The sequence below is a fragment of the Pseudobacillus badius genome, assembly GCF_002189605.1.
GTDB classification, from domain to species: Bacteria; Bacillota; Bacilli; order Bacillales; family Domibacillaceae; genus Pseudobacillus; species Pseudobacillus badius.
The window spans coordinates 115,344-171,339 of the sequence record NZ_MWMM01000001.1 but is presented as its reverse complement, the minus strand read 5'-3'; the positions used below and the strand labels follow the sequence as shown (position 1 = coordinate 171,339).

At 43.8% G+C, this 55,996-nt stretch carries 66 protein-coding genes and 2 riboswitches (1 of these 68 running past the window's edge); of the genes, 17 read left to right on the top strand and 49 right to left on the bottom strand.

The features are described 5' to 3' along the window. From B1A98_RS00845 to B1A98_RS00825, 5 genes are all read right to left on the bottom strand, one after another. On the bottom strand, positions 1-841 hold the 5' portion of the coding sequence (locus tag B1A98_RS00845) for an ABC transporter substrate-binding protein (RefSeq protein WP_063384169.1). The gene continues 158 nt to the left of window position 1, outside the view; 841 of the gene's 999 nt are visible here — the first part of the coding sequence; it begins with the start codon at positions 839-841; its stop codon lies off the left edge, out of view. Continuing rightward, positions 838-1,590 (bottom strand): ABC transporter permease, encoded by a 753-nt coding sequence (locus tag B1A98_RS00840; RefSeq protein WP_063384170.1) that lies wholly within the window; start codon positions 1,588-1,590, stop codon positions 838-840. Before B1A98_RS00840 ends, B1A98_RS00845 begins: the two co-directional genes overlap by 4 nt. Beyond that, positions 1,587-2,384 carry an ABC transporter ATP-binding protein gene (locus B1A98_RS00835; RefSeq protein ID WP_063384171.1) on the bottom strand — a complete coding sequence of 266 codons (798 nt, stop codon included), beginning with the start codon at positions 2,382-2,384 and terminating at the stop codon, positions 1,587-1,589. Before B1A98_RS00835 ends, B1A98_RS00840 begins: the two co-directional genes overlap by 4 nt. After that, the gene (tenA, locus tag B1A98_RS00830; RefSeq protein WP_063384293.1) at positions 2,356-3,030 is read right to left on the bottom strand and encodes a thiaminase II; all 675 of its coding nucleotides are present in this window, start codon (positions 3,028-3,030) and stop codon (positions 2,356-2,358) included. Before tenA ends, B1A98_RS00835 begins: the two co-directional genes overlap by 29 nt. Before the next feature lie 89 nt (positions 3,031-3,119). Further along, on the bottom strand, positions 3,120-4,406 hold the full coding sequence (locus tag B1A98_RS00825) for an acetylornithine deacetylase (protein ID WP_082821658.1): 1,287 nt from the start codon (positions 4,404-4,406) through the stop codon (positions 3,120-3,122). A gap of 143 nt (positions 4,407-4,549) precedes the next feature. Next, positions 4,550-4,654: riboswitch (TPP riboswitch) on the bottom strand. Between the two features lie 149 nt (positions 4,655-4,803). On the opposite strand from B1A98_RS00825, the gene B1A98_RS00820 reads away from it, so the two are divergent. Beyond that, positions 4,804-5,211 (top strand): YuzC family spore coat inner layer protein, encoded by a 408-nt coding sequence (locus tag B1A98_RS00820; RefSeq protein WP_082821659.1) that lies wholly within the window; start codon positions 4,804-4,806, stop codon positions 5,209-5,211. On the opposite strand, the gene thiW is transcribed toward B1A98_RS00820, so the two are convergent. From thiW to B1A98_RS00790, 7 genes are all read right to left on the bottom strand, one after another. Beyond that, complete coding sequence (gene thiW, locus B1A98_RS00815) at positions 5,205-5,702, bottom strand: energy coupling factor transporter S component ThiW (protein WP_041099579.1); 498 nt, start codon at positions 5,700-5,702, stop codon at positions 5,205-5,207. The genes B1A98_RS00820 and thiW overlap by 7 nt on opposite strands. Positions 5,703-5,765: 63 nt before the next feature. Next, a riboswitch (TPP riboswitch) is annotated at positions 5,766-5,874 on the bottom strand. Positions 5,875-6,034: 160 nt separating this feature from the next. After that, positions 6,035-6,907, bottom strand: a complete 873-nt coding sequence (locus B1A98_RS00810) for a superoxide dismutase (protein ID WP_305954902.1) — start codon at positions 6,905-6,907, stop codon at positions 6,035-6,037. Between the two features lie 164 nt (positions 6,908-7,071). Then, positions 7,072-7,857, bottom strand: a complete 786-nt coding sequence (locus tag B1A98_RS00805; RefSeq protein WP_305954901.1) for a YkvI family membrane protein — start codon at positions 7,855-7,857, stop codon at positions 7,072-7,074. Further along, positions 7,826-8,146, bottom strand: coding sequence for a hypothetical protein (locus tag B1A98_RS20945; protein WP_305954900.1), 321 nt, complete (start codon positions 8,144-8,146; stop codon positions 7,826-7,828). The genes B1A98_RS00805 and B1A98_RS20945 overlap by 32 nt, the downstream gene beginning before the upstream one ends. A 104-nt stretch (positions 8,147-8,250) precedes the next feature. Then, positions 8,251-9,360, bottom strand: a complete 1,110-nt coding sequence (menC, locus tag B1A98_RS00800) for an o-succinylbenzoate synthase (RefSeq protein WP_063384173.1) — start codon at positions 9,358-9,360, stop codon at positions 8,251-8,253. After that, a complete protein-coding gene (locus B1A98_RS00795; RefSeq protein WP_223663043.1) occupies positions 9,357-10,187 on the bottom strand; it encodes a GNAT family N-acetyltransferase in 831 nt (276 codons plus the stop codon). The genes menC and B1A98_RS00795 overlap by 4 nt, the downstream gene beginning before the upstream one ends. A 140-nt stretch (positions 10,188-10,327) precedes the next feature. Next, positions 10,328-11,173, bottom strand: coding sequence for a MurR/RpiR family transcriptional regulator (locus B1A98_RS00790; RefSeq protein ID WP_063384174.1), 846 nt, complete (start codon positions 11,171-11,173; stop codon positions 10,328-10,330). A gap of 218 nt (positions 11,174-11,391) precedes the next feature. Between B1A98_RS00790 and B1A98_RS00785 the strand changes: the two genes are divergently transcribed. Next, a complete protein-coding gene (locus B1A98_RS00785; RefSeq protein ID WP_063384175.1) occupies positions 11,392-11,649 on the top strand; it encodes a hypothetical protein in 258 nt (85 codons plus the stop codon). Positions 11,650-11,701: 52 nt separating this feature from the next. Here the strand turns inward: B1A98_RS00785 and B1A98_RS00780 are convergent, their stop codons facing one another. Both B1A98_RS00780 and B1A98_RS00775 read right to left on the bottom strand, forming a co-directional pair. Further along, positions 11,702-12,847 carry a saccharopine dehydrogenase family protein gene (locus B1A98_RS00780; RefSeq protein ID WP_063384176.1) on the bottom strand — a complete coding sequence of 382 codons (1,146 nt, stop codon included), beginning with the start codon at positions 12,845-12,847 and terminating at the stop codon, positions 11,702-11,704. Positions 12,848-13,074: 227 nt separating this feature from the next. Then, on the bottom strand, positions 13,075-13,797 hold the full coding sequence (locus tag B1A98_RS00775) for a DsbA family oxidoreductase (protein ID WP_063384177.1): 723 nt from the start codon (positions 13,795-13,797) through the stop codon (positions 13,075-13,077). 189 nt (positions 13,798-13,986) lie between these two features. On the opposite strand from B1A98_RS00775, the gene B1A98_RS00770 reads away from it, so the two are divergent. Next, positions 13,987-14,124: a zinc ribbon-containing protein gene (locus tag B1A98_RS00770; RefSeq protein WP_063384178.1), complete on the top strand. Its 138-nt coding sequence runs from the start codon at positions 13,987-13,989 to the stop codon at positions 14,122-14,124. A 127-nt stretch (positions 14,125-14,251) separates the two neighbouring features. On the opposite strand, the gene megL is transcribed toward B1A98_RS00770, so the two are convergent. From megL to B1A98_RS00750, 4 genes are all read right to left on the bottom strand, one after another. Beyond that, positions 14,252-15,472, bottom strand: coding sequence for a methionine gamma-lyase (megL, locus tag B1A98_RS00765; protein WP_063384179.1), 1,221 nt, complete (start codon positions 15,470-15,472; stop codon positions 14,252-14,254). 230 nt (positions 15,473-15,702) lie between these two features. Further along, positions 15,703-17,178 carry a nicotinate phosphoribosyltransferase gene (locus B1A98_RS00760; RefSeq protein WP_041099561.1) on the bottom strand — a complete coding sequence of 492 codons (1,476 nt, stop codon included), beginning with the start codon at positions 17,176-17,178 and terminating at the stop codon, positions 15,703-15,705. 21 nt (positions 17,179-17,199) lie between these two features. Further along, on the bottom strand, positions 17,200-17,745 hold the full coding sequence (locus B1A98_RS00755) for a cysteine hydrolase family protein (RefSeq protein ID WP_063384180.1): 546 nt from the start codon (positions 17,743-17,745) through the stop codon (positions 17,200-17,202). Between the two features lie 30 nt (positions 17,746-17,775). Beyond that, entirely contained in the window at positions 17,776-18,570 is a 795-nt protein-coding gene (locus tag B1A98_RS00750) for an NUDIX domain-containing protein (RefSeq protein WP_223663035.1), read from the bottom strand. Positions 18,571-19,756: 1,186 nt separating this feature from the next. Between B1A98_RS00750 and B1A98_RS00740 the strand changes: the two genes are divergently transcribed. The 6 genes from B1A98_RS00740 to speD all read left to right on the top strand — a co-directional run bounded on the left by B1A98_RS00740 (position 19,757) and on the right by speD (position 23,091). After that, positions 19,757-19,999 (top strand): spore germination protein, encoded by a 243-nt coding sequence (locus B1A98_RS00740; RefSeq protein WP_041099555.1) that lies wholly within the window; start codon positions 19,757-19,759, stop codon positions 19,997-19,999. A 193-nt stretch (positions 20,000-20,192) separates the two neighbouring features. After that, positions 20,193-20,435 carry a spore germination protein gene (locus tag B1A98_RS00735; protein WP_063384182.1) on the top strand — a complete coding sequence of 81 codons (243 nt, stop codon included), beginning with the start codon at positions 20,193-20,195 and terminating at the stop codon, positions 20,433-20,435. A 21-nt stretch (positions 20,436-20,456) separates the two neighbouring features. Continuing rightward, positions 20,457-20,942 (top strand): Hsp20/alpha crystallin family protein, encoded by a 486-nt coding sequence (locus B1A98_RS00730; RefSeq protein ID WP_063384183.1) that lies wholly within the window; start codon positions 20,457-20,459, stop codon positions 20,940-20,942. A 55-nt stretch (positions 20,943-20,997) separates the two neighbouring features. Then, a complete protein-coding gene (locus B1A98_RS00725) occupies positions 20,998-21,435 on the top strand; it encodes an Hsp20/alpha crystallin family protein (RefSeq protein ID WP_063384184.1) in 438 nt (145 codons plus the stop codon). 153 nt (positions 21,436-21,588) lie between these two features. Continuing rightward, positions 21,589-22,131 (top strand): hypothetical protein, encoded by a 543-nt coding sequence (locus B1A98_RS00720; RefSeq protein WP_063384185.1) that lies wholly within the window; start codon positions 21,589-21,591, stop codon positions 22,129-22,131. 138 nt (positions 22,132-22,269) lie between these two features. Beyond that, the gene (gene speD / locus B1A98_RS00715) at positions 22,270-23,091 is read left to right on the top strand and encodes an adenosylmethionine decarboxylase (protein ID WP_063384186.1); all 822 of its coding nucleotides are present in this window, start codon (positions 22,270-22,272) and stop codon (positions 23,089-23,091) included. An 83-nt stretch (positions 23,092-23,174) separates the two neighbouring features. Here the strand turns inward: speD and B1A98_RS00710 are convergent, their stop codons facing one another. From B1A98_RS00710 to B1A98_RS00650, 12 genes are all read right to left on the bottom strand, one after another. After that, positions 23,175-23,603, bottom strand: a complete 429-nt coding sequence (locus tag B1A98_RS00710) for a MaoC/PaaZ C-terminal domain-containing protein (RefSeq protein WP_063384187.1) — start codon at positions 23,601-23,603, stop codon at positions 23,175-23,177. Then, complete coding sequence (locus B1A98_RS00705; protein WP_240492427.1) at positions 23,591-24,046, bottom strand: MaoC family dehydratase N-terminal domain-containing protein; 456 nt, start codon at positions 24,044-24,046, stop codon at positions 23,591-23,593. Before B1A98_RS00705 ends, B1A98_RS00710 begins: the two co-directional genes overlap by 13 nt. Positions 24,047-24,063: 17 nt before the next feature. Next, the gene (gene fabG, locus B1A98_RS00700) at positions 24,064-24,828 is read right to left on the bottom strand and encodes a 3-oxoacyl-ACP reductase FabG (RefSeq protein ID WP_063384189.1); all 765 of its coding nucleotides are present in this window, start codon (positions 24,826-24,828) and stop codon (positions 24,064-24,066) included. Then, positions 24,825-25,241: a PaaI family thioesterase gene (locus B1A98_RS00695; protein ID WP_240492430.1), complete on the bottom strand. Its 417-nt coding sequence runs from the start codon at positions 25,239-25,241 to the stop codon at positions 24,825-24,827. The genes fabG and B1A98_RS00695 overlap by 4 nt, the downstream gene beginning before the upstream one ends. Before the next feature lie 155 nt (positions 25,242-25,396). Further along, on the bottom strand, positions 25,397-26,119 hold the full coding sequence (locus B1A98_RS00690) for an amino acid ABC transporter ATP-binding protein (protein ID WP_063384191.1): 723 nt from the start codon (positions 26,117-26,119) through the stop codon (positions 25,397-25,399). Next, positions 26,116-26,772, bottom strand: a complete 657-nt coding sequence (locus B1A98_RS00685) for an amino acid ABC transporter permease (protein ID WP_063384296.1) — start codon at positions 26,770-26,772, stop codon at positions 26,116-26,118. Before B1A98_RS00685 ends, B1A98_RS00690 begins: the two co-directional genes overlap by 4 nt. 75 nt (positions 26,773-26,847) lie before the next feature. Then, positions 26,848-27,675, bottom strand: coding sequence for a basic amino acid ABC transporter substrate-binding protein (locus B1A98_RS00680; protein WP_063384192.1), 828 nt, complete (start codon positions 27,673-27,675; stop codon positions 26,848-26,850). Between the two features lie 449 nt (positions 27,676-28,124). Continuing rightward, positions 28,125-29,852 (bottom strand): phosphoenolpyruvate--protein phosphotransferase, encoded by a 1,728-nt coding sequence (gene ptsP / locus B1A98_RS00675; RefSeq protein WP_063384193.1) that lies wholly within the window; start codon positions 29,850-29,852, stop codon positions 28,125-28,127. Further along, positions 29,849-30,115: a phosphocarrier protein HPr gene (locus B1A98_RS00670; protein WP_063384194.1), complete on the bottom strand. Its 267-nt coding sequence runs from the start codon at positions 30,113-30,115 to the stop codon at positions 29,849-29,851. Before B1A98_RS00670 ends, ptsP begins: the two co-directional genes overlap by 4 nt. A gap of 104 nt (positions 30,116-30,219) precedes the next feature. Further along, positions 30,220-30,762 carry a helix-turn-helix domain-containing protein gene (locus tag B1A98_RS00665; RefSeq protein ID WP_082821660.1) on the bottom strand — a complete coding sequence of 181 codons (543 nt, stop codon included), beginning with the start codon at positions 30,760-30,762 and terminating at the stop codon, positions 30,220-30,222. Positions 30,763-30,928: 166 nt separating this feature from the next. Further along, positions 30,929-31,384: a YhfC family glutamic-type intramembrane protease gene (locus B1A98_RS00660; RefSeq protein WP_256682622.1), complete on the bottom strand. Its 456-nt coding sequence runs from the start codon at positions 31,382-31,384 to the stop codon at positions 30,929-30,931. Between the two features lie 274 nt (positions 31,385-31,658). After that, positions 31,659-32,573, bottom strand: a complete 915-nt coding sequence (locus B1A98_RS00650; RefSeq protein WP_063384195.1) for a cation diffusion facilitator family transporter — start codon at positions 32,571-32,573, stop codon at positions 31,659-31,661. 204 nt (positions 32,574-32,777) lie between these two features. Here B1A98_RS00650 and B1A98_RS00645 point away from each other — a divergent pair, with 204 nt between their 5' ends. After that, entirely contained in the window at positions 32,778-32,969 is a 192-nt protein-coding gene (locus tag B1A98_RS00645; protein WP_063384196.1) for a hypothetical protein, read from the top strand. A 40-nt stretch (positions 32,970-33,009) separates the two neighbouring features. On the opposite strand, the gene uvsE is transcribed toward B1A98_RS00645, so the two are convergent. Next, positions 33,010-33,981 (bottom strand): UV DNA damage repair endonuclease UvsE, encoded by a 972-nt coding sequence (gene uvsE, locus B1A98_RS00640; RefSeq protein ID WP_063384197.1) that lies wholly within the window; start codon positions 33,979-33,981, stop codon positions 33,010-33,012. 121 nt (positions 33,982-34,102) lie between these two features. On the opposite strand from uvsE, the gene B1A98_RS00635 reads away from it, so the two are divergent. Beyond that, complete coding sequence (locus tag B1A98_RS00635; protein WP_063384198.1) at positions 34,103-35,284, top strand: DHH family phosphoesterase; 1,182 nt, start codon at positions 34,103-34,105, stop codon at positions 35,282-35,284. Between the two features lie 96 nt (positions 35,285-35,380). After that, complete coding sequence (locus tag B1A98_RS00630) at positions 35,381-35,755, top strand: nucleotide excision repair endonuclease (protein ID WP_063384199.1); 375 nt, start codon at positions 35,381-35,383, stop codon at positions 35,753-35,755. Positions 35,756-35,931: 176 nt separating this feature from the next. On the opposite strand, the gene B1A98_RS00625 is transcribed toward B1A98_RS00630, so the two are convergent. Continuing rightward, entirely contained in the window at positions 35,932-37,068 is a 1,137-nt protein-coding gene (locus B1A98_RS00625; RefSeq protein WP_063384200.1) for a M14 family zinc carboxypeptidase, read from the bottom strand. Between the two features lie 359 nt (positions 37,069-37,427). Between B1A98_RS00625 and B1A98_RS00620 the strand changes: the two genes are divergently transcribed. Next, the gene (locus tag B1A98_RS00620; protein WP_041099512.1) at positions 37,428-37,628 is read left to right on the top strand and encodes a cold-shock protein; all 201 of its coding nucleotides are present in this window, start codon (positions 37,428-37,430) and stop codon (positions 37,626-37,628) included. A 154-nt stretch (positions 37,629-37,782) separates the two neighbouring features. On the opposite strand, the gene B1A98_RS00615 is transcribed toward B1A98_RS00620, so the two are convergent. Then, a complete protein-coding gene (locus B1A98_RS00615) occupies positions 37,783-38,463 on the bottom strand; it encodes a superoxide dismutase family protein (protein ID WP_240492432.1) in 681 nt (226 codons plus the stop codon). A 469-nt stretch (positions 38,464-38,932) separates the two neighbouring features. On the opposite strand from B1A98_RS00615, the gene B1A98_RS00610 reads away from it, so the two are divergent. Continuing rightward, positions 38,933-39,322, top strand: a complete 390-nt coding sequence (locus B1A98_RS00610) for a thiol-disulfide oxidoreductase DCC family protein (protein WP_063384202.1) — start codon at positions 38,933-38,935, stop codon at positions 39,320-39,322. 103 nt (positions 39,323-39,425) lie between these two features. Here B1A98_RS00610 and B1A98_RS00605 read toward each other — a convergent pair whose 3' ends face one another. From B1A98_RS00605 to B1A98_RS00580, 6 genes are all read right to left on the bottom strand, one after another. Further along, positions 39,426-40,706 (bottom strand): DUF3238 domain-containing protein, encoded by a 1,281-nt coding sequence (locus B1A98_RS00605; RefSeq protein WP_082821662.1) that lies wholly within the window; start codon positions 40,704-40,706, stop codon positions 39,426-39,428. Between the two features lie 259 nt (positions 40,707-40,965). Further along, the gene (locus tag B1A98_RS00600) at positions 40,966-43,386 is read right to left on the bottom strand and encodes a heavy metal translocating P-type ATPase (RefSeq protein ID WP_063384203.1); all 2,421 of its coding nucleotides are present in this window, start codon (positions 43,384-43,386) and stop codon (positions 40,966-40,968) included. A 78-nt stretch (positions 43,387-43,464) separates the two neighbouring features. Beyond that, positions 43,465-43,674 (bottom strand): copper chaperone CopZ, encoded by a 210-nt coding sequence (copZ, locus tag B1A98_RS00595; RefSeq protein WP_063384204.1) that lies wholly within the window; start codon positions 43,672-43,674, stop codon positions 43,465-43,467. A 173-nt stretch (positions 43,675-43,847) separates the two neighbouring features. Next, positions 43,848-44,156 carry a metal-sensing transcriptional repressor gene (locus B1A98_RS00590; protein WP_063384205.1) on the bottom strand — a complete coding sequence of 103 codons (309 nt, stop codon included), beginning with the start codon at positions 44,154-44,156 and terminating at the stop codon, positions 43,848-43,850. Between the two features lie 138 nt (positions 44,157-44,294). Next, a complete protein-coding gene (locus B1A98_RS00585) occupies positions 44,295-45,131 on the bottom strand; it encodes a methyl-accepting chemotaxis protein (protein WP_063384206.1) in 837 nt (278 codons plus the stop codon). A 302-nt stretch (positions 45,132-45,433) separates the two neighbouring features. After that, positions 45,434-45,571, bottom strand: coding sequence for a spore protein (locus B1A98_RS00580; protein WP_041099500.1), 138 nt, complete (start codon positions 45,569-45,571; stop codon positions 45,434-45,436). Positions 45,572-45,740: 169 nt separating this feature from the next. Here B1A98_RS00580 and B1A98_RS00575 point away from each other — a divergent pair, with 169 nt between their 5' ends. After that, a complete protein-coding gene (locus B1A98_RS00575) occupies positions 45,741-46,004 on the top strand; it encodes a YtzC family protein (RefSeq protein ID WP_063384207.1) in 264 nt (87 codons plus the stop codon). A gap of 51 nt (positions 46,005-46,055) precedes the next feature. Further along, complete coding sequence (locus tag B1A98_RS00570; protein ID WP_041113044.1) at positions 46,056-46,397, top strand: hypothetical protein; 342 nt, start codon at positions 46,056-46,058, stop codon at positions 46,395-46,397. Positions 46,398-46,629: 232 nt separating this feature from the next. On the opposite strand, the gene B1A98_RS00565 is transcribed toward B1A98_RS00570, so the two are convergent. Continuing rightward, complete coding sequence (locus B1A98_RS00565) at positions 46,630-47,967, bottom strand: uracil-xanthine permease family protein (protein ID WP_063384208.1); 1,338 nt, start codon at positions 47,965-47,967, stop codon at positions 46,630-46,632. Between the two features lie 185 nt (positions 47,968-48,152). On the opposite strand from B1A98_RS00565, the gene B1A98_RS00560 reads away from it, so the two are divergent. Continuing rightward, positions 48,153-49,127: an aromatic ring-hydroxylating oxygenase subunit alpha gene (locus B1A98_RS00560; protein ID WP_063384209.1), complete on the top strand. Its 975-nt coding sequence runs from the start codon at positions 48,153-48,155 to the stop codon at positions 49,125-49,127. Positions 49,128-49,172: 45 nt separating this feature from the next. On the opposite strand, the gene B1A98_RS00555 is transcribed toward B1A98_RS00560, so the two are convergent. The 9 genes from B1A98_RS00555 to B1A98_RS00515 all read right to left on the bottom strand — a co-directional run bounded on the left by B1A98_RS00555 (position 49,173) and on the right by B1A98_RS00515 (position 55,874). Continuing rightward, on the bottom strand, positions 49,173-49,868 hold the full coding sequence (locus tag B1A98_RS00555) for a DUF3600 domain-containing protein (RefSeq protein ID WP_063384210.1): 696 nt from the start codon (positions 49,866-49,868) through the stop codon (positions 49,173-49,175). Then, positions 49,865-50,443, bottom strand: coding sequence for a sigma-70 family RNA polymerase sigma factor (locus B1A98_RS00550; protein WP_063384211.1), 579 nt, complete (start codon positions 50,441-50,443; stop codon positions 49,865-49,867). Before B1A98_RS00550 ends, B1A98_RS00555 begins: the two co-directional genes overlap by 4 nt. Before the next feature lie 217 nt (positions 50,444-50,660). Further along, on the bottom strand, positions 50,661-51,167 hold the full coding sequence (locus tag B1A98_RS00545) for a flavin reductase family protein (RefSeq protein WP_063384212.1): 507 nt from the start codon (positions 51,165-51,167) through the stop codon (positions 50,661-50,663). Next, positions 51,168-51,509, bottom strand: a complete 342-nt coding sequence (locus tag B1A98_RS00540) for a DUF3870 domain-containing protein (protein WP_063384213.1) — start codon at positions 51,507-51,509, stop codon at positions 51,168-51,170. Positions 51,510-51,582: 73 nt separating this feature from the next. Next, positions 51,583-52,707, bottom strand: coding sequence for a muconate cycloisomerase family protein (locus B1A98_RS00535; protein WP_063384214.1), 1,125 nt, complete (start codon positions 52,705-52,707; stop codon positions 51,583-51,585). After that, the gene (locus tag B1A98_RS00530) at positions 52,673-53,353 is read right to left on the bottom strand and encodes a 3-oxoacid CoA-transferase subunit B (protein WP_063384215.1); all 681 of its coding nucleotides are present in this window, start codon (positions 53,351-53,353) and stop codon (positions 52,673-52,675) included. Before B1A98_RS00530 ends, B1A98_RS00535 begins: the two co-directional genes overlap by 35 nt. Continuing rightward, positions 53,346-54,035 (bottom strand): CoA transferase subunit A, encoded by a 690-nt coding sequence (locus tag B1A98_RS00525; RefSeq protein ID WP_063384216.1) that lies wholly within the window; start codon positions 54,033-54,035, stop codon positions 53,346-53,348. The genes B1A98_RS00530 and B1A98_RS00525 overlap by 8 nt, the downstream gene beginning before the upstream one ends. Before the next feature lie 22 nt (positions 54,036-54,057). Next, positions 54,058-54,774 carry a carboxymuconolactone decarboxylase family protein gene (locus B1A98_RS00520; protein ID WP_063384217.1) on the bottom strand — a complete coding sequence of 239 codons (717 nt, stop codon included), beginning with the start codon at positions 54,772-54,774 and terminating at the stop codon, positions 54,058-54,060. A 260-nt stretch (positions 54,775-55,034) separates the two neighbouring features. Continuing rightward, a complete protein-coding gene (locus B1A98_RS00515; RefSeq protein WP_240492435.1) occupies positions 55,035-55,874 on the bottom strand; it encodes an alpha/beta fold hydrolase in 840 nt (279 codons plus the stop codon). Positions 55,875-55,996 lie beyond the last annotated feature (122 nt).

The following is a 55,996-nucleotide window of genomic DNA, read 5'->3' as shown; positions in this document are numbered from 1 at the left end:
GTTTTTCCACCTCTTCAATCAGCGGAAAATTTGCCTCGTCCTGTTTGCTTAATAAAATCTGCAGAGCTTCATCAGGATGCTTCTCGGTAAATTCAAAGCCCTTCTCTGCTGCCCGCCAAAATGCTTTGATGTCCTTCTCCTGCTTTTCCCATGTTTGGTCACTTGTAACGGCTACAAGCTCATAAAAATTGGGAACACCATATTTTGTCGGATCCAAGTTGCGGGTTTCGTGGCCTTCGTGCTTTAACAGCGGCACTTCATGATTAATATAGGCTCCGACCACCGCATCCGCTTTTTTCGTAACGACTGCAGAGTTCAACTCAAACCCTACATCCACCATTTTTACTTTTTCTGGATTGCCTTTGTCCTTTTCCATCATCGTTCGGACGATTGCCTCGTTAAGAGGGATGCCTGTAAAACCGACCGTTTTGCCTTCTAAATCTTTTGGTGTCCGGATCGGGCTATTTTTTAAAAACATGACACGATTCAATGGAGAGCGGACAAGCGCGCCAACAGCTTTGACACTGACCCCTTGATCGGTGCGCGCCATAATTACATCAGGCTGATAAGAAATTCCCAGTGTCACTTTCCCTGCAGCAGCCAGTTTAATTGGATCAGTCGGGTCTGCCGGGAACTGGATATCAACATCAACCCCTTCTTCATCGAAATAGCCTTTTTCTTCAGCCACATATAAGAAGCTATGAACCGCGTTTGGATACCAGTCGAGCATGACCGTTACTTTGTCTTTGTTTTGTCCTTCATCCGTCTTTTCCTCGCCCGCCCCGTTAGAATTACAGCCGGCGAGCAGAAGAACTAGCATGAGCATGAACCATTTTTTCATGATGTTTTCCTCCACTTTAATGACTTATTTTCCATTAACTTTACCAATATAAAGAGCACAATGCCGATAGCCGCTAGAAGAATGATAGGGGCAAAAACAGCAGCACCGTCAAATTGCGTCATCATTCTTCTGCTGAAGTAGCCGAGCCCTGCCTGCGCTCCGAGCCACTCTCCGATCGCAGCGCCAATCACACTTAGCGTAACGGCTACCTTCAAACCCGAATAAAAATGCGGCAAGGCGGCGGGAAGAAGCAGCTTGAAGAAAATCTCTTTCTTCCCGGCTCCCATCGTCATCATCAGCTCCCTCAAGTCTTTGCTTGCGGACTGCAGGCCGTCATATGTATTCACTGTAATAGGAAAGAATGTAATTAACACCGTCACGACTACCTTGCTCCAAATTGAATATCCAAACCAAAGAACAAAAATCGGCGCTAACGCAATAACCGGGATCATTTGCGAAGAAATGATTAACGGATACAATGCTTTTTCTGCAGCTGGACTGATGCTCATCCAAATGGCGATCCCTGCCCCCACAACAACCGAAATCGCCAACCCAATCATAATGACTGCCAATGTACTCGGCAGATGTTCGGCAAACAAAGGCTCTCTCAATTCCCACAGCTTGCTGAGAATGCCAGTCGGCGGCGGCAGGATAAACACCATATTGACTGCGCGCGCTGCCATTTCCCAAATCAGAAAGAACAGGAAGACTAATAAGACTGCCGGTCCAAGCCCCTCAGTTTTTTTCATGTGATCACCTTTCCTCTCAGTTGTTCGATGAGATCGTTTTTTAAACTGATGATGGCAGGCTCGTTCAAGTCGTTTAATCTCCTAGGGCGCCCGAGCGGCACATTGACTTCTTGAAGGGAACGGACGGGCCGTTCTGTGAATATAAAAATACGGTCAGCCAAGAAAAGCGCCTCGCTGACATCATGCGTCACTAATACAATAGTTGCTTTTCGTTTTTCCCACTGGTTCATTAACCATTCCTGCATGGAAAGCCTTGTAATGGCATCTAATGCACTAAAAGGCTCATCAAGCAAAAGAACATTGGACCCGCTTAACGATGTCCGCAAAAAAGAAACCCGCTGTTTCATTCCTCCTGACAGCTCATGCGGAAAGCGATGTTCCATTCCCCGAAGCCCAAATTCCTCAAGCAAAGGAAGAATCTGCTTGTGCGCTTCCTCTTTCCGAACCCCTTTCAATTCAAGAGGAAGCGCTGCATTTTCGATAACGGTCCGCCACGGCATCAGCAAATCCTGCTGCGGCATATAACCGACCTTGCCCAGCCGGCACTTCTGCACCTCTCCATTGATAAAAATCCGCCCCTCATCCGGATTTTCAAGCCCGCTCATTAAACGGAACAAGGTGCTTTTTCCTGAGCCGCTCGGACCAATAATAGCGATAAACTCGCGATCATACATATCGATATTAATGTTCTGCAATACCGGGACAGAGCGCCCTTGTTTTTTATCATGATAGGAAAAAGCAACATTTTCGAATTGGAGAACTTTTTTATTTCTCTCCCGGCCACATTTGCTCATGATATGCCATCTCCCAGAACATGTATTCATAACGGGTTGTATTCAGAAAAATTTCCTCCAGCCTCGCCAGCTCTTTTTCACTTTTTCCAGCGGCCTGCTCATCTAAAAGATCGATGCACCAGGTTGCCAGCTCGCCAAATTCTTTAGAAGAATACATTTTAATCCAGTCGCCGTACAGTTCATGTGCACTCGCTCCCGGAATTTCATTTAGCTCCTTGCCAATTTCCCAATAGCTCCAAGCACAAGGAAGAAGGGCCGCCAGGAGTTCAGCAAGCGTTCCGTTCTGGCTGGCGTGAAGCATATAATGCGTGTAAGCAAGTGTGATCGGGGACGGTTTTGCCTGTTCAAGTTCTTCCTCTGAAATCCCAAAACGGGCTGCATATTGACGATGAAGAGACATTTCAAAGTTGAGCGTCTCATTTAATAACGCAGCAAATTTCCCCATCGTTTCCACATCAGTGGCTTTCACCGCCCCAAGAGCAAATACTTTCGAGTAATCAATTAAATACAAATAATCCTGCACCATGTAAAAACGGAATTTCCGCGGTTCAAGCGTTCCTTCTCCCATTTCTCTGACAAAAGGATGATGATGGTTTTGCCGCCAAATCGGCTGAATTTTCTCATGAAGCCTTTCACTAAATTTCATGTGTGTCTTGCTTGCTTTCATTTGTTATCCACTCCTTAAAAGATAGGTACTGTTTGTTTTGTGCCGCTTGCGGGATTCTGCTGTGTTCTTCATGGGGACTCGTGCTTGGGCTGATGGCACCACTGATGAATAAACGCTAAAATGACCTTTGTATAATCCACAAGCTGCTTAATTGCCAACTTCTCATTGACAGAGTGAGCATTCTCCAAGTCCCCCGGACCATAAATAACAGTGGGAATCCCGGCATCTGCCAGCCAGCCGCCATCCGTAACAGTCGGCGATACATCAACAACCGGCGGCTTGTTTAACACAGCTGCATGCGATTGCGTCAAGGTCTTGACAGCCTCATGGCCGGCATCCACTTCAAAGGACGGAAAGATTTCTCCCTTGTCTTCAATCATGGAGGCGCCTCCCCATTCAAACGTTGGAGGATTGTGCCGCATCCATATATCTCCTTTGGCAATACTTTGGATATGTTCTTCTACTTCTTTGGCTACCTGTTCATAGGTTTCATCCGGATAATAATGAACCGTAATCCAAAGCCGGCACTCATCTGCTATAAATGCTGCATGCCTTCCTCCTTCAATTACAGCCGGGTTAATCGTATTAGTCCCGGGCAAAAATCCTGGATAGCTTTTAGTCACTGCCCAGTGACGCTCTAATTCCTGCAAGCCCTCGATGATCTTCATCATCTTTTCAATTGCGCTGGCTCCAAATAACTTTCCGCCGGCATGAATCATCTTTCTTCTAGTAGCATCATGATGGGTTTGACTGCTTTTAAGCGTAATCCATCCTGTAATGACTCCGCCCTGTCCTTGTATATGTAAATCACTCGTATCCACTACCACGGCAAAGTCCGCTGTGTATCCTTTTCTGCAGCACTCCAATGTGCCTGCTTCTCCAACCTCTTCACCGATCACGGATTGAAAAAGTACATCCCCCGGCAGCAAAACACCAGCTTCATGAAGGAGCTGCAAAGCAAACAACGCACCAGCCAACCCTCCTTTCATATCAGCCGCTCCTCGTCCGATTACATGCCCATTTCTGACAGCAGGCTGAAACGGATTTGCTTCCCACTCTTCATCCTCATGCACTTCCGCTACATCAATATGTCCATTAATAATAAGACTCTGATAATTTTCAGGGGAAGCGCCTTTTCTTTTGCCTACCACATTCGGGTCATTTGGATAGACCTCCCACATATCAACAGAAAAGTCCAATTTTCTTAAAAACTCTGCTATAAATGTCTGCGCTTCCTTCGTATTCCGCGCAGGAGGGGCAGGCGTTTGAAAAGAGATCAGTTTTTTTAATAAGTCAATCAGCTCCTCCTGCCGCTGTTCTGCTTCATGTAAAAGCACATCCAGTGTTTTACTCATCACGCTTCTCCCCTTCCTTAAATGACGGACTCTCTCATTCCAGCCTCTCTCACCGCTGTCCATAAAAAAACCGCTTCCCATTAAGAGAAGCGGTTGTATAAATGGTATCTAACTGCTGTAAAATAAAAAGAACAGCTGTTTAATAGCATGATACGACCTCTTCCCTACGCTGGCATTATCCAGGTCAGGTAATAAGGGTTAAGGCCATCTGCCTCTCTCAGCTTTTGCAAGCACCCCCAAGGACTCATTATTCAATTAAGCTCTATGACTAGTTGTAGCATATCTTTAAATAGCATTCAACTCAATTCAGAATTTTTAAATAAATATCTTTCATCATTTATTTTTCAGCTAGCCGTATATTGATAAAAAGCGATCTTTTCGAAAGGAGGGCTGCTGTTTGTATCATCCTTATTCGTTCACTCATTTTTACGCCATTCCGCTCAGCGGCTTCGTCCGGTATCCATTCCTTCCGCCGTCTGGTTTAGCCCGCTCCCCGTTCGCAAGAGCATATCCTCCAGTAGATCCCACTTTATTTAAGCAATCAGCCCAATCCATGAAATCACTTGTACAGGAAATTAATCTGCTCATGAACCGATTAACGGATAACAGCGATTTTGCTTTGCAATTAATGAGCGCTGCACAAGCAGCTAACAAAAAAGAAGCCGAACGGCTCATACGGTCAGCCGGTGTACGGGAAAAACTCTATCTTTCCTTTAACCCGGATGTCCTCCGGATTGAACTGCGCGCGGCTGCAGCCAATGTGGAATGCTGCAAACTGTCCATTGCCCTTCGATGGAATCATTGACCAAACCGGTATTTCCAAGCCTTTAATTTTACGAGACGCCTTACAAGCAAAAAGCCGAGAAATGAACCCGACAGGCTGCTGACAAGGAAAGCCGGCAAAAAGAAAAAGGCGCCCGCTGCTGTTCCCATCAGCAATTTGGCATAAGGAACAGCAAATAAAGGAGCAATCACTCCTGAACCGGCTACTTCTCCGATCGAAGCGGCCCATGTCCGGCTTGTTTTCCGATAAATGTAGCCGGCAAGAAATGCACCAATCATGCCGCCTGGAAAAGCCAGCAGCGAACCGGTCCCCATTAGGTTTCTTAGCAGGCCTGTAACAAAAGCAATAATCACCGCCGGCCCCGGTCCAAGCAATACACCGGCCACCACGTTAACCGCATGCTGGACAGGATAAGCCTTCGCCACGCCAGCGGGGAACCAGACTAGCGAAGAGCCAAAGGTGGCAATCGCTGTAAACAGAGCCATATAAGCCATTCTTTGCAGTTGATTCACCGATATTCCTCCAATACAAAAAAGCCGCATCCCCATCTGGATACAGCTGCTGTAAGTAAAATAGTAATCAATGCTCTACTTTCCTACGCTGGTATCAACCAGATCAGGTTCAAAGAGTTGAAAAGCCCCATGCTTTTCTCTCAGCCTGTAACAGGCACCTCTAGTAGCTTCTTATTCAATTCTCTCTATATTATAGGATGAAATCGTTAAAATAGAAAGAGGCAACGGCAGGATTCTCTCTATTTTGAAAATCTTTCCGGATAAACTCCTGCTGTTTGTGCCCGCAAAGGCAAGATGATAAGCCTTTTGGCGTCTTTGAATAAACTGTTTTTTCACCGCGCTTGTGCCTTCCTCATTCGTCTTTCGACCTCTTCCCAGCACACAATGTGCCACCAATTATCAATATAATCTGCCCGTTTGTTTTGATATTTTAAATAATAGGCATGCTCCCACACATCAAGCACAAGCAAAGGAACAACATCCCATTGGCTCAAATTCTGATGCTTTTCAGCTTGCAGTATTTCCATCCGCTGCGCTTGCGGTGCCCATACGAGAATGGCCCAGCCTCCGCCCTCTACGTTTTGAGCCGCTTGGGAAAATTGTTTTTTAAACTCTTCAAAACTGCCAAACGACCGGGAAATTTCACGGTTTAATGACCCCGGCGGGCTTCCTCCGCCATGCGGGCACATCACTTTCCAAAAGATCGAATGCAAATAATGACCCGCTCCATGAAAAGCAAGCTCTCTTTCCCAGTGTTTGACGAGTTCAAACTGGTTATTTCGCCGCGCCTTTTGCAGCTCTAATTCTGCTTTATTCAAACCGTCTACATAGCTCTTATGATGACGGTCATGATGAAGCCGCATTGTGCTTTCATCAATATAAGGCTCTAATGCATTGTAGCCATAAGGAAGAGGCGGAAGCTTATGCCCTCCGATCGGGACTTGCTCCGCTCTTTCCGGCTGTTTTTCCGTCTCGGCAGCCAACACCCTATCATAGAGCTGGCACCATTCTTTGTTAAGCTCTTGAATCTCAAGGTATATGGCATCTGCTTCTTCTATTGTCACTGTCGATAAGCGCTCATCAATCTCCCCGACCTGCTTTTTCCACTTCTCAACCTGCTTCAAATCAATCGATTCATGCTGCAGGGCACACAAGGCTTCACACCATTTTTTTGCCTCTTTTAAATAAAATTGATATTTTTCCACTGCCGCTCCTCCTTTTTTGGCCGTCATTTCAACATATGCATTCTGCTCAGTGGCGTTCTTCCTTGCCCGCTCCTCTCCCTCAACCGATGAATTTGGCTGAACGCCGCACAATAAAAAAACTGCCCGGCAGCCATGATGCCAATGGTTGCCGGACAGCCTCTATATCAGCTTGAGATGTGTATTTCATGCTTGATTGATTGTTTAAATTTAAACCAAACGAAAATAATACTAACAATTAAAATTAATCCGAGATAGCCAACGAGCGGGTACAGTGTCCCTACCAGTTTGACAAAACCAACAAAGCTTGCCAAAAATGCGGCCGCTGCGGAAATAATGACTACTGGGGTAAATGACTTGCCGCCGGACGGCACGACCCTTGCTGCAAAAGCATAAATCATTCCAACAGACGTGTTGTAAATCATTGCCAACAATACAAGAGACATAAGATAACCGGCAATAGGCGAAATTTCATTAGCTATGTGAACAATCGGCATATCGGCTTCTTGAATGGCTCCAAAGTCTAAATGCATGATGACATTAATTAAAAGAATCAACAATCCAAGACCCAGCCCTCCAAAAAGACCTCCGATCCCGGCTGTTTTTTCGTTTTTCTCTGCCCCGCCAATTAAGGCTAAAATGGCTGCTCCAGCCGCAATATTATAAGAAACATATAATACCGCTCCTGTCATCCAATGAGAAGCTGCTGTCTGCCCGCTTTTTCCTAATTGCATAATCTCTGAAACATCGCCTTTATACTGAAGAATGGAATAAATAAAAACGATAAAAATCATAATAAAAAGAAAAGGTGTGATCAAGCTGATCACCGATATGATTTTCTGAAGGTTGAAGCATAGGGTGACAGCTGTTACCCCCGCCATAATCAGGCTGCCGTATAAAGCGTCAATGCCAAATTGCTGTTCAAAAATCGCCCCGCTGCCAGCAATCATCACCGCTGCTACTCCGAACAGGAAAAATGTAATCAGTGCATCTACGAACAATCCGATCCATTTCCCGCACATCAAGTAAATCACATTTTTGTGTGAGTCTGCCCCCCATACGGGAACCAATCTGCAGCAGCTGCATGCCCAAAAAGGCAAATAACACTGTAGCTATACATGTACCGACCACGCTGATCCAGCCAAAACTCGTAAAAAACTGTAAGATTTCCTGCCCGGAAGCAAATCCCGCCCCTACAATGACTCCAATATATGCTCCTGCAATTTTAAATGCGTTAGTCATACGATCACCCTCTTATGTTTGAATATTCTGAACTCAGCGCATATAACTCAGAGAACCTGGAAAATCCAGATTTTCTCTGAGCTGCCTGCTGTTTGAAAGCCTTATTATAAGGAGTATGTTTTTTCCTTTAGCATAAATTTCTTTACTGCTTCAAGGTCAATATCATATCCGATTCCTGGTTTCTGCGGCACCTGGATTACACCATCCTTGACGATTACCTCCGGTGTAATAATATCTTGCTCCCAATACCGCGAGGAAGCGGCCGTATCGCCAGGAAGCGTAAAATTGCTTAATGTGGTCAGTGCAACGTTATGGGCTCTGCCTACGCCTGCTTCAAGCATCCCCCCGCACCAGACAGGCACGCCTTGTTCCTTGCATAAGTCATGAATCCGCTTCGATTCTGTCAATCCACCGACACGGCCAATTTTAATGTTAATGATTTGGCAGCTGCCGAGCTGCAAAGCTTTTCTGGCATCTTCATAAGAATGAATGCTTTCATCCAAACAAATCGGAGTTGTTAACTCTTTTTGAATGACTGCATGGTCGACAATGTCATCCGACGCAAGCGGCTGCTCAATCATCAGCAGCTGAAACTCATCCAGCTTTTTCAATTGCGGAAGATCTTCCAGACGATAGGCGGAATTTGCATCAGCCATTAATTGAATATCTGGGAAGGAGCGGCGGATTTCCCTGATGACATCGACATCCCAGCCTGGCTTGATTTTCACTTTAATCCGCTTATATCCTTCATCCACATGCTGTTTGATGATAGTTAGCAAGTCATCAACTGTTTTTTGAATGCCGATGCTGATTCCCACGTCAATCGTTGTATTCTCCCCTCCAAGAGCCTCGTAAAGCGGCATGCCTTTTCTTTTTGCATACAGATCCCATACAGCCCCTTCAATTGCTGACTTAGCCATATTATTTTTTCTGATCGGCTCGAAGATGGCTGAAATGTCATCCGGATGGGAGATCGTTTGACCTGTCAATAAAGGAATCAGAAAATCTTCCATCATGTGCCAGTTGGTCTTTAACGTTTCTTCATTATAAGATGGTGAAACAAAAGCCACTGATTCTCCCCAGCCGGAAGTTCCTTCTTCATCTTTCACCTCGATTAAAATAAATTCTTTATCTTGGACCGTTCCAAAGCTAGTGGTAAACGGAAACTTCATTTTCATTTGTAAATGGCGCAGTGTAATTTCTTTTAGCTTCATTTTTTCTCTTCCCTTCTCGTTGTCAACCGAAAATCTTTAACAAACAAATAATAGTTCACCGGCTCTTGCGGACGCTGGATCAGCTTAACAGCCGTGTATCCGCTGGCAAACAGCTGCACAAAGATCTCCCGTATATCCAGCCGCCATTTCAAGGCTAAGTCAAATGAATGACGCTTAATCTCTTGAAATTTCCGCGGAACGGGCACAAGCAGTGCCTCTTCAGCCAGGTACTCCGGATGAAGAAGGGAGATTTTCGGACACCCTTCCTCTGTGCTTCCGTATTCTGCAAACACTTTCGCCTGCTCCTCTGAGAATACGAAATCGCTGTTCACATAATCACTTTGAATCCACCAATCTACCTTCAATCGATCGGTCGGCAGTCCGGCATTCAGCCCGTCATTCATTTTACCGTAGCAATTGACTTCATATGTAGAACAAACCGCTTTTAATTTCGTTAAATTCAAATAAGCATTCACGCCCTCAAGCGGATCAAACGTCCAGGTGACCTGCTCATAGCCAAGACGGGCCGCTTCCCGCTTTTGCGCATGTTTCAAAGCTTCCCCGATTCCCCGTTTTTGATAATCCGGATGAATCCCCAGCATGTGGGAACACAAATAAGAAGAACCATCTGAAAATCCAGCAAAGCCGTAGCTGAAACCAATTAAACTTTCTTCCTGAAAAGCACCAAGCAGCAGCCCTCCATTTTTATGGGCAGTCAATGTTTGATGAATCGGAATCGGTGCCATGTCCCACGTATCCTTCTCCAACTGCTGCATTTTTTCAAAGTCTGCCCGGTCATTAAATGGCCGAATATGATAATTTCCCAAGTTGAATTCACCTCTTCATTTACTCAAAAGTTTATATGATTCGTCTCTGCCAAGTTTTCAATCCTGGCTTATCCCTATATCCCAATTATGGAATTTTCTGACTTTTATAGTTGCATGCCTGCAGCTTTCGCTCAACCTGTTTAAAAATAAAATAAATGGTCGGCATTCACTTGCTCATATTTTTCCTGCCGGTTGCCCGCCTCTTCCGAGTATTGAACATACAATCCAGCCATCATAGCATTGAGCAGGGAAAAAAGCGGAGGGAAAACATCCAATGTTGAGTTTTCCTGGCTCCCTACACCAAGAACTAAATCGCTGAATTCCGCCACGGGGGCTGATGCCGAATCAGTCAAGCTAATAACAAAGACTCCCCGTTTCTTCGCCATTTCCGCGATGTGAACCGTTTCTTTTACATATCGGTGAAAGGTAATTCCGATAAAAACCGACTCTTGATCCATGTTTTGCAGAATCGTGACCAGATCATCCAGCCCCGGCTGAATTAACTTTACATGGTCCCTTACAAGTCCCAAGGTAAATGCGAACCACTGGGCAGGGGCAAACGATGTTCTCATTCCGGTTAAAAAAACATTTTTGGCGTTCATGATTTTATTCACTGCCAGCTGAATCTCTTCCTCGGAAATTGTATCGATCACTCTTTGAATGTTTTCTTTGTCTTTTTGCATCACTTTAGCAAAAAAGTGCGGCTGCTGGGCCATCTCCATTTTAGAAGAATAGTAACGGCTTAAGCTGCTTTGATGCTGAATCAGATACTCACGAATAATAGACTGCAAATGAGCATATCCTTTCAGCCCAAGTGAATAGCAGAAGCGGATCACTGTTGTTTCGCTAACGGAAGTTTGTTTGCCCACTTCGCTTGCAGGCAGCAAAGCGACTTTTTCAGGAAAATGAAGAACATATTTTCCTACTTTTTGCTGGCTTTTAGATAAGGAAGAACATTTCTCTTTTATTAAATCGAGTATTTCCATGTTTACTTCTCCTTAAATTGAAGTATAAACACCATTTCCTTATAATATGAAGCTGAAACTTCATAATAGAATATAAAATATCATAACTTCTAGGGATTCACAACCTTTTTTCTGACTATTCCGTAAAAAGAATGCTATCGAAATTTAAAAAAGAAGCATATTTTTTGGCGCTAAGGGAAAAAGAAAAACAATTAGTCTAGCAAGAAAGGAGAGATCCTATGCCTTCCAAATGGACCAAGCTTGCCGCCGGCCCGCTTCTTGCTGCTTTGATGCTTGGAGCATGCAGCGGAAACGATGAACCGGACGAAAAAGAAAAGCCGGTTATGGACGAGCCGACAGATAAAATAGAGGAGGATGAAGATAACCAAGGCGGCTCTACTGAAAAAAATGCCGAAAACGATGGCAATCCTGAAGAAGGAGACAAGGAAGAAGATCCGGGTATTGATAAAGAAGATACGCAAATGGACGGAAATTAATGAAAAAGCTCTGCACATGTGTTAGCGTGCAGAGCTTTTTTGCCGAATCTACTTACAAAGCTTCAGTAATAATGACTCCCCGTTTGGCCATTTCCTTAATGTATTCATCGCCCGGGACGATTTGTTCGGGAGGATAAACGCCGGTCTTGGTAATGCTCCCGCTCCCAATCATTTGGGCAACCACAGAAATAGTATTCGCCGTCGCCCGCGCCATGGCTGTTACGTTATTGGTTTGATCTTTATGCGTAATCATTTCATATGTTCTGCCGGCTTTGCTTCCTTCCTTTACTCCTTTCGTTTCTACTCTTAACAGCACGACATCCTCTTTATCTTTTAAATCAACAATTGGATCGAGCGTTTTCAACAGCACATCCCTGGGCTTCACCTGCATGCCGTTTACCTCAACAGTATAATCGGCACGGGTTAAATTTAAATCCACAAGCAATTTGAATTTCTCAGCATGCCCCGGGTAACGGACAGTTTTATATTCCAGACACTCCAGCTCAGGATAGGAATAAGAAAGTGTTGATGTTCCTCCTGCGGTGTGAAAAGCTTCCAGCGGCCCAAACTTTTCAAAATGGATAGGCTCCACCTCTGACAAAGATGGAATTTCTCTTTTTTGGCCATTCCTGATAATGAAGGATGGATCAGTATAATGATCAAAGACGCCTTCCATGGAGAATACATGGTTGTATTCAAGCGGCGGCTCCGGCCGCAACGGGATTCCACCTACATACAGCTTGATCGATTCCGCTTTGTCCAACTGACTGGCCCCGTAACCCGCTAAAATATTTATCATCCCGGGAGCCACGCCCAGATCAGGAATCAGTGTTACACCAGCTTCTTTTGCTTCGTCGGTCATTTCCAGCACTCGTTCAGTTGCCTGGCCAATATGCCCTCCGAGATCGACGGAATGTACACCAGCTGCAATCGCTGCCTTTGCTACCGCCACATTAAACGAATAGAATAAAGCATTTATAACTACATCATGCTCTTTCATTAAACTGATGAGCTGTTCTTCGTTTGAGGCATCCACAAACGCTGCCTGCAATTTCGGAGATTGAAGGATTTCACATGTCCGCTTTGCCTTTTCCACATCATAATCAGCCAATGTAGTTTTGGCCACTCCTTGACAATTCACCAAGTCCCTTGCCGCTTCTTTTCCCATTAGTCCAGATCCTAATACTAAGACGCGCATGTTTGGTCCCTCCCTGTTTGTTTCCTTTGTACATAACAGTATATGAGCCAAAACCGATTTCTTGATCTGAAACATTTGAAATAGCCTGCTGTAGGTCTATCTGCAGCAGGCAGGCCGCCTCAACAGAAAAAGTGAAGGACTGCAAAAAAAGAGCATAGCCGCCCCTTCAGGCGGACATCTGCTCTTCTCTGTTCGTTATATGATTCATTTGATTGGGAGCTGCTTCTTCATTTATCAGAAACTTCGCAGCTTTCATCTGTACAGGCTGCGCCACTGCTTGCCTCTTCAGACAGGTCCTTTAACACAGGCTTCCCGTTTTCCTCTTCCCATACCTGCTGCAGGGCGGATTTGAATACATCCACCGGCTGCGCTCCGGAAACAGCATATTTATTGTTCAACACAAAAAATGGAACACCTTGCACACCAAGCTGACGCGCTTCCTCTTCATCCGCGCGCACGTCCTCTGTCAGGCGGCTTCCTTGCAAAAATGAAAGCGCCTCTTTCTCATCCAGCCCGACGGCAGCGGCTATATTAGCTAATACTTGAGCATCACTAAGGATAAGCGAATCCGTGAAATAGGCCTTTAACAGCTGTTCAGTGATCTCCGCTCCTTTCCCTTTTTCCGCAGCAAACTTGGCAAGACGGTGGGCATCAAGCGTGTTGACCGGCTTCATCTGTTCAAAGTTGAACGTCAGGCCGGCTTCCTTGGCCTGTTCAGCGATTGAAGCATTGGTCGCTTTTGCCTGTTCAACGCTCATTCCATATTTTTTAGCCAGCATTTCATGAATGCTCTCTGAAGCTTCCTTTGGCGCATCAGGGGCTAGTTCATAGCTTTTGAAGCGAATAGTCACTTGCTCTTTAAACGAAACGCCGGCTAATGCTTCTTCCAACCGCCGCTTTCCGATATAACAGAACGGACAAACAAAATCTGACCAAATCACAATCTCCATGTTTTTCTCCTTTTAAAAAAGTTTTTCTTTCTTTATCATACCGGACCATATGAGCAATAGAAAGCAGAAACGCTTGGCCTGCCGCAGCAAAGCGCCGTTCTGTATAAGCCTCTGGCATGGACAGGCTTTGTTTCTTTCTTCAAGATCCGGGTATACACAGAGCAACCTATGATTGAGGAGGTGCTTTTCATGCCGCATACAGGAGAAACTCCAGGAAAAGGCGATTATCAATGTAAGCAATGCGGACAGGTTATCACGGTGGATGAAGATAAGGACCGGCTCCCTCCTTGTCCGGAATGTCATGAAACAGAATATAAAAGCGCGTAAATAAAAAAGCAGACTAGAAAACGGCTTTCTTCGCTTGTCCTGCATCTCACTTCCCAGGGAGGAAGTGAGATGTTTCAGCTAAGCAGCGACGAAACCGGAAACATCCCGAAGAGGCTTGAACAAAGCTTTATTGATGATGGGACTGAACCGGGGTCTCCGCTTCTTCCAGCTGATCCAGCGCCTGCTGCAAGTCCTCCCAAATATCCTGTTTCGCTTCCAGACCGACAGACAGGCGGATCAATTCATCGGAAATGCTCATCTGCTTTCTCGTTTGCTCAGGAATACCCGAATGGGTCATTGTAGCCGGATGCTGAATGAGTGTTTCTGCATCGCCCAGGCTGACGGCAATTTTGATAAACGACAAATCATTCAGCAGCTTTTGCGCTTGCTGCTTGCTTCCGTGAATTTCAAAAGAAATCAGTCCCCCTCCCTTTCTCATTTGTTTTTCCATAATTGCGAAATCCTTGCCTGCTTGATCGCCTGGATAGAAGACACATTTCACTGCCGGATGTTTTTTTAATTGTTCTACAATGTATTCCGCATTTTCACAGTGGCGGTCCATACGCACCGGCAATGTTTTCATTCCTCTTAATAACAGCCAGGCATCAAAAGGGGAAATGACCCCGCCGACATCTTTTAAAGTAGTCATGGCAATAGTATGCATCATTTCTTTCGTTCCGGCTGCCAGTCCGGCAATCACATCTCCATGTCCGCCGATATACTTTGTGGCGCTGTGCAAAACAATATCACAGCCGGCCTGCAGCGGCTGTTGGAGATACGGCGAGGAAAAGGTGTTGTCCACCACGACTGGAATATCATGTTTTTTGGCAACCCGTGCTACTAACTCAAGGTCGATTAATTTCATTGTCGGATTGATTGGAGTTTCTACATAAATACAAGTTGTCTCCGGACGAATCAGCTGTTCCATTTGTTCTGCTGTTTCCATTGCACAAAAATCATGGGTAATTTGATATTTCTCATTCAGCAGCTCAAGGAAACCGAACGTGCATCCATAAACACCCTGTGAACATAAAATATGGTCTCCACCCTTTGTCAAAGCAACTAGTACAGCTGATACAGCAGCCATTCCCGAAGCGAATGCAAGACCGGCCTCGGCTCCTTCAAGCTCGGCAATCCTTTCTTGTAAAGCATTGACGGTCGGGTTGCCCAGCCGTGAGTAAATAAAGCCTTCTTCTTCTCCTGCAAAGCGCTTCTCCCCCTGTTCAGCGCTGTCAAAGGTAAAAGTGGAAGTTTGAAAAATAGGAGTAGCGAGGCTGCCTAAATGCTGTTTTGCATCATAGCCCGCATGAATTACTGCTGTTTCCATGTTTTTGAACTTTTCTGTCATCTCTTTTCGCTCCCTTAATAAAATCACAAACTTTTCATCATTCTCGTTCCTTACTATTTTATAATAAATTCAGAAAATTGACAGCGCTTTCCACTTAATAAAAAATTCAGCGGCTTACTATCCTGCTTTCACGCGATTTTTTTGATCCCATTCAGCAAAAATTAACAAAGGGCCAGCACTTATACCATGCGGCCCTTCTATATCCTATCAAAATAAGAGAACCGCCATGTTTACCTATGATCGCGGTTCATCGCTCTGACCTTTTCCCTGACTTCCTCAATATTTCTCATCTTGTTATCCCAGCAAGCTTGGCTTAAATCAACAGGATATTCCTCCGGATTCAGCGAACGTTTATGCTCCTTCCACAGCAATTGAAGATTTTCTTTCGCAAAGGTTCTGATTTCTTCAATATCCGGCTGCACATAAACTAACCGGCCCTCCTGGAAAATACATTCATGCAGTTCCCGGGCTTCAAAATTAGTCACAAACTTGCTAATGAATGTGTGGATCGGATGAAACATTTTCAGCCGCTCTTCCGCTGACGGATTTTCATCCTCCATTGCTAAGTAATCGCCTTCCGACTTGCCATTTTGCTTATTAATAATCCGATACAAGCGTTTTAATCCAGGCGTTGTTACTTTTTCAGGATTTCCGGAAATTTTAATCGTGTCCTCCATCGTGCCTTCTTCATTTTCAATCGATACAAGCTTATAAACTGCTCCTAAAGCAGCCTGATCAAAAGCCGTGATTAATTTTGTGCCGATTCCCCAGCCGTCGATTTTTGCGCCTTCTGCCTTTAAGTTCATAATTGTATATTCATCTAAATCATTGGAAGCAATGATCTTCGTATCATGAAAACCGGCGTCATCCAGCATTTTTCTCGCTTTTTTTGATAAATAAGCTAAATCGCCGCTATCTAGGCGGATGCCTGCGAAATTGATCCGGTCTCCAAGCTCCTTCGCGACTTTAATGGCTGTCGGCACGCCTGATTTAAGCGTATCGTACGTATCCACAAGAAAAACACAATCCTTGTGGCGCTCAGCATATTTATGAAAAGCTGTATACTCATCTTTATAGGTTTGAACGAGCGAATGCGCATGCGTCCCGGAAACCGGAATGCCGAACAGCTTGCCTGCCCGTACGTTGCTCGTTCCATCAAAACCGCCAATGTAGGCTGCTCTTGTTCCCCAAATAGCCGCGTCCAGCTCATGCGCCCGCCGGCTTCCAAATTCCATCGCTGCTTCTTTACCGACTACTTGCTTGATACGGGAAGCTTTTGTAGCAATTAATGTCTGATAATTAACGATGTTCAGCAAGGCGGTTTCAATAATTTGCGCTTCTGCAAGGGGCGCTTCCAGCCTCAGAATAGGCTCATTGCCGAATACCATCTCGCCTTCGCGCATCGCCTTCAGTGTACCCGTAAACGTCATTTCTTTTAAATAAGCCAAAAAGTCTTCCGCATAGCCCAATTCATCACGCAAATAACAGATGTCGCTTTCTGAAAACCTGAAGTTCTGAAGGTATTCTATAATTCGTTCTAGACCAGCAAAAATCGCATAGCCATTACCGAATGGGAGTTTTCTAAAGTACAGCTCAAATACGGCTTTTTTGTTATGAATACCGTCATTCCAATAAGTTTCAGCCATATTAATTTGATATAAATCCGTATGCAAAGCCATTCCGTCATCTTCAAAACGCTTATTCATCTTTACTCTTTCCCTCCACAATTAAATCACTTTGGCTGCTAAACAATCTTGAAAATGACGCAATGCCCACTCATGGCCCGTCTGATTGAAGCTCGCAACCGCATCACGGTGAATAGTAATTGAATAACCTTTATTAAACGCATCCATTGCTGTATGCAGCACACAAATATCGGTGCACACACCAACTAAATGAATCTCAGTGATTCCCCGTTCCCGAAGCCGAATATCCAGGTCTGTCCCTACGAAAGCGGAATAACGGGTTTTATCCATATAGTAAAGCTGTTTGTTTTCCTTGTGCTGCTGATAAACTTCCTCCAGCCGCCCATAGAGCGCTCGCCCTTCTGTGCCGGCAATATTATGAGGCGGGAACAGCTGCGTCTCCGGATGATAGGGGTCCCCTTTTGTATGTATATCAATGGCCAGCACAACCAAATCGCCGTCCGCCAAAAACTTTTCTGTCAGTGAAGCAATCGACTCCTCAATCTCTACCGCCGGCTGGCCGACCGGCAGCGCCCCATTTACAAAATCAATCGTGTAATCAACGTTGATCAATGCTTTTTTGCCCATATTTCTCCATGCCCCCTTATGTGATATTCTTCACTTATAAATGCTCTTGACTGGATTATATTCATTAAAACGATAAAGCGTTGTTTTAAATTTAGAGTTTCTTTGGGTCGTTTTCGGGCGGCCATCCTCATTTAGCACTTTTTCAAGAAAAGGGAACTTCGGTGCCTTTCGCCAAAAAAACGGTTCAGACTTCACTACTTCTTCGACCAAGTCACCTGACACGCATAAAATCATATGCCGCAGTTCAGACAAGGTAAATTCTTCTGGCAAAAACTCTTTAGCAAGGGTTGTCTGCAGCATCTCCAGCTGAATTTTCTCCAATGCCTCTTTGATAATGAATTGATGGTCAAAAGCAAGCGGCAGCTGAAGTGCTTCTTGAACCGGAAATAAGCGCACATCGATGGCATCATCGCCAGCTTTTCTGCCCTCTAATAGATGTTCCGGCACCGCCGCATAATAAGCATTAGAAATCATCCAGCCCCGGGGATCACGCCCTTCCTTGTCATAGACAGCATAGTGCTTTAAATAAATTCCGCTTAGGCCGGTTTCTTCTTTCAGCTCTCGCATCGCTGCCTCAAGGGCTGTTTCATCTGGTGATACAAATCCCCCCGGCAGCGCCCATTTGCCGCCTTCAATATTCGGCTTCCCTTCGCTGTTTTGCAAAGCTCTCTTAATTAAAAGAAGATGAAGAGAGCAAGAAAACTCTGCTTTTTCGTCTGGTTTAATGGTGAAAATAACAATATCGCTTGTATATCCATCCGGAGTGCGATACTGTCTACTATCATACTCCTTTAACGCCTCGCTGTGGGAAATAAATTTATCCACTTGCTTTTTTCCCCCTAAATAATAATTTTAAAATTAATGATTAATCAATCGTTAATCAAAATATACATGAAATAAAATTGAATAACAAGCTTTCTTTTTCCAAAAATCTGCTATTCAATCTTCTGTTGGCTATATTTTTTAAGTTTTCTCATAAATTGTACGATTTTACAGGCATTTGACGAATGCTTAAACAGAATGCATAAACTGCTGTTAAAAAAAGACAAAAAAAATGAGGCTCTTCTGCCCCTGATATTGCTGTTTATTTTATGCACCCTTTTGGATTCTCGGCCGTTGGCTGATAGCTTTTAAGATTGATATTTTGTCTTGGGCAGTTAACATTCTCCAACTTTTTACTTTTATTTTCATGCTGAATCCCACCTTTATATGATGTTAAAAATATTTTATCATCTGGTATTCATTGCCTGATTTCCTGCTCATTTGCTGTTCAATCCTCTTACTCTATAATTACCGTTTTTTAAGAAAAATAAAACAAAATTCGTTCCACAAAAAATGACTAAAATCCGCAAAAAACTTGTTTTCAGCAGCTGCTGTGAGCATAGCCAAAAACTATTTTCCCTCTATTATTTCCCCAAGAGAAAAAATATTCAGTAAAAGGTTTATTGACCGTCAAGGTGGGTACATAATAACTACAAGGCGGAACTGCCGAACGAAGGAACGGGTAAACAGGCGTTTACAAGTGACTTCCAAGGATGAAAGGCACAGCCTTGGCGGAAAATTTGCTTTACTGACGAAAGGCGCGCTCGTCCGGAACCGATTGATTTAGGTTTCACCTGCTAGTGTTGAATCAGTAAATATAGTTTTTTGCAAAAGTGCAATTGAGGACAGGCTGGAGAACATCCACTGAAGAGGATAGTAACTAACTGTTTTATGACTCCCTTCCCTAAGTGGACAAAGAGCCGATGTAGATACAAACCATTCTGGCAGCAAGTCTTCTCGTCAGAAGAACGAACATTAAAATGATTAAGCAAGTGAATAAAATTTTCCGCGTGCGCCTCCCTCTTGCAGGGACGAAAAAAGCATGTTTCCCTATGAAACATGCTTTTTTTGTTGATTGTTTATTTCGGACTTTCTCCCCGTCCTCCATACTGCTTCACCCCTGACGGCTATCATACTCTCCCTTTTTCATGCATAAACTAAGTAAAATTAAAAAATAGGAGGAGTTGTTATGCCCTCTATTATCAACATTTACAGCTTAAAAATTAACAACGTTTCTAACAATGGCTCAATCAATATTGGAGACGCCCTTCATAACGCCCACACAGCCAATACAAAATCCCAAGGAACGAATTCTTCCTTTGGCGATATTTCCCCAACCGAATCCACTATGGAAAACGTCTTTTTCGATCCTGATTTGAACGATATGGGCGATATTGCAAACCCGGCTAACGTCAATTCCTCACAGATGTAGAGAAGCTTCACTTTTATGCCTGATTGACAAATATAGCCTAAAAGAGCGAAGTTTGTCGAGAATTCGAAGACTGTGGATAACAAAAAAGAGAATTTCTCGCAATTATTTGGGACACCTATCCTTTCTTTCATTCATGTTCCTCTTTTCTTCGCTTCTCATATAGTATTAGTAGACCGTCAAAGGAGGAAACTTGATGCCTTTTGTTATCAATATTTTTAACATCAAAACAAACGGAGTCACTCAAAATGGAAATATCGATGTTGGCGGCGTTGTCCATAACAGTCATACCGCTAATACGAAGTTCGTCGGCGGCAATATATCCTTAGGCGACTTTTCACCTTCTTCTTCCTGTATGGGCAATGGAATGCTCGACGGTGATATCAGTGATCAAGATCAGATCGCCAATCCTTCCATGCCTGTCAGCAATCAGTTTTAAGCAAAAGAAAGGAGCACGGTTATGTTTCCTTTTCAATCCCCCTTTCCCTTAATGAATGATTGGCAAAAATGGATGAAGCATGTAAATGAGCAGGAAGTTGAAAAATATGTACAAAATATCTTGTCTTCTTCTTTGCCTTCAACGTGGCAAACAAATGGGGAACCAGTGGATTTCTTGAGAAAACAAGCGGCGGATGACACATCCTCTTCTTCTCCGGAAGAAACTTTTTCTTTGCAGGAAACCGTCTTCGAAACTCATGAAGCCGTTTATGTGCGAGTTCCTGTTTCCAACCCTGGTATTTTTAACGATTTAAAAATTTTTCACACATCCAATCAGCTCATCCTAGAAGGCTTGCCTGCGCCTGATTCCAAAAAGGTCATTGTTCTCCCGGCTATCGTCAAAAGAAAAGGAGCCGCTGCCCAACACAAGGACGGAGTTTTACAAATCATGATTCCAAAGGAAATTGACTTTCAATATACAGAAATAGACGTCCGGCACTTAGACTAATCCGGCCGTCTCATTGACTGCTTTTCCCCAATGAAACTGAAGGAGGGAGGCTGCTGTGGACTTTGATAAATTTAAACAATGGATGGAATTTGCCCAGAACTATCAAACCGGGGAATTTTGGAACTCCGTCTTTGATGCGTCAAAGGGCGAATTAATGACCAAGGAACCTGCCCACTCTAAACAAAAGTTTCCGCTGGTTGATATGCTCATAGACGAATCGAGAGTCGTGCTAATTATCGAACTGCCGGGCTTAACAAAGGAGGAGGTTCACCTGCTAGTATCCGGAAACATGCTTACCATTCAAGGAACAACCTCTCTTCCCTTTGACATGAAGCCGGTTTTGAAGGAGCGTCATCAAGGAGAATTTAAAAGAACTATCCAGCTTCCTGAACCTGTGGAAAGCAAAAACATTTCTGCCAGATTTCATAATGGCTTGCTTTTTTTAAGCTATTTTCGCATCAAATTAAAGGAAGAGCCGATTTCTATCGATTAGCTTTATGCTCGCATAAAAGATGAATTCTTTAACTGCAGGCTCTGTTTATCAGCGGTGCCAGCTTCTGCCGAAGTGAATTCCTGCATTCACGGGCTGAGCATCAGCATAATCTTTTAGAGTCGCCTTATTATACAAAAAGCGTGGGGATTAAATGTGACAACTATCTCTAATGAACTTGCAATCGTGCTTAACAAGCTTAATGACCAAATTCAACATGTCACAAACGAGCTGAATAAGCTCCAAAAGCGAGTAAATGACCCTGTCATTGTTTCCCACTCCCTGCCCAAAAGCTTGGAACAACTGATTGCTGCAAAAACGGAAGAATACTTGGCGGAACAAAATCGTTTATTGAACGAGCAGTTGAAGCAGTCACAAAAACAGCTGGCTGTCTTAGAAAACCAAACAGTCCCCCGCTTACAAAAGAAAATCGAAGAGCTGGAAAAGCAAGTTTCTCATCTTCAAACGGTTTCTGCTGCCCAGCCTCTTGTTTTTCAAGAGTTTTCAATTGAACGAGTGTACTTAGATAAATACGAGCAAACAACTAATTTAGGCCAATTAGGGATTCGAGAGTTAACTGGAAAGCTGCATATCGGCGCTGTTCATGCAGCCGATCCAGCCGATGGACAATCAGAGAAGCAAGAACCAAAGGACGGGCAATCACAAGCAGAACCAGAAAAGCCAGAGGATGGAGTCTGAGCTGTTTTCTAGGCAAGACTGCCAAGAAAGACTGTTTGATTTACCGGAAACAGGGTAATTTAATCATGATGAAAAGCGATTCCACTGCTGATGAAATCTATAGAAGATCGACTATCAACAAGTAAGGAGTTTACATTTATGTCTCTCACACCTGAGCAGCGTATTGAGCTGCACGGCTTTAATAATTTAACCAAAACATTAAGCTTTAATATGTATGATATTTGCTATGCGACGACCGAGGAAGAGCGGGATGCCTATATTGAATATATTGATGAACAATACAATGCGGAGCGTTTAACTAATATCTTGAAGACAGTAGCCAAAATGATTGGCGCTCATGTGCTAAATATCGCCAAGCAAGATTACGTTCCCCAAGGAGCGAGCGTGACATTGCTCGTCTCAGAAGGACCCGTCGTTGAGGTGCCGGCTGAATCGCTGGAAGAATCCCCAGGCCCGCTGCCTACCTCTGTTACTATGCACTTAGATAAAAGCCATATTACTGTTCATACCTATCCAGAATTTCATCCGCATGAAGGCATTAGCACATTTCGGGCGGATATTGATGTTTCTACCTGCGGCGAGATTTCTCCGCTGAAAGCTCTAAACTATTTAATCCATTCCTTTGATACCGATATGATGACGATCGACTATCGGGTGCGCGGCTTCACGCGGGATAAAAACGGTCATAAGCTCTTCATTGACCACGATATCAATTCGATTCAAAATTATATTCCCGACGAAGTGAAACAGCAGTACGACATGATTGATGTAAACGTGTACCAGCAAAATATTTTCCACACAAAATGCAAACTAAGAGAGTTTGATTTGGACAACTATTTATTTGGCCACTCGCCAGATGAGCTTTCTCCGCAGGAAGTTCGGGAAATCACAGAGAAATTAAAAATGGAAATGGACGAAATTTTTTATGGACAAAATATCCGGCAGTCCAGTCAGCCTTGAGAACGACGGTGCTGAGCATAACCCCCAGAAGAATAGGGCTTTTCTGGGGGTTCTTTGATTCATTCACATGGCCATCCATTGCCCTATAGGCGGCTCACCTCCTCCTGCCATTCATATAAACGAAAAACAATGCGTCCTTTGATGACTTCTTTTTGGGCTTGATTAACGGCAGCTGCATCAAAGTAAAGTTTATTTGAATGTTTTTTCGTCAGTTGAGCTTTCAAGGTTAAGCGCTCATGAAGCTGGACCATCTCTTTAAAACGGACGGAGTAATCCTCAATGAATCCCTCTTCATAATAAGGAGTGAAGAGCTTAGCCAGATTGCCCATTGTCCACATGCCATGGGCGATAACCCCCGGCAAACCAGCTTTCTCCGCTTCTTGATCAACCGTATGAATAGGGTTAAAGTCCCCAGAGGCACCCGCATATTGAATAAGATCCAGCCTAGTCACAGGAGCAAGCTCTATGTCTTGCAGCTGTTCGCCAACTGAATAATGAGTTAGTTTGGCCAAGTGAGCATCTCCTTTCTCACCGCTTCATTGAGGATAATAATTTGTTTAGATGAAAAAATCAGCTTCCCTGAAGCCTCTTCTCCATAGTTGAGTACAAACAAAAAGCCCAGCTTCTCCTGGCTTCCTTCTTTTTCTACATAGTTTTTCACTTTCATCCAGCAGTATAACTCTTCTCCAACCAGCAGAGGCCGCTCATAATGGAAGGTTTGTTCCCCATGGATTAGCCCCTTTTGCGGCAGATGTAAGCCGTCAATGACTCCATAATCAAAGGTGATTGGAAAGGTGGGAGGCGCTAAATTCTCTTGATGCCTCGACCTCTTCCCTGCTTCTTCATCTATATAAATAGGATGCAAATCGTTAATGGCGGCTGCGAACTTCTTGACAGCTCCTCTTTCCACATAGTTTTTTATTTTTGTTGACTCCTTGCCGATGCTATGAAACAACCTATCTCCTCCTCCCATCAACTTTTTGGGCCTCCCGCCACATAGAGCACTTGGCCATTAATGAAAGAAGAACGCTCATCCGCGAAAAAAGCGGCCGCTTGAGCAATATCTGCCGGCTTGCCCGTTCTGCCGGCCGGAATTTGACTGGCACTGGCTGCCGCTAATTCCGCAAATGGAACACCTACTCTTTCAGCCGTCGCTTTCGTCATATCTGTCTCAATAAATCCCGGGGCAATGGCATTTACTGTAATCCCAAATTTCCCGAGTTCCATTGCCAGTGTTTTCGTCAATCCTTGAATTCCTGCTTTGGCCGTTGCATAATTTGCTTGTCCCCGGTTGCCGAGTGCGGAAGTAGAAGAAATATTAATCATTCTGCCGTACTGCTGCTTCACCATATACTGCTGAGCCGCACGGCAGGCGTAAAACGCCCCTTTTAAATGAACGTCCATCACCGTCTGCCAATCATCATCTGTCATTTTAAATAATAAATTATCTCTCAATACACCGGCGTTATTTACGAGAATATCAAGTGCGCCGAATTGTGCATTCACTTCTTGCATCGCTTGCTCAATTTCTTCCCGCTCTGTCACGCTGGCAACTTTTGCGTAAATGGAACCTCCCTTTTCTGCAAGCTCTCTTTCCGCTTCCCTGAGCGCTTGTTCGTTCACATCTACGATAGCGACATGAGCACCTTCTTCGGCAAAGCGCTTGGCGATTTCTTTGCCGATTCCCCGGCTGCCGCCGGTTACAAAAGCTGTTCTTCCTCTCAATATCCCTGTCATCTTTCCGCCTCCTCATCAGCAGACCGGAGCAGCTTAAATGTTCCGGTTCCTTTAGCTACAAGCTTCCCTTGTTCATCCTTAATTGTTCCTTCCACAAACGCTGTTTTATGTCCTCTCGAAAGGATTTCAGCCGTGGCAATTATTGCTCCAGCCGTTACCGGCGCAGTATAATGGACGGTTGAACTGGCCGTCACACATCGTGTTTTGGTTACTGAGCGTAAATGCATGCTCTGAACAAAATCTAAAACAGAGGCATAGACACCGCCATGCAACGTACCATTTGTGTTAAGCAAATCCGTTCTCATACTCAGCTTAATTTGCACATTTCCTTCTTCAAAACACAAAATCTCTAAACCTAGATGATGAAGGAAAGGACACTTTTCAAATTCTTTTACGATTTCTTCAAGCTGCAACCTGCATCCCCCTTTCTGTGACATTCAGCAAAATCAATGGCTGCCCTCTCTACTAATTAAGCTTTGCCTGACTCTTTTCCTTCCTGTCACCCCGTTTTTTTGGCAAGCAGCCTCAAAAAAGCAACGAAAAAAGCATCCCGGCAAGATCAGGATGCTTACAATACCTTACTTAAAAAAGCTTTTGTGCGCTCGTGCTGCGGATTAGAAAACAGCTCGACCGGCTCATTTTCTTCAACAATGTACCCGTTGTCCATAAAAATAACGCGATCGCCGACTTCCCTTGCAAAGCCCATCTCATGCGTCACTACAATCATCGTCATTCCGTCTTTAGCTAGCTGCTTCATCACTTCCAGCACCTCGCCAACCATTTCCGGATCGAGCGCTGATGTTGGTTCGTCGAATAACATGACTTTCGGCTCCATTGCCAAGGCCCGTGCGATGGCTACTCTCTGTTTTTGGCCTCCCGATAACGAATCAGGATAAGCTTTTGCCTTATCAGCCAGCCCCACCTTTTTTAAAAGAGCGAGCGCTTTTTCTTCGGCTTCAGCCCTCTTCATTCCTTTTACATGAACAGGAGCAAGTGTCACATTGTCCAGAATCGTTTTGTGCGGAAATAAGTTAAAATGCTGGAAAACCATGCCGACATCTTTGCGAATGTCGTTAATATTTGTTTTCTTATCGGTCAAGTCTTTGCCGGTTACATACACATGGCCTCCAGTCACAGACTCCAGCAAATTGAGACAGCGGATAAAAGTCGATTTTCCGGAACCAGATGGGCCGATGACAACAACGACTTCCTGCGGCTTGACATCAAGCGAAATATCCTTGAGGACCTCGTTATCACCGAACGACTTTTTAAGGTTTTTGATGGAGATCATTGTGTATTCATTCTCCTTTCAATGTAATTCATTAAATAGGTTAGTGACAACGTTAGAATAAGATAAATAATTGCAACGGTAATATACGGTTCCCATACTCGGATATACTCACCCTGAGCAGCACGTCCCCAATACATTAGTTCTGGAGCGGCAATGATGGCAGCAAGCGATGAATCTTTTAATAAAACAATAAATTCATTGCCAAGCGGCGGAATCATTCGCTTAACTGCTTGCGGCAGGATGACGAGCTTCATCGCCTGCACATGGCTCATGCCAAGTGAACGGGCGGCTTCCATCTGTCCTTTGTCAATCGATTGAATTCCAGCCCGGAAAATTTCTGCAATATAAGCGGAAGCATTTAAAGAAAGCGCAATAATAGCGGATACGATTGGATTTGACGGCGACATGAACAGCGGAACCAGCCCGAAATGAATTAATAAAATCTGCACGAGCAGCGGCGTTCCCCTGAAAAAGTTCACATACCAGACAAAGGGCAGCTTCACCAGCTTGTTCGTGGACATCTTTCCTAAGCCGATTAGCAGCCCAAGAATAAGGCCGATCAAAATGCCTGCCAGTGAAAGCCCTAGCGTCAAAAGCGTTCCTTGAAGAAAAAATGGCATATATTCTACGATGATATCTGGGCGAAAGTTCAATTTATTCTCTCCTTTCTGGGACAAAAACGACTGTCCCGAGGCTAAAGCCTGCAGCGGACAGCCGCCTTTCATTCCTTATTTTTTAGCTGCTTCTTTTAATGAATCCAAATCCGGCTCTTTTCCAAACCACTTCTTGTAAATCTCTGCGTACTTGCCATTGTCATATAGTTCATTCAGCGCCTGGTCAAAGTCTTTCTTATATTCGCTGCCTTTCGGGAAGACAATGCCGTAATACTCCGGCTTAAACTCTTTGTCATCGCCCACTGTTTTAATGCCGCTTTTTGGATTGTTCTTTACATATTCGAGAGCGACAGCAATGTCTGTTACTGCTGTTTCAACGTCACCGCTTTGCAGCGCTTGGAACATAAGTGCAGCTGTTTCATATTTAGAGATAGATGAAGAATTCTTCCCGACTACTCCCTCTGCAGCAAATTGTCCGGTTGTTCCGTTTTGAACACCGATTTTCTTGCCCTTCAAATCTTGGGCGCTTTGAATGTTTGCCCCTTCTTTAAAAGCGATCATGCTTGTTGATTCAAAGTAAGGCACAGAGAAATCATAAGATTTTTCCCGCTCATCATTGATTGTCACACCGGCCATGCCAATATCGAGCTGCTTGCTTTGCAATCCAGCAAACATCGCATCCCATCCGGTGTTTTCAATATTTACTGTATAGCCAGCTTCCTCTGCGGCCGCATTTAAAAGATCGACGTCAAAGCCGCTTACCTTGCCTTTATCCATGAATTCAAATGGTGCAAAAGTGGCTTCCGTGCCGACTTGCAGCACCTTTTTATCCTCTGCTTTTTCTTTGCCGGCTGACTCCTCTTGTCCCCCGCCGCATGCCGCTAATAGAAGAGCGCATCCAGCTGCTACGGACAAAAAAGATTTTTTAACAGACAGATTCATGTTGTTGACCCCCTGATTGATTTTTTTGCTCTATTATTCTCTCGTTATCTAGTAAAATAATAGCGTTTGCAAAGATAATTTTCAATCTATTTTTATACTTTTATTCATTCTGTTAATTATATTAACACATTTCAACTTATTTTCATTCATTTTATTTAAGTGAGATAATGGTAATCAAAACCTATTCATATTACAGTTTCCATGCATTTCCACCACCAAATCTCATTTTGCATAATCATACATTAATATACATAATTTTCAGCATAATCTAACTATTATCCGCCTTTTGAAGTGCTTGTCCTGCCTTTCCGCCTCTGCCAAACATCCTGTTAATCTCAAAGATAAATCAACAAAAAAGCTGACAAAAGGCCCAGCCTTCTGTCAGCTTTAAAGGATTGGCGACAACTCCTTCCCCCTCTTATTTTAAGACCTAAATCCGATCATGAACGTTAGCCAGGTTTGATTGGGAAGTGCTCGCTTATAAACTGTTTGACTTGTTCCGCTGTTTCCATTTGCAACAGCTGATCCATACTTTCGCCGATTTCTTTTTTTGACAGCTGAGAAATAAGCTTTCTCGCCGGCAAAACAGCAGAGGCATTCATGCTGAACTCATCCAGTCCCATTCCAAGCAAAATGGGAATAGCAGCTTCCATTCCTGCCATCTCCCCGCACATGGCTGCCCGCTTTCCTTCTTTATGAGCTGCGTCAATCACTGTTTTCACTAAACGGAGAACCGCTGGATGAAAGGGCTCATACAAATAAGCGACCTGCTTATTCATCCGGTCTGCTGCTAATGTGTATTGAATTAAATCATTGGTGCCGATGGAAAAAAAATCAATTTCCTTTGCAAATACATCTGCCATCACAGCAGATGAAGGAACTTCAATCATCATACCGACTTCAACTTTGTCAGCAACTGCAATCCCTGCTTGCACCAAGCTCTGTTTTTCCTCCATCAGCAGCTGCTTCGCCTGCCGAAGCTCTTGAAGAGCAGCAATCATCGGAAAAGTGATTTTTAAATTTCCGCAGGCGCTTGCCCGGAGAAGCGCACGCAGCTGGGTACGAAATAAATCTGGTTTTTTCAAGCACAGACGAATAGCCCGAAATCCCAGAAACGGATTTGCTTCTTTCGGGAGATTTAAATACGGCAGCTGTTTGTCTCCGCCAATATCCAATGTCCGGATAACAACCGGCTTTCCATTCATCCGTTCAAGAACATTTTTATAGGCAGCGAACTGCTCATCCTCCGTCGGCAGCTGCCGGCGGCCCATATAAAGAAATTCCGTGCGAAATAGCCCGATTCCTTCTCCCCCATTTTGGAGAACATTATCCGCATCTGAAGGCGCACTGATATTGGCAGCCAGCCGAACAGCGCAGCCATCTGCAGTAACTGTCGGCAGCTGAGCAAACTTAGCAAGTCCGGCTTGATATTCTTCGTAAGCAGCTTTTTTCTTCTCATACTTCTTCACGACAGCCTGTTCGGGATTCATAATAACGATTCCCTCCTGCCCATCTATGATAAGAAGTGTGCCGTCCTCGATCATATCCAGCGACGTCTGTGTGCCGGCTACTGCCGGAATTTCCATAGAACGTGCCATAATGGCTGAATGTGAAGTAAACCCGCCTCCGTTTGTAAGAATTCCTTTGACAAACTTCCGGTTCAACTGAGCGGTATGGGACGGGGTTAAATCCTCTGCTACAATAATGACTTCTTCACGGATGACGCTTAAATCAGGGATCTGGATTCCAAGCAAATGTCCAAGCACCCGTTTGGCTACATCCCGTACATCTGCTGAACGCTCTCTCATATATTCATTATCCAAGGATTCCAGTGCAGAAATAAATGTATCTGCTGCTTCTTTCAAGGCAAATTCAGCACTCATTCCTTGATGGAGAATGTTGTCTTTTACCCTGTCCATCAATTCCGGGTCCTGTAAAACGAGCAAGTGAGCAGCAAAAACAGCGGCTTGGTCTTCTCCGAGCTCCCTCGCCGCTTGCTCCTTCACCTTTTCCAGGTCTCGCCTCGATTTCTCTACCGCGCGTTCAAAGCGCCGGACTTCCGCTTCTTTATCGGCCGGTGTTCTCTTTGCTACAGCCAGACCCGGCTCCTTTAAACGAAAGGCTCTGGCAATGGCAATTCCTGCAGATACACCGTGTCCTGTTAACCATCCGTTCATTTAGCCAGCTTTTCTTTTTTTAATACTTCGGTGATGGTTTGAATGGCTTCTGCTTCATCTTCCCCGGATGCCGATATATTAATTTCCGCACCTTCCGGGATGCCGAGAGACATCACTCCCAGGATAGACTTCAAGTTGACCTTTTTCCCTTTATACTCAAGATTGACATCTGCGGAAAATTTACTAACAGTCTGTACCAAAATGCTCGCCGGACGAGCATGGATTCCTGCTTCATCTATAATCGTAAACGCTCTTTCCATCATTCCATCAATCTCCTTTCACCTTTTATGTACATTAAATCATATCACTTTTTTTCCTTTGTCAAAACAATTAATGCCTGCCTGGCAGCAAACCGGTCCGGCACCCTTCACTCTTTCTCTGGATGTTCGGCAGTAATAACTGTTGACATCGTTCTTTTTACCCGTCCCGGAGCTGGCTCATTCTGAATCAGCTTCATCATTTCCTGCCCCATCGTCCTGATAAAGCTCTGAAACTCTTCGTCTGTTGCATAAAATACAGCCTGCCGGTAACCAGCGCCATCCCTTAGGAAATCAACCGATTCTTGGCTCACATAGCTTTCAAAATCAGCCAGTACGATCGCCATGAATTTAGTAAAGTAGCTGATGTGCTCTTCCTTGCTTAAGTTTAAAAATTCTTCTGATGCCATCTGTCCTGATATCTCTGGAAGCGAATATACCTTCTCTACTGTGCCTCGAACTTGGTTTTCTTCCACAACCATAATCAGCTCTGCCTCCAGCAATTTTTTCAAATGCCTGTAAAGAGAAGCCTGCGGCACATCCGAAAGCTTTTCGCTCATTTGCTGAACCGTCAGCCTCCGTCCGCTAATGAGCGTCTGCACAATCTTCATGCGGACTGGGTGGAGCAGCACCTCTCCTTTCGATTCCTTCACTATTCTTCACTCCTTTCTCCGATGAAACGTATTTTTAACCGCTGAATAATGTACAGCGATACTAAGGCAAAAGCGGCGATCCCGCCTTCCGCTATCCATAAGCTTTGAATGACGCCCGCCTGATACAGCGCCGCAAAAAATCAATCAAGCCGTGCAAGGCAATCGCCTATAAAACATATTTAAATGTGCCGCTTTTCACGCCAAACAGCACCATTACAGAAAACATAATTTGCATAACCATAGCTCCGGCACGCTCAAGTCCGGCAAGTAAATAAGCGGTGAAGCCCGTTTCCATTATCTGCGTTTTCAACTGGCTGATTTGCTCCGGCGGCAGTACGCTCAGATTGGTTTCAAAGGGGCCGTTATCGATCATCATTGCATAGATAAATGCAATGACTGCTCCAAGTGCACCGACTAATACAGCCTCAACCCCTCCATGGCCGATACCTAGTGACACGCCATCGCCAAACTGCCGGCTGCGCTTTAATAATAACAAAAAAACGAGATAACGGCCTAATTCCTCAAATAGAGCAGAGGCAAGCCCGCCGTATAGGGCATAGAAAAAAGGATGATCCGTCCTTTTCAATGAAGGGCCTGCCGGATCAATCATAAAGGCATGCAGCTCCTGCCCAAAATGCCTTCCAAGAAAAAATCCGTTTTCTTCGGCAATATATAATTAAAACAACCGGCAGCAGAAGGGAGATACAAAACTAAAAGCCGATTCCCGTCCGCAAAGCAGAGGCAATCATGTTCTTCATTACTTTTATTATCATTTTTAATAGTGATAATAAATATTGTATATGTAAAAGTCAAGCACCCACTGCCAAGCGGGCCATCTTATCGGGGATGACTGGCGCAGCTAGATCATTTAAAAGGCTCTCCTCGGAGAGCCTCCTTTAGTTACAATGATCTCCCGTACACGGCTGATCCGCAAAATCGATTTGAATGGTCGTATGCTCAATATGAAATTCATCATGCAACTTTTTCTGAATGCTTGTAAGCAGTGGTTTTCCTTCTGTTTCCGGACGAATGACTACATGACAGCTTAATGCCGGAAAATCAGACGTAATGGCCCAGACATGCAAATCATGCACATCCTCTACACCAGGCATGCCGAGGAGCGCTGCTTTCACTTTTGAAACACTGATATTCTCCGGCGCCCCCTCCATTAATATATGAAAAGAAGCCTTTGTCACCCGAATGCCGCTGATAATAATTAACACAGCAACGATTACGCTCGCAATCGGATCAGCCAAATTCCATCCGAAGAACAGAATCATAAGCGCGGCAGCAATCGCACCTACTGAGCCGAGCAAATCACCAAGCACATGCAAAAAAGCACTCCGCACGTTTAGATTTTCCTCCTTGTCTCCTTTCATTAAAATGTAGGCAGCAGCAATATTAACAAGCAAGCCAATGACCGATACAGCCAGCATCCCCATGCTCATCACTTCAGGAGGGGCCATAATCCGTCTGTAAGCTTCAACAAAGATGTAAATAGAAATCACAAGCAGCGTCAAACCGTTAATAAAAGCGGCTAAAATCTCAAATCGCTTATAACCAAATGTTTTTGAAAGCGTGGCTTCCTTCTCCCCGAATTTTAAAGCAAAATAACTGAGACCAAGCGCAGCCGCATCGCTTAACATATGTCCCGCGTCAGACAGCAGGGCCAGGCTGTTTGTTATCATGCCCCCAACTACTTCGACAATCATATACGTCGCGATAAGAATAAACGACAGCTTGAGTGCCTGTTTGTTGCTTGAATGATGATGATGCCCGTGGCTGTGGCCATGGCTATGTGAGTGTCCCATTATCTCCTCTCCTTTATATGAATATATGCTCATATATTTATATTATTTCAGACACCGCTCTTTTGTTCAACCCTTTTTCAAAAATATTCTAACATTGTTATAAAAAGCATTTTGCTTTTGCACCTCCTGCTGCTCTCCCTGTATGTTTCCGGATGTAAAGCGCTTTTTGGGGAACAATAGTGAGCAAAAAGGAGGGTGGTTTGTTTGAAAGACGAAGATCAGCAAACTTCAGAAGGTTTAAACCAGCTAGTGGACATCATTAACGCAAAAGGGGACGAGGGGGAATTAAAACGAATCGTCAACAAGGGACACGAAGACAGCTTCGTATGCAGCGATGAATTATTTTATAAAGATTTGCGGGCCATTGCAGATGATACCGCGCGTGATAATCAGTAAGAATAGGGCCGGACACAAAAAAAGCTGGCCGGCCCTATTCTTATTTCACAAAAAAGCTGGCTCCATCCCGCACTTTTATCCCCTCCTCGCTTTGTACAGCTTCCATTAAGGCAAATAAAGCATCATCCTTTCGCTTAGCTTCAATCATTATATCTATTTGGGAAACACTTCCCTTCACCGCTCTCAAAAAGACCAGCAGCTCTTCTGGGTCAATAAAATCTGCATGCGCTTTAAAGGCCGTTTCAGACTTTGGACTGGATATATGCATTTTCATCGGAACATTGGCATTCGCCCATGTTTGGACCACTCTTGACCAATCAGCTTCCCAGTTTGCTCCTTCTTCATGGTTTGCACGGTGATGATGGTAATCGAACACTAGAGGAATTCCTATTTTTTCACAAAGATACAAGGTATCTTTTAAAGTGAAGGTGGTATCATCGTTTTCGAGCATGAGCATTCGCTGCAATGCTGGCGGGATAAGCCCCCAATTATGGATAAATTGTTCTAGCGCCTGCTCTTTATCTTTATAGCCGCCTCCTACATGAAGAACGCAGCGATGCTCAGGACTGATTCCCATTCCTTTCAATAGCTTCCTGTGCAGGAGGAGCGTCTTTAACCCCATTTGAAAAGCGGCGGTATTGCTTGTATTTAAAACGACAAAATGCTCCGGATGAAAGTCGATACGCATAGCCGGCTGCTCTGCTAAATAGGCGCGGATAGCATCCAGCGGTTCTTGTAACGGGGTCATGAAATCCCAATCCGGCAACTCCGGATGATTAGCCAACGGGATTAATTTTGAGCTTAGCCGAAAAAACTGGATATCATGGGCGGCATTGTGGCGAAGGAGGCGCAAGCAGTTTCCTACATTCGCAGCAGCAATTCTTTCCAGCTTTCTGATGGCCGCTTCTCGATCCTTGATTTTCATAAACTGCGCATAAGTCATGGTTTGAGAAGGTGAACCATTTTTTATATTCATGCTCATGGCAGCGTAGCCCAGACGAACTAATGTCATCTTCCCCACCTCGTTACTGATTATTTTTTCTTCGCTTTTTCGTAAGCTGAGCTGAATAGCGCATTTTTATACTTTAAATTCTTTTCTTTGGGGAACATACTAATATGGTGAGGTGAAAATCATGTATAAATTATTAACACACAATGACTTGGACGGCGTCGGCTGCGGCATTCTCGCTAAGCTCGCTTTTGGCAAGCAAGTCCAGGTGCGCTATAACTCCGTAGCCGGCCTTGATTATGAAGTTGCATGGTTTTTAGAAAATCAAGACAAGAAAACCGCTTTATTCATTACCGATCTGTCTGTCAATAAGGACAATCAAGAAAAGCTCAACGCTTTTCATCAGGACGGCGGGAAGGTGCAGCTGATTGACCACCATAAAACAGCGCTTCATTTTAATGAATACGAATGGGGCCATGTCGTTATTGAAGATGAGGATGGAAAGTTGACTTCTGCCACCTCATTGCTTTATGACTATTTGCTGCAGCACGAGCTCATTGAACCGTCCAATGCACTCGCTGAATTCGTCGAGCTCGTCCGGCAGTATGATACATGGGAATGGGAAAAAAATGCTAACCAGGAGGCCCGCCGGCTGAATGCCCTCTTTTTCTTAGTATCGATAGAAGAGTTTGAAGACAGAATGATCAGCCGCCTCCGCTATCACCAGCATTTCTTTTTCGACGAGCTGGAAGAGAAGATATTGGATATGGAAGATGACAAAATCGCCAGGTATATTCACCGGAAGCGGCGCGAATTAGTACAGGCCAGCATTGGCGAACATATGGCTGGAGTCGTTTATGCTGAGTCCTATCATTCGGAGCTGGGTAATGAACTTGGAAAGGAAAATCCCCATCTCGACTACATTGCTATTTTAAATATTGGCGGAAAACGTCTCGGCTTTCGGACCATTCATGATCATATCGATGTATCGGAGGTTGCTGCCCGTTATGGCGGCGGCGGTCATGCCAAAGCGGCCGGCGCTTCTATGACGGAAGAGGCTTACACACAGTTTGTCACCGATACCTTTCATCTGCTGCCGCTGCGGGAGGACGCCCGCAGAAACCGCTATAATGTGAAAGAATCATCGTTTGGCTCTCTTTATGAAAGCAGGCCGGGAGAGACCTTTCTCCTCTATGAGACCGCTGAGAACAACTGGGCCATCAAACGCAATGGCTCCATTTTGCCGGAAACATTTCCAAGCTTTCAAACAGGAGAGAATTTCCTGAAACGAACGTTTGAAGCATCTCTTGCCAGAGACGATGTATTTGTTCATTATTTGCAGAAACTGGCGCAAAAGGAACATTAAATCTTTTTGCAGAAAAAATGGCGGAATTACCGAAAGAACTCTAGCTTTTCCTGTCATTTATGGTACGCTTTAAATGAAGAATAGGAGCGATTGCAAATGATAAAAATTGAACTGCCACAACCGGATCTTACTATTGTGAAAAAGAATACCGAAGGAGATAGAAGCGAAGCTGCCATAGCCAGGGAATATGGCTTTATTGACTATCATAAGATTGCCCGCGACAAGGGCGGCATTTATATGTACTACGATGCACAGGATGAATTAATGTTCGTTGGCAAAGCGCGCAAATTAAGAATGCGGATCCGCAAAAGCTTTGAAGACGCTGCTTCTCCAATCAAGCTGCATCGCGATGATGTTTACAAGATTGAGGTCTGTTATGTGGAAGATCCGATGGAACGGGAAATTTACGAAACCTATATCATTAACACACTGAAATCAAAGTACAATATCGACAAAGCCTTTTTTAGATAAAACGCTGTACATGAAAAAGCCGGTCCAAAAGCCCATGAAAAATGACTTTTTGGACCGGCCCTTTTTCTTTTCAAAACAGTCACAAGAAAAAAGGCGGGCAAATTCGATTTTTATTCAATTTGTCTGCAACTTAAAGCAAGCACAGTATCCCGTGCTTGCTTTTTTCATTAATTAAATTAATAACCAGCCGGTACAATCCCTGAGTCTGTTTGATAGCCGGCAAGAGGATAAGCCGGAATATCTCCCCAGCGGTCAGGGTCAACCTGGGCGATCTTTCCGGACGAAATGCCTTCAAGCAACGCTTTCAGCCCAAGATAATTTTGCTTCGTTAAATAACCGTTTGATTTTTGTCCAAGACCGCCTTCTCTCGTATTTCCTTTTGTTTCAAAGAAAATAGCCGGATTGCTGTGGTGCGTTGGATTGAGATTGTTATAATTCAAACCCAGCATCATCGCCGAAACGACTCCGCCCTTAATGTCAATTTCATATCTTTTATCGCCATCTCCCACTTGATAACGGTCAATGTGAGTGTAGCCGTATTGTTTTAATGCATCATACACATATACTTGCATTTGGCGGGTCACGTCATTGTAATCTTTAACGTTAGGCAGCGTTGGCCCATCCGGGGCAAGTGACACACCAAGTGACATAGACGTCGATTCATTGGTGCCGTAGACAGTCTTAAAGCCTTGATGGTGAAGGTCAACCGCATAATCTGGTTTTACGTCAGCCCAATACTTATAAAAAGCCAGCGATTCCTTCGCTTTAAATCCAGCCGCTGCCCAGTCGCGGTTTAAATCAACTGTTAACGGCTTGCCGCTGTCGTTCCGCTTAGGCTCTCCATTGTCATACAGCATAGTTGTCCTCGTATTCATTATACTGCCATCCGGGTTGTACATAGGAACGGCATAGATTGTCAGATTGTTGAGCATAGCTTTGATATCCTTGCCGCCGCTGCTGCCGAAGGTTTTCAGCAAATCCAGCACCGCGCGTGTCGTTAATTTCTCATCCCCATGAATTTGTGCCTGTATCCATACCTTGACCGGCCCCGTTCCCACTTTGGCCGCATAAAAGCTTCTTCCCTGCTCACTTTTTCCATATTCATCTAGTGTGAATACCTCTACTTTTCCTTGGCTTGTCTGCTCAATATCTTTGAGAGCTTTAATCATATCCTCATATGTAACCAAACTGCTTACATTCATCTCTCCATTAGTCGAAGGACCTCCAGGTACAGTTCCAGCCGCTGCAGCAGATGAAACTCCCGCCGAAAACAATAAAGTACACCCTAGGATCAGTGAAACCGCTTTTCTCAAAACATTCCCCTCCAATCATTTTTTGGACATGCTTCCATTATATTTGATAGAATATTCTAATAAATCAGCCAAATAGCCGATTTCTCCTGATTTTTTCTTTTCCAAATATAGATCTAAAGCTTCACAAAGGAGACAATAAATTGTTTTTCGACAGTTTTTATGCTAAAGTTCCTTTCGTTTGGCGAACAGTGTCGGGAAGTTGTTCTCTCCTTTTCTTGCCTTGCTTTACAGCTTCTGTTATCTTTAAAGAGAATTATTTTTGTTCGAAGAAAAAAGATAAACGAAAGTCTTTTTGTCTAATGGATTTGAGCAAGGATAGTACTACACGTGCGAACCGCACACGAGGAGGATATATACAAATGGAACAAGGTAAAGTGAAATGGTTTAACGCAGAAAAAGGGTTTGGATTCATCGAGCGTGAAGGCGGAGACGATGTATTCGTTCACTTCTCAGCTATCCAAGGCGAAGGCTACAAATCTTTAGACGAAGGACAAACAGTTACTTTCGAAACAGAACAAGGACAACGCGGTCTGCAAGCAACTAACGTTCAAAAAGCATAATTTTATATAGGCTAATGAAAAATGGCCAAAAAAGCAGCTCACTTCAATTTTTATTTGACGTGCAGCTGCTTTTTTATTTTTGCGGCTGGTTAAACAGACCGATGTTAGCTATAAAAGCGCCTGTCCGAGTCTGGACAGGCGCTTCTGTTTTTTCCTATTGGGCGCTGATTACTCCACATGCAATGCGGGTGCCCGCATCACCAGCCGGCTGGGATTTTCCGTCATCCGCTTTTTCATGGATCACCAGGGCAGATCCATCTTCGTCAAACAAGGAATGAGCTTCCCCGCTATTGAGTGTAACATGCTCTGCAACCATTTCCGCCTTCACTTTGCCATCCTTTCCTACAGTAAGGTTTGGCAAATCGCCGGCATGAGGCCCTTTTTCATGATTCATCCCGTGGCTCGCTTTTCCCGGGTTAAAATGTCCGCCGGCTGATTCAAAGCCGGGTGCGTCACACTTCCCGGTTTCATGAAGATGAAATCCATGTTCACCCGGAGGCAAATCTGACGCTTCTACCTGGATCGACACCCCTTTGTCAGTCTGTTTCAGCTGGGCGATCCCTACCTTTTTCCCCTCGCTGTTTTTCAAATCAATGGTTTTCGCATCATTATCTTCTCCGTCACCAGCCACCGGAGAATCTGGAGATTCCGGCGCCTGCTTTTCTGTTGAAGTTTCGTTGCTCGGTTCTTTTTCAGGAGCAGCCGAGCCACTTTCGGTAGCAGCCTCATTCTCTTTTTGTTCATCTGCCGCTTTATCTTTTCCGCCGCCACATGCACCAATCACCAATGCGACAGCCAACAGAAAAGCAAAAAGCCCTAATTTTTTCATCATCATCCTCCCTTTCCAAAATTATGTATACACATTCACTTTAGACAGATAAAAACTGCTTTAAACACCTTTCGATCATTTTCCTCCGTTCGTCCTAGCAGAAGAACATGAAGGATACTCCTTCTAAAACAAAGAAAAAACAGGTTAAAGAAGATTATTTCGGCTCTGATAAGGTAAAGTAAAATGAAGGGATGGATTATGAGAGAAACATAAGATTTAACCGAGTTTATCAATCTGACCAAGACTACTCATTATGGGTCTCCCAGGAAGCAAAATAATCCTTCCGGCCTGTCACTCGGAGATGAAAACACAGGAGGGTCTGATAGAGAAGCGGCTGCCCAGATAAAGGACTCGAGAAAATCGCGGCTATACAACAAGAGGGCTCCGAGTACACAAAAAAAAGAATAATGAGCGTTTCATAGCAGCCTAAAAAGGTTAAAGGAAAAAGAGAACGGAAAACAAGGAGGATATTATGATGCATCCGGTTATTTTATTTGACGGCGAATGTAATTTTTGTGATTCAAGCGTACAGTTTATTATAAAGAATGATCCTCAAGGGCTCTTTCACTTTGCCTCTTTGCAAAGCGATACTGGACAAGAGTTGTTAAATAAACACAACGTTCCTTCTGATATAGACAGCATGATATTAATCGAAGGGGACAAAGTGTATGATAAGTCAGCGGCTGCCCTGCGCATTTGCAGGCATTTAAAAGGGGCATGGAAGCTATTATACGCCTTTATTATCGTTCCTCGTCCGCTTCGGAATGCGGCATACGATTTTATCGCTAAAAACCGCTATAAGTGGTTCGGAAAAAAAGAAAGCTGTATGCTTCCTTCACCAAGCGTCCGAGCACGGTTTATCTAATGAGAAAAGGACTGATCCTAACAGGTCATGAAACATGACCTTTTTTAGGATCAGTCCTTTTTTATTTTAGACACGTATCCGGCAGTCCCTTTATAAGTTTTCACTATTTAAAGTTTGATAAGCGCCAGAACTGATCTGCCATCGTCTCTGACAGCCATTCCAGTCCTTTGCTCTCAGCTTGATGAAGGGGCTGCCATGAAGCCTGGCTGCTATTCTTCATATACACTTCGTGATGAGGAGACTGGTCATGTATGCCGCTAATATCAAAAAAACCGCTTTTGCACAGCAAGATTTTCACTTTATAATCGATTGCCGGCGATGTCACCAATGGATTTCCGACAGAGTGAGCCAACTGAAGAAACAATTTCTCCTTTGTTACATTTTCCTTTTCCAGCTTAATCCCTTCTTCTGAAGCGGTGTCTTCATTCTTGAACCTTCGCAGCCATCCATAAGCTTTGGTTTGGCCAACATCTTTAACTAAACGAATTGTTGGAATTTCTTCATCATAGTTTATCAAAATGTCTGCTTTTGTCCGGTAGTTCACCGAGTCTGCATCAAAGCCGCGGCCATCTCCTTTAAAATAACGTAAAGGAGAAAAGAAGTTGGGGTTCTTCAGCCATTTATCTTCTAAAAAGGTCATATATCGAATCGTCCACTCTGTTTCCGCTGATGGCGGCGTCTCTGGCTCTAAAACACTTCTAAGAGAGCCAATTTGTTTAGTTAGGCGAAACCGCTCAAAAGCAGCCTCTTTTTCCGTCGCTCCTTTTTTGAAAAAACCGATGATTCCTGCCGCCGCGAATTTCTCTTCACTCATTCCCTTTTCTGAGAGAAGCAACGGCCGCGCCGCGTGAATAGAGTAGGTATATGCTTGATCGGCTCTAACAGAATAGTCAACAAAACGCCCCTCGCGCACCTTTGCTAGCCTTTCTCCATTCCGGTAGACGGTATATTCTTCTACCCCGTCAATCGGCTCCCATTCCATGCTGATAAGAGACTCTGTAACCACTGTCGTAACGATTAAATCTTGCAATATATTCACAGCACTCTTGTCTTTCGTTGCTGTCGCTGTTTGCACTTTGATCCTATCCATTACACGCTTATTGGCATCTAATGCTTCCACTGTATATAAATATGTCTTTCCTGCTATGAGCCCTGTATCGGTCGCACTGGAATCCGATCCTGAATAAATCAGTTCCCCCTCTCTATACACATTGTACGTTTCTTCTTTTCCCTTCCAATGAAAGGTGATTTCGTTTTCTTTCTGCTCAATCGATTTGATCATCAAGCTATTAATGCGCGCCAGTCTTTGCCGGCGCCGTCTTTTTAAAGACAGCCAGGCAGCGCCGGCCAAACAGGCTGCGGCTATCGGATAACGGTACAGCACACTAATCACCTCGTTTTCAGCAATGAAAATACCTTCTCGTTATACCCTGAATATGCATTTTTCACACCTAAGAGGGCAATTCTATTTCTTCACTCAGAAAGTGATCTGTTTATCTCTTATCCATAAAAAAGAAGCCATCCCAAAAGGTCATATTTCATGACTTTTTGGGTCGGCTCCTTTTTCTTCTTTAAAGCAGGCTGATCTTCATTCCAATCAACGGAGAAAAATCAATCCTTCTCTTCTTAACACGGTCATTTCATTAAGGCTTTAACTGAATCCGCTGCAGCCTTAGGGCATTTAATACGACAGATACCGAGCTGAATGCCATCGCAGCCCCGGCTACCCATGGAGCAAGCAGGCCAAGGGCAGCTATTGGAATACCAAGCGTATTATAGCCAAACGCCCAAAATAAGTTCTGTTTAATGTTGCGGATCGTCATTTTACTCATATAAATCGCGTCCGCGATACTATTGAGGTCGCCTCGAATCAACGTAATATCAGCCGCTTCCATCGCTACATCAGTCCCGGTCCCAATCGCCATGCCGATGTCCGCCACAGCCAGGGCAGGTGCATCATTAATGCCGTCCCCTACCATCGCTACTTTTCTGTCGGCCTGCTGGAGCTTTTTCACTTCCTCCGCTTTTCCTTCAGGCAGCACTTCAGCAATGACGCGCTCAATGCCCACTTGCGCGGCAATGGCTTGCGCGGTCTGCTGATTATCTCCCGTCATCATGACAACATCTAGACCCATCTCTTTCAAGCGGGCGATGGCCTTCTTGGATGTATCCTTCACAGTATCTGCAACGGCTACAATTCCGGCAAATTGCCGGTCCATTGCCACAAGCATAGCTGTTTTTCCTTGCTTTTCGAGATGTTCCATCTTTGATAAATACTCGATAACATCAACGTTTTCTTTCTCCATTAACCGGCGTGTGCCGATGAGCAGCTCCCGCCCGTCAACCTTTGCTTGAATGCCAAAACCGGGCAGAGCTGTGAATTCTTCCGTTGACTTTAATGAAATTCCTCTCTCTTTTACCCCTTCTACAATCGCTTCAGCCAGCGGATGCTCCGAGTTCCTTTCAGCTGTACCGACCAAAGTTAAAAATTCCGCTTCCGGTTGCCCTTTGCCCACAATGACATCTGTTAAAACCGGCTTTCCATTCGTCACCGTTCCCGTCTTGTCAAGAATGATTGTATCGAGCTGGTGCGCCGTTTCTAAATGCTCGCCGCCTTTAAATAAAATGCCGTACTCTGCCGCCCGTCCGGACCCGGCCATAATGGACGTCGGTGTCGCAAGGCCGAGTGCGCACGGACACGCGATCACGAGCACAGCAATCAGCTTTTCAAGAGCTGCGGCAAAATCACCAGGAGCCACCGCGAAATACCAAATAAAGAAAGTAACGAGCGCAATTCCGACAACGATCGGCACAAAAATGCCAGAAATCCGATCGGCAAGCCGTTGAATAGGTGCTTTAGAGCCTTGAGCTTCTTCAACGACTTTGATAATTTGGGCAAGCGCTGTTTCCTTCCCGACTTTCAGCGCCCGAATGGTTAGCGCTCCATTTTTGTTGACCGTTGAACCGATGACTACATCACCTTTTGATTTATCAACCGGCACGCTCTCTCCCGTAATCATTGATTCGTCAACAGCGGATGTTCCCTCGATGACTTCACCATCTACTGGCACCTTCTCCCCCGGCTTTACAAAAACGATATCTCCTGAGACAACTTCTTCGATCGGAATCACTTTCTCTGCCCCGTCCTTGATGACAACGGCCGTTTTCGCCTGTAATCCCATCAGCTTCTTGATCGCTTCTGAAGAACGCCCTTTTGCTTTTGCTTCGAATAATTTCCCCAAAATGATTAGAGTAATTAATACCGCACTTGTTTCAAAGTAAAGAGAAACCATATGTTCATGTGTCTGAAGGGATTGAATGCTTAAATACAAACTGTAGAAGTAAGCAGCAGATGTTCCTAAAGCCACAAGAACGTCCATATTGGCACTTTTATTTCTTAAAGCTTTATAAGCGCCGGCATAAAACTGCCAGCCGATCACAAACTGGACAGGTGTGGCCAAAATAAGCTGAATCCATGGATTAAGAAACAAATCAGGCACCCAAATAAAGGAGGTAAAGGCGAAATGGCCGGCCATGGCCCATAGAAGCGGGAAAGATAAAATAGCTGAAATAATTAACTTCCTCGTCTGGCGCTTAATCTCCGCTTCGCGGTAGTCCTCTGCTCCCTCTTTCTGTTCTTCTTTTTCAATAAGCGTATAGCCGAGTTTCCTAATCGCCTCTTTCATATCAGACATCGTCACTTCATCAGGATTATAAACCACAAGTACCGATTCCAAAGCAAAGTTCACAGCTGCCTGATCCACACCTTCAAGCTTATTGAGCCGTTTTTCAATACGGGCAGCACAAGCAGCGCACGTCATGCCGGCAATAGCAAATTCTGCTTGTTCATAAACGACTTCATAACCTAAGGCCTCCACTTTATCCTTAAACTTCTGCTCATTTACCTTTTCCGGGTCATATTTTATTTTTGTTTTTTCCAAAGCAAAATTCACAGCTGCTTCTTCTACTCCGTCCAGCTTATTTAATCCCTTCTCAATGCGGGCAGCGCAGGCAGCGCAGGTCATTCCTGCGATTCGCAAATTTGCTTCTTTCAGATCAGCCACTCTTATCACTCCTTTTACCATACCCCTGTACAGTATATTGCTATTTAAAAAGAAACGTGCTTCAAATAGCACGGTCCCTTACTGCTCTACATCATATCCTTGTTCTTCGATTTCCTCGGTAATGGCATGAAGAGATACGAGTTCCGGATTAAATGAAACATCAACTGTACTTGCCTCTAAATGCACCTTAACAGCTTCCACTCCATCCAGCTTTCCAACGTTGCTTTCAATTGCCTGAACACAGTGACCGCAAGACATTCCTTGCACACGCAATGTAATTTGTTCCATTTTTATTCCTCCCAGTTATTCATTTATTTTCTTTATACTACCATACCCCTGTATGGTAGTTCAACAACGATCATTTCCGAGCATCATTTTTTCAAATAGTCGCTTTTATTTAATTTGCGTTTCCTTCAGGATATAAACTAGTTTTTCCTGTTGATAAGAATGTTTTAGGCAGTTTAAGATTTGGAGAAGCGCTCAAACACTTCCATTAATTCCGCAATCGCTTCTTCGCCATTGCCATTTTTAATCGCATCCGAAACACAGTGATTCGTATGGCGGCCCAGCATATTCAAGCTGACCTTTTTTAAAGCGGCATTAATCGCTGAAATTTGAACAAGTATATCGACACAGTAGCGGTCACTTTCAATCATTTTTTGAATGCCTCTTACCTGTCCTTCGATCCGCTTTAAACGATTAATTAACTGTTCCTTTTCCACTTCATCTCTATGGGAGACTGTTTTCTCTTCCTCTTTGCTTGCAGCCATTTTTCTGTTCACCTCCATCAATGGATCACTTTCCATGCTTTCTGCCCATTACCTTACGGGGGTATCATATAAATAAATTATAGCATATGGAAACGAAAAGACATAGAAAAAGAGCAAAAAGACTGCCGCGCAAGGCAGTCATGGCAGCGATAGAGACTGAACTCCCCCATGCTTATTTAACAACTCAGCTGTATCAGAAATTCTCTCCACCATCGTATGAAACTCTTGAGTACTGGCCGATTGCTCCTCTGTTTGAGCAGCGATCTCCTGAATCGACTCATTGATCTGCAAAATTTCATGCTGCGTAATCTCCAGCTGCTTTTGAATGTCTTCAGCAGCTGAATTGCTGTTAGCAGCCATTTTCCGTATTTCGTCGGCTACCACCGCAAACCCTCTTCCGTATTCTCCTGATCGAGCCGCCTCAATCGAAGCATTCAGCCCTAAAATATTCGACCGGGAAGCAATCTCTTTTACTTGCTGAATGATTCTTGCCACATTTTTCATATTCTTATTCATTGTTTCCGATTGCCGCGACAATTCCTGGAGTTTATTCGCAGACGAATTGGCAATGACAGCGATTTCCTCAGAAAAAGCCGTCATTTGTCCAATTACAGCACTGAGCTTTTCCGCTCCTTTACGAAGATCCTCCATCTTTTGATTGGAAACGACGGCTGCAAAAGCACCGATTACTTGTCCATCCTGCTTGATCGGTGTACAGGTTGAAATATAAGGAATACCCAGCAAATCCGCCGGTATTTCTTCACGAATTTTTTCACCTGTCTGCAATACCTTATAGGTCGCTGATTTTTTATATTTTGACATGCTTTCGCCGACTTTCAATTTTAAATCAATTTCTTTCCCTGGCAGATAGCCGATGATTTTTTCTTTATCGCTTAAAATCAAACAAGTATCCTCGGGATATGTCTCTTGAATGACCGGTAAGTGATCAGCTATTTCCCTTAATGAATCGAGCATGTTTCTCCCCCCTTGATAATTATCTTAATATTAACACTAATCAAGCAACAATTCTATGTAATTTGTTGCGCGTAAATAGGCCTGTGTTCGTAAAAGGGGGAGATCCTTCTATGGCTGGACCCTCTTTCTGAAGTCAATCACTCATGGGCAGCTGAGCTAAATTCCATACTTTTTCCCTTTATAAAAAAATTCCCATACCTTAAGGTTCTCATAAAGCCATCCCTCTTCCAAAGAATAAAGGAGAATATATCCATATGATTCATCACTTGTTTTCCCCCGCCGGCTTGGGCGGGGGAAAAACATTAACGCTTTGTATTGCTATGCTTTGCCCGATCCTCAAGCTGTGATTTTGGGCTGGTGTCTCCTTTTCCGCCCCCGGCGTACCCTTGAGGGTTCACTCCGCTGAAAGCCTTGTTGCCACGGTTTCTATTCTTGCTCATGTAACCACCTCCTGTCTTTACTATTTGCCTAAAACAAAAGCTATAGTATGGAAAAATGTCACATAGCCGCTTTATGCTTGTGAAAGTTTTACTTTGATAATCAGAAATAAAAAAGGCCAAACTAAAAACGGCGGCGCATGGCTAAATGGCCGCCAAAGGAGGAATCTTCATGGCTACAAGACACTCGGTTGATGAATGCTTGGAACAATGTCAAAGCGCCATTGATTATGCCCAAGAACAGTATAAGGATGCGGCGCGTCAAGAGCATAATAACGCTGGGAATTTTTCCAAATCACAATTGATGCTGGAAGATGCCTATAATGAACTAGATAAGCTGCTGCTCAGTGCTAACGAACAACAACGAGAACAGCTTCACCGAATGAGGCTGCAGCTTCAGCAAATGCAAAACAGCATGATTTTATTAGGTCCTTAACAAACCGCTGGTCCGCGCAGCTGCGGGCCGGCTCTTGAGGTGAATTTGCTCATGAATATAAACAAAGTAATCGATCAAGCAAAGAAAACAGCCGGACGGACGGTTGCATATTTAAAAGAAAAAACATTTCAATTAACCGATACACCTGCCGCCTCTGTTGCAGAATTGGCTGCTTTCATTCCTGCCCATCACGATACAAAAAAAGTCACGAAGACCTTTTTGGGAAGAAGCTTTACTTTCTACCAGCTTGAAACGATGGGTGTTTCTTACTATCTAGAAATGAAAGGGCCGTCGATTCTACAGCTGGATGCACGGACAAAAGAACGCAATATTGTTTCTTATCGCTCCTACAGAGACGGGCACAAACAGGATATCCCCATTCGATTCCCTTAACAGCCAAACGTTTTTTCCGCTAAAAAAGACCATTGTTATGAAAACGATGGTCTCAGACGGGTTCTGTTGATTTCCATTCCGGGCTGCTTCGCTTTCCGCGGGGCAGACGGTGATCCCGCAGGAATCTGCACACCTTTCATTCCAATCAACAGGGTGTAAAAATAAGCTCATTCCGAACCCCTTTGATTGACAAACAGCCCATCATTACAAAAATGATGGGCTGTTTCTTTCATCACTGTACATGAGCAGCTGCTTTCTCATTTCTTCCTTTTGGTTCGGGAATGACTAAATTGAGCAGCACTGTTGCCAAGGCACCAACCGTAATTCCAGAGGACAAGATATAATTCGCCCAGTCAGGAACATTTGCCAATACATCCTTTGGCAAGATGGTTACAGCGATGGTTAACAAAATCGGGATGCCAATAACGATCATGCTGCGGTCATCAATAACAATCGGCTGGATGACTTTCATTCCATTGGTCACAATAGCGACGCAGACAATACCAAAAATTCCGTTGATGACAGGCTCAGGAATGCAGGTAATCGCCGTGGATAATTTAGGAATGAGTCCTAAGCAAATAAGAATCAAACCGCTTGCCATAATGACCATTCGGCTGGCTACGCCGGTAATCGCCAGCAAACCGGCATTGGATGAATACCCTGTCATCGGTGTGCTGCCGAACAAAGCACCGACCAGACAACCAAGCCCTTCCCCCACAGAGGCGCGGTTTAAGCGCGTCTCATCTAATTCTTTTCCTGTAATAGATGAGACAACAAACCAAGTGCCCGTCGTCTCCATTAATATAATGAAGTACACAAATACCATAGTGATCACCGCGCTGAGGTCAAATACAGGCTTGCCGAACGGAAATAAAGTCGGCAGTGAAAACCAGCCCGCCTCCTTCACCGGAGAAAAATCAACTGTGCCGAAAAAGCTTGCCGTAATTGTACCGACGATAATGGCAATAATGACGGACACGAGACGGAAAAATGTGCCGATGCCACGGGTTTTTCGGCCCAATAACATACAAATGACCAACACCGCAGCTGACACAGCTGCTATAAAAATGTTCTCCCCGATCTTTCCCTCCGCATTGTACACATTATTAAGCCCAATCGGCATTAAAGCAATTCCTACGATAATAATCACCGTGCCGCCTACAAGCGGCGGGATGATCCGTCTCACTGCTTTCGCAAACCATTTCAACGGGTAACCAAGCAGAGCAATAATGATAGCCCCAGGAATCAAGCTCCCAGCGATGGCTCCCAAGCCCAGTTTTCCGCCGATCGCAGCAATAGCGCCGATTGGCACATAGGATGGCCCTTGCACAACAGGGAGCTTAATGCCTGCTCCTGTTTGGATCAATGTGGCTATACCAGTGGCCAAGAAACACATCTGAATAAAGAAAGAGGTATTTTCTGCACTTAAGGCCAGCAGGCCCGCAATGATAATTGGCGCAATATATAAGTCCATAGCCAGCACATGCTGCAAACCGAGAACAAACGCTTTTCCAGGGCTGACTTTATCATCTACTCCAATAATAATGTTATTTTCTTCCTTCCCCTTCACTGCAACCCTTCCTTTCGTTCGTTATTTATTTATTTTCAAATGGATTATATATAAAAAAAAATAATTTGTATATAAAAAACGAACATTTTTACATAAAAATATTATTTTAATTCGTATTTAAGTTGACCTCCTCTCCATCTCTTATTAAAATAAAAGCATGAAATCGATTCGGAGGGATAAAGGATATGGTGCAAGATGACGTATTGAGGCAGGATTGGATTGTAGCCTGCCGTTCAGAGGATGTAGGGGAAAAGCCTATTCAAGTAATGCTGATGGGAGAGCGGCTGGCTATTTTCAGAAATAGCCAGGGAGTGCATGCATTTAAAGATTTATGTATTCATCGGGGCGCGGCATTGTCGCTTGGAGAAGTGAAAAATGACTGTCTCGTCTGCCCTTATCATGCATGGGAATACAATGATAAGGGAGAATGCGTGAAGATTCCCCAGCTGCCGGAGGGAAGAGCCATTCCCAAAAAAGCGAAAGCCGTCCATTACGCCTGCATAGAAAAGTACGGCTTTATCTGGGTGAACCTAGCAAATAACCATCCGGAATTTTTCCGCTTGGAAGAAATGGAAGGAAACAGCTTCCATAATGTCATTTGGGGACCGCAACAAGTGCAAGCTAAGCCGCCGCGCATTGTGGAAAACTTCCTGGATGTAGGCCATCTTGCTGTCGTGCATCAAGGTTACCTGGGAACAGAATCCCATCGCGAGATCGAAGACTATGCTGTCCACTGGGAAAAGGACCGTGTGTACTCTGATGAAATTGCCATCTTTCAGCCCGATCCTGATGGGTCTGGCATCGCGAAATATGTATATTACACCTATGAAATCGTTCGCCCGTTAACAGTAAAATTCACAAAAAAAGACCGGGAAAATGATACGACTATGACGATTTTGTTAACTGTTCGTCCCGTGGATGAACACACCTCTACCGCTTACGGGATTCTTTCATTCAACTATGAGACCGGGCTGGCGGATGAGCAGCTTATCGAGTTTCAAAATGAAATTTTTTCTCAGGACAAACCGGTTGTTGAAAACCAAAAGCCGGAAGAGCTTCCGCTTGATCTGCAGGTTGAGCTTTCTCTCGTCTGCGATCGGATGAGCATTGCTTATCGACAATACTTGAAAAAGCTCGGCGTCACTTTAGGGACAGCTTAAGCAAGAAAAAAATCGGGCACTGTGCCCGATTTTTTTCTTCATTCTTTATGGCGATGGCTGTTGCTTGCTTTGCACATAATCCAAAAAGTCTCTTGCTTGTTGAAATTCCGTCCGCAGCGGCTCCGGCAGCTTTTCCTCTTCTATCGGCCCTTCACTCGTATCCGTTCCGCTTTGTGCCAATGCTTTTTCATACGTCATCTGGGCAGCAATATATTGGTCAAATTCTTCATCTGTTAGTATTTCTTTGCTGGATTTCTCATTGTTAAGCTGATCAAAATAAGGCTGCAAGGTTTTATGGGCTTCTGTAAGCTCCATTCTTTTTTTCTGCGGCACCAGGTCATAATCAATGTTTCCATACCTATCTCCATAAGCCAGCTTCGCGTCTGTGATCACTTGCAGCTCCTTCTTGAATGCGGCATATTCTTCATCTCCTAATTCTCCCTGAGCCTGTGACAGTTTGGCATTCAAAAGAAAATAGCCTTCCATTGTCGCTGATGCTATATGCTTTTTGATGTTCTCAAATGAGCCATAGACTCCATCCGCCAGAAGCGACTGATAACTAAATGCGCTAAGCGGCAAAAGCAGCACAGCTGCCAGCACGCCAGCAACGAAGCGCTTTTTAGCTTTTTTCCCAGCGCCCCTTGTCACTCGGCCGATGACTCTTGTTTTTAAATAAGGAGGTGGAGACACGTGTTGAGCTTCCTCCTGTAACGTTTCTCTTACTCGTTCTTCCAGATTCATTGTATATTCCCTACCTTCTTGAAAAAAATATTTACATCCATTTCGCTTTGACGTAATTTTTTTAATGCCGCATTCACCCTGGATTTCACAGTTCCAATCGGAATATTTAAACTATCAGCTATTTCTTCTTGGGAATAATCATGTAAATAACGTAAAATAACCACCTGCCTCAGCTTAAATGACAATTGATTAATGCTTATCAACAATTGCCGATTAGACACTTTATCTACTATCCGGTGGGAAAAATCCTCTTCAACCAATGCCTTGTACTGCTCTGCTTTTCTGGCAATGCGCAAGTGCGTCCATCGCTTTCTCCGATAAGCACGTACTTGGCGCACGGCAATTCCTATCAACCAGGGACGAAAGTTTCTATTTAAATCAAACGTTTTGAGTCTTCCATAGGCTTGCAAATAGATTTCTTGGACAACGTCATCAATATCTGACTTATGATCCATCAAGAAATGAACAGTTTTGTATACATCATCAACTGTCTCTTCATAAATTTTTCCATAGGCTGTCTGATCTCCGGCCAAAACCAGCTCGACCAGCAGCTCGCATTTCCTGCTTCTCTCCAACGGCCGCCCCTCCTTTCCTCGGTTTATACTTTATATTGGCAAGATCATGAAATTTCGTTCGATTTTTATTTTATCTAGGATTTATTCAAGTAAAAAGCCGGCTTATTAACCAAGCCGGCTTTTCTCCAAATTTGCATGGATTGTATATAAAAGAGTTAAATAACTTATCAATTGTTCCTTCACGCATATAGAAATATTTGCTAATTCATTTTAGTCCTTATTTTACATAATTATAAAACTCAGCCGGAATCGGGCCAAAACAGCGCCGGTGATAAAGCATTGGATCTTTCTCCTTATCAAGACGAATATTAGTCACATTACCGATAAGTACTGTATGATCACCTGCTTCCACCGCTTGGAACGTTTCACATTCAAATACACCAAACGCTGCTTCAATAATAGGCAAACCGGTTTCAGACATTTCCCATTTACACTGGCTAAACCGATCTACTCCTTTTGCAGCAAACGTTTTGCATAGCTCCTGTTGTTCCCCTGCTAATACATGGACAGCAAATTTTCCGCCTTCTGTAAATGCCTTAATTGTAGAAACTCCATGGTCAATAGACCAAAGGATCATTAATGGATCCAGTGACACCGAAGCGAATGAATTTACAGTCAAACCAACGGGTGTTCCATCTTCTGATACTCCTGTAACAATTGTGACACCTGTTGGATAGTTCCCCATTACTTCTTTAAAGAGCAGTTGTTTTTCTGCTTTATCCATTTACTCTCTCTCCTTTTTTAATTTTCTTGCTTCTAGACTGTCTTTATACCTTTGATGAGCCACTTTTAGTGCCACAATAACTGCCTGCTGGGAGGGAGCTATAAAATCGCTTGTAATTTCCTCAATCAATGGTTTGATATCCTTGCTGAAGTCATAACCGATAATCATTCTTTTAAAGTAATCCTGAGCGAGGTTTGTTAGAAAAGTAAATTCGGCATTTAGGATAATATGAGTCTCTTTATGAATTTCAAGCACGATTCCGGCATATTTATAGTTTTCATACATGCTTGTATTTTGCGGTGCCTTCGCGTAAGCAGTAATCAATACACTTGTCATTCGCATACAATTACATCCTTTCAAGATCCCGTGTATCTAAAGCATTCGCCATTTGAGGGAGTATTTCCCCCTTATAAGTTTATACTATATACACTTCTCTTGAATAATGTTTTACCTTTTCCTTATCTATCTCCATGCCAAACCCTGGACCTTCCGGCACTTTCACTTCAAAGTTTTCGTACTCAATTGGGTTGAGGGTCACGTTATCTTTAAATAATAGCGGTCCAAACAATTCTGTACCAAATGCCATTTCTGGAATAGTAGAATATAACTGTGCACAGATAGCTGTCCCAAGTGAAGATTCAATCATTGTTCCTCCGTATAGAGGAATGCCAGAGGCTTCCGCAATAGCTGCTGTTTTTTTAACAGCTGTTAAACCTCCTGCTTTTGCTATTTTTAAAGCAAATACATCCGCTGCACGGTGTTTGGCAATTTGATAAGCTTCGTGAATCGTTCCAACCGATTCATCTGCCATGATCGGCACTTTAAAACGGGAAGAAAGCCTCGCCATGCCTTCATGGTTCCAGCGAACAAGCGGCTGTTCAACTAAATCCACCCCGCCATCTTCCAAAGCTTCGATGCAATATAGAGCAGTGGCTTCGTCCCAAGCCTGATTGACATCGACCCGTATACTTCCGGCATTCCCAACTGCTGCTTTAATCTTTATCACATGAGCTACATTTGCTCTCGGATCACCCTTTCCGATTTTCAGCTTAAAAATGTTATGCTTTCTTTCGGCCAAACAGTGCTGTGCTTCCTCGATGTCCTTTGCAGTGTCCCCGCTCGCTAGTGTCCAGGCAACAGGCATCGAAGAATGGCACTTTCCGCCAAATAAATCATAGGCCGGAATATTTTGTGTTCTGGCTGCCAGATCAATCACCGCTGCTTCAACAAGCGCTTTTGCATAATAATTTCCCTTTACATGAAGGTTGATCTTATAAGAAAGGGCATCGAAGTTTCTAGCGTACTCCCCTATAATGAGCGGCTTAATATATTTTTCAATGTTAAATTTAATGGCTTCCGGACTTTCTTCTGAATAGGACGCTCCCCCAATTGTTGCTACTTCTGCCCATCCCTCCACGCCATCCTCGCTTCTTATACAAGCTAACACAATTGTTTGCGTTACAATCGTATGCATAGCTAAATGATGAGGACGGATTGTCGGCAGATCAACTACGTATATATCCAGCGAATGAATTTTCATTATTATCAATCCTCTGCTCTATAAATTCCGCTTCTGTTTTTTTCCGCACTTCTTCTATTGTCACTCCAGGCATTAATTCAATTAACTGTAACTTGCGATTAACTACTTTAAATACAGCCATCTCTGTAATAATCATGTCCACACTTCTTGTAGAAGTAACAGGAAAAGTGCATTTCTTTAACAGCTTGCTCGTGCCATCCTTTGCGGTATGTGTTGTTGTTACTATTACTTTTTTTGCTCCTACAAGCAAATCCATGGCACCTCCCACCCCCATGATGTTCTTCCCCGGTACTGCCCAATTGGCGATAACACCGGTTTGATCGACTTGCAGCACACCAAGAATTGCGACATCTATGTGCCCCCCGCGGATCATGGCAAAAGACTCTGCACTGTTAAAGAACGAAGCACCAATTGTTTCGCCGACTGGCAGCTTTCCTGCATTCACCCTGTTTGGATCGATATATTCTTCTTCCACGTCCGTTACGCCAAGAAGCCCATTTTCCGTATGCAAGTGAATATTTTTATCATCAATATACTTTGCGACTAATGTAGGGATCCCAATACCGAGATTAACAATGCAAGGTCCTTTTAATTCGCTTGCTGCTCGCTTGGCAATCAATTCTTGAATGTCATTCTTCTCACTCACAGCTGACCACCCCGGCTTTCGTCAGTATTTTCTTCGCTTTAATTATCTTGTCTACAAACAAGTGCGGTGTCACAATTTCTTCTGGAGAAAGCTCTCCCTGTTCAACGATCTCATCTACTTCAGCAATAACAACATCAGCTGCTGTTGCCATTAACGGGTTAAAATTACGGGCCGTTTTATAGTAGATGAGGTTTCCAAGGGTATCCGCTTTATGGGCCTTAATTAAAGCGATATTTGCCCGGATTGCCGGTTCAAAGACATATTTGACTCCATCAATTTCCCGTTCTTCTTTTCCTTTCGCCAGTTCCGTTCCCACACCGGTTTTCGTGTAATAACCGCCAATTCCTGCTCCGCCCGCCCTCATGGATTCCGAAAGGGTTCCTTGAGGCAACAGTTGCAATTCAATTTCCCCTTTTTGATAATAATCGCCAACCTCCCGATTGCTTGTAAAATATGATCCAATCGCTTTCTGAATTTTACCTTGCCTAAGAAGCACACCTAATCCCCGGCCGGCTTCACCAAGATTATTGCTAATAACTGTAAGATCGGTTGCATCTATCTCAGCCAGCCCATCAATTAGTGTAAGAGGCGCGCCGATTAAACCAAATCCTCCGACCATTAATGTATGGCCGGACTGTACACAAGATAAGGCTTGCACTGCATTGCCATGGATTTTGTCCATATATTTCACCACCGCTTCAACTTTATTTTTCAGCTAACGAATCACTTGCCTCAAACCAAGCAGGAATACCGGCTGTTAATAAACAAATAAATCCTACATCCGCTAACTCCTCTTCAGAAGCTCCATTCTCCCTGGCTGTCTCCATCCATATTCCTGCTTGTTGGCCCTTTAATTCTGTAATGAAGATCCCGACCATTAAAAGCTGCTTCATTTTCCTGGAAACCACTGCATCGTCCATTATTTTTTCTATCAGCAGATCGTCTCTCTCCGATCGCAGCAGCGATAATGCTCCTTCGATAAAGGCTGTGTCTTCGCCGTCCATTAACTGAATTATTTGTATAAGCAATTCTTCCGTTGTTCCGTCATTCTTTATGGAAACAGAGTTTCTTTTTCCTTGTAACGATAGAGCATACTCTAATGACTTCATAGCCGTATTTAATGCTTTAGCTCCATTGTATAGGTAAGGAACCATTAAATACTCTACCAATTCTGGTATGGTAGCACCGGCATCTATTGCTCCTTTTGTGTGATAGAGCATGCTGCGTTCATACAACCTTGCTGCGTTCATGCCGACTAAAAGAATATCCTTTTCTTTTCTTGTTAGTGCACTATCACTCATAATGCCTCCACGCAAACTTGTATAACATTCAAGCAATTCAGGTCTATAGTCATGCATCTTTTGCACCCATCCCGGCACGATGTCGTATACTTCTTTAAAATAGGCCAATCCACTTCTCATTCTTCAACACCCTATCTCAATAATTTATAAAAGCAGCATTTAAATCCCTTGCCCTCCACCAAAAATTCTCATTGTTAAAGCTTCTGTATAATTGCCACAAAAAAATGGCTGCCTCAAACATTGCTACCTACTAAGATAACAATTGTTGAAGACAGCCATTCGTTCATTAGTTAGTATTAAAAAGGGTATTTTTTAATAGCTAATGAATAGGCAATCACTTATTCATTTATATTCATATTTTACACTAAATTCTAAATATTTCAACTTACGATATAGATATCCCCTAAAAATTCTTTGATCGCCTGATTAATTTCTTCTCTATTCTCAAACACCATAGTATAGTGATTGCAGGCTGAAACAATCATCTCGATATTTTTTGTATATTTTTTTGTTTCAATATAGTCTGTCTCATAAAATAATGGAGGAAATGGGCCGATTTCTCCTTTGGCATATACTAACAAAACAGGGCATTGAATAGAGGCGCATACTTCTTTCGGCGAATAAGAATAAAAACTCTCAAAGTCAGCCAAAGTTTTAGACTCACATGACTTATGTTCCCAATGGTCCCCTTCTCTCCGAATTTCATACTGGACAGTATTTTCTAATATAGGAGACCATTCTACACCCAAACGTTCATAAATCTCTTTTGTTTCCTGAATATAGCCCTCAGGCGAATCATATTCTTTACTCAATCTTCCAAGTGACGGCTTTACTATATCACGTTGATGATTAGACATTAAAGCAGCACCATCCAATAAAATAACAGCTTTCACAGAATCTAATTTACTGGCGACAATAGTTGAAATAAACGCTCCCATTGAATGCCCCATTAGAATAGGATTCTCAATTTCCAATTCATTGATTAAATCAATAATATCCTCTGCATGCTGAAAGATTGAAGGCCTCTTATCCATCCGTGAACTGTTGCCTCTCCCTCGTAAATCGAGGGCAATAAATCTGTAATCGTCTTTTAACGCTTCAGCATAGTAATGCATATTCTTATGTGTTCCTGTTAATCCATGAATAGCAATGATCGTGCCTTTTTTTCCAGGATAGTCAGCTAGCTGAAGCTTGCGACCATTTATCTCTTGCATGTACATTTTCACACTATTCGCTCCTTGTAACAAAAAATAGCTGCCTTAAATATTGCTATCAAACTTTAATAGCAGTTATTTAAGACAGCCGGTTTGTTCATTAGTTGATAACTTATTTTATCATATCC

What these genes read in the sequence shown, in the direction of transcription:
- B1A98_RS00730 (WP_063384183.1), top strand. Translation starts at nt 20,457, where the DNA reads ATGTTTCCTTTTCAATCCCCCTTTCCCTTAATGAATGATTGGCAAAAA.
- B1A98_RS00540 (WP_063384213.1), bottom strand. Translation starts at nt 51,509, where the DNA reads ATGCGAATGACAAGTGTATTGATTACTGCTTACGCGAAGGCACCGCAA.
- speD (WP_063384186.1), top strand. Translation starts at nt 22,270, where the DNA reads ATGTCTCTCACACCTGAGCAGCGTATTGAGCTGCACGGCTTTAATAAT.
- B1A98_RS00575 (WP_063384207.1), top strand. Translation starts at nt 45,741, where the DNA reads ATGGCTACAAGACACTCGGTTGATGAATGCTTGGAACAATGTCAAAGC.
- B1A98_RS00680 (WP_063384192.1), bottom strand. Translation starts at nt 27,675, where the DNA reads ATGAATCTGTCTGTTAAAAAATCTTTTTTGTCCGTAGCAGCTGGATGC.
- tenA (WP_063384293.1), bottom strand. Translation starts at nt 3,030, where the DNA reads ATGAAATTTAGTGAAAGGCTTCATGAGAAAATTCAGCCGATTTGGCGG.
- menC (WP_063384173.1), bottom strand. Translation starts at nt 9,360, where the DNA reads ATGAAGCTAAAAGAAATTACACTGCGCCATTTACAAATGAAAATGAAG.
- B1A98_RS00760 (WP_041099561.1), bottom strand. Translation starts at nt 17,178, where the DNA reads ATGAATAAGCGTTTTGAAGATGACGGAATGGCTTTGCATACGGATTTA.
- B1A98_RS00825 (WP_082821658.1), bottom strand. Translation starts at nt 4,406, where the DNA reads ATGAGTAAAACACTGGATGTGCTTTTACATGAAGCAGAACAGCGGCAG.
- B1A98_RS00785 (WP_063384175.1), top strand. Translation starts at nt 11,392, where the DNA reads ATGCCTTCCAAATGGACCAAGCTTGCCGCCGGCCCGCTTCTTGCTGCT.
- B1A98_RS00580 (WP_041099500.1), bottom strand. Translation starts at nt 45,571, where the DNA reads ATGAGCAAGAATAGAAACCGTGGCAACAAGGCTTTCAGCGGAGTGAAC.
- B1A98_RS00520 (WP_063384217.1), bottom strand. Translation starts at nt 54,774, where the DNA reads ATGAGAAGTGGATTGGCCTATTTTAAAGAAGTATACGACATCGTGCCG.
- B1A98_RS00560 (WP_063384209.1), top strand. Translation starts at nt 48,153, where the DNA reads ATGGTGCAAGATGACGTATTGAGGCAGGATTGGATTGTAGCCTGCCGT.
- fabG (WP_063384189.1), bottom strand. Translation starts at nt 24,828, where the DNA reads ATGACAGGGATATTGAGAGGAAGAACAGCTTTTGTAACCGGCGGCAGC.
- B1A98_RS00835 (WP_063384171.1), bottom strand. Translation starts at nt 2,384, where the DNA reads ATGAGCAAATGTGGCCGGGAGAGAAATAAAAAAGTTCTCCAATTCGAA.
- B1A98_RS00735 (WP_063384182.1), top strand. Translation starts at nt 20,193, where the DNA reads ATGCCTTTTGTTATCAATATTTTTAACATCAAAACAAACGGAGTCACT.
- B1A98_RS00740 (WP_041099555.1), top strand. Translation starts at nt 19,757, where the DNA reads ATGCCCTCTATTATCAACATTTACAGCTTAAAAATTAACAACGTTTCT.
- megL (WP_063384179.1), bottom strand. Translation starts at nt 15,472, where the DNA reads ATGACAGAAAAGTTCAAAAACATGGAAACAGCAGTAATTCATGCGGGC.
- B1A98_RS20945 (WP_305954900.1), bottom strand. Translation starts at nt 8,146, where the DNA reads ATGACTAACGCATTTAAAATTGCAGGAGCATATATTGGAGTCATTGTA.
- B1A98_RS00590 (WP_063384205.1), bottom strand. Translation starts at nt 44,156, where the DNA reads ATGGCTGCAAGCAAAGAGGAAGAGAAAACAGTCTCCCATAGAGATGAA.
- B1A98_RS00535 (WP_063384214.1), bottom strand. Translation starts at nt 52,707, where the DNA reads ATGAAAATTCATTCGCTGGATATATACGTAGTTGATCTGCCGACAATC.
- B1A98_RS00615 (WP_240492432.1), bottom strand. Translation starts at nt 38,463, where the DNA reads ATGATGATGAAAAAATTAGGGCTTTTTGCTTTTCTGTTGGCTGTCGCA.
- B1A98_RS00770 (WP_063384178.1), top strand. Translation starts at nt 13,987, where the DNA reads ATGCCGCATACAGGAGAAACTCCAGGAAAAGGCGATTATCAATGTAAG.
- B1A98_RS00840 (WP_063384170.1), bottom strand. Translation starts at nt 1,590, where the DNA reads ATGAAAAAAACTGAGGGGCTTGGACCGGCAGTCTTATTAGTCTTCCTG.
- B1A98_RS00775 (WP_063384177.1), bottom strand. Translation starts at nt 13,797, where the DNA reads ATGGAGATTGTGATTTGGTCAGATTTTGTTTGTCCGTTCTGTTATATC.
- B1A98_RS00515 (WP_240492435.1), bottom strand. Translation starts at nt 55,874, where the DNA reads ATGTACATGCAAGAGATAAATGGTCGCAAGCTTCAGCTAGCTGACTAT.
- ptsP (WP_063384193.1), bottom strand. Translation starts at nt 29,852, where the DNA reads ATGAACGGATGGTTAACAGGACACGGTGTATCTGCAGGAATTGCCATT.
- B1A98_RS00620 (WP_041099512.1), top strand. Translation starts at nt 37,428, where the DNA reads ATGGAACAAGGTAAAGTGAAATGGTTTAACGCAGAAAAAGGGTTTGGA.
- B1A98_RS00545 (WP_063384212.1), bottom strand. Translation starts at nt 51,167, where the DNA reads ATGGATAAAGCAGAAAAACAACTGCTCTTTAAAGAAGTAATGGGGAAC.
- B1A98_RS00690 (WP_063384191.1), bottom strand. Translation starts at nt 26,119, where the DNA reads ATGATCTCCATCAAAAACCTTAAAAAGTCGTTCGGTGATAACGAGGTC.
- B1A98_RS00585 (WP_063384206.1), bottom strand. Translation starts at nt 45,131, where the DNA reads ATGCTCGATTCATTAAGGGAAATAGCTGATCACTTACCGGTCATTCAA.
- B1A98_RS00570 (WP_041113044.1), top strand. Translation starts at nt 46,056, where the DNA reads ATGAATATAAACAAAGTAATCGATCAAGCAAAGAAAACAGCCGGACGG.
- B1A98_RS00635 (WP_063384198.1), top strand. Translation starts at nt 34,103, where the DNA reads ATGTATAAATTATTAACACACAATGACTTGGACGGCGTCGGCTGCGGC.
- B1A98_RS00650 (WP_063384195.1), bottom strand. Translation starts at nt 32,573, where the DNA reads ATGGGACACTCACATAGCCATGGCCACAGCCACGGGCATCATCATCAT.
- uvsE (WP_063384197.1), bottom strand. Translation starts at nt 33,981, where the DNA reads ATGACATTAGTTCGTCTGGGCTACGCTGCCATGAGCATGAATATAAAA.
- B1A98_RS00790 (WP_063384174.1), bottom strand. Translation starts at nt 11,173, where the DNA reads ATGGAAATACTCGATTTAATAAAAGAGAAATGTTCTTCCTTATCTAAA.
- B1A98_RS00755 (WP_063384180.1), bottom strand. Translation starts at nt 17,745, where the DNA reads ATGGGCAAAAAAGCATTGATCAACGTTGATTACACGATTGATTTTGTA.
- copZ (WP_063384204.1), bottom strand. Translation starts at nt 43,674, where the DNA reads ATGGAACAAATTACATTGCGTGTGCAAGGAATGTCTTGCGGTCACTGT.
- B1A98_RS00610 (WP_063384202.1), top strand. Translation starts at nt 38,933, where the DNA reads ATGCATCCGGTTATTTTATTTGACGGCGAATGTAATTTTTGTGATTCA.
- B1A98_RS00525 (WP_063384216.1), bottom strand. Translation starts at nt 54,035, where the DNA reads ATGGACAAAATCCATGGCAATGCAGTGCAAGCCTTATCTTGTGTACAG.
- B1A98_RS00630 (WP_063384199.1), top strand. Translation starts at nt 35,381, where the DNA reads ATGATAAAAATTGAACTGCCACAACCGGATCTTACTATTGTGAAAAAG.
- B1A98_RS00780 (WP_063384176.1), bottom strand. Translation starts at nt 12,847, where the DNA reads ATGCGCGTCTTAGTATTAGGATCTGGACTAATGGGAAAAGAAGCGGCA.
- B1A98_RS00555 (WP_063384210.1), bottom strand. Translation starts at nt 49,868, where the DNA reads ATGAATCTGGAAGAACGAGTAAGAGAAACGTTACAGGAGGAAGCTCAA.
- B1A98_RS00670 (WP_063384194.1), bottom strand. Translation starts at nt 30,115, where the DNA reads ATGATGGAAAGAGCGTTTACGATTATAGATGAAGCAGGAATCCATGCT.